At 63.2% G+C, this 56,924-nt stretch carries 48 protein-coding genes and 1 pseudogene (2 of these 49 only partly in view); 25 read left to right on the top strand and 24 right to left on the bottom strand.

Features of this window, described 5'->3' with window-relative positions; translation table 11 throughout:
• The 3 genes from AC1D05_RS12485 to AC1D05_RS12475 all read right to left on the bottom strand — a co-directional run.
• A protein-coding gene (locus AC1D05_RS12485; protein ID WP_477441014.1) for a LysR family transcriptional regulator crosses the window boundary here: on the bottom strand, positions 1–526 show its 5' portion. 380 nt of this gene lie to the left of the window's left edge; only the first 526 of its 906 coding nucleotides appear in the window; it begins with the start codon at positions 524–526; its stop codon lies off the left edge, out of view.
• Positions 527–601: 75 nt separating this feature from the next.
• Complete coding sequence (locus tag AC1D05_RS12480; protein ID WP_477441013.1) at positions 602–1,219, bottom strand: DedA family protein; 618 nt, start codon at positions 1,217–1,219, stop codon at positions 602–604.
• Positions 1,216–1,773 carry a class I SAM-dependent methyltransferase gene (locus tag AC1D05_RS12475; protein ID WP_477441012.1) on the bottom strand — a complete coding sequence of 186 codons (558 nt, stop codon included), beginning with the start codon at positions 1,771–1,773 and terminating at the stop codon, positions 1,216–1,218. Before AC1D05_RS12475 ends, AC1D05_RS12480 begins: the two co-directional genes overlap by 4 nt.
• A gap of 332 nt (positions 1,774–2,105) precedes the next feature.
• Here AC1D05_RS12475 and AC1D05_RS12470 point away from each other — a divergent pair, with 332 nt between their 5' ends.
• Entirely contained in the window at positions 2,106–2,780 is a 675-nt protein-coding gene (locus AC1D05_RS12470; RefSeq protein ID WP_477441011.1) for a response regulator transcription factor, read from the top strand.
• A 10-nt stretch (positions 2,781–2,790) separates the two neighbouring features.
• Positions 2,791–4,152, top strand: a complete 1,362-nt coding sequence (locus tag AC1D05_RS12465; RefSeq protein WP_477441010.1) for a sensor histidine kinase — start codon at positions 2,791–2,793, stop codon at positions 4,150–4,152.
• A gap of 19 nt (positions 4,153–4,171) precedes the next feature.
• Here AC1D05_RS12465 and AC1D05_RS12460 read toward each other — a convergent pair whose 3' ends face one another.
• Positions 4,172–4,948: a DeoR/GlpR family DNA-binding transcription regulator gene (locus tag AC1D05_RS12460; protein WP_477441009.1), complete on the bottom strand. Its 777-nt coding sequence runs from the start codon at positions 4,946–4,948 to the stop codon at positions 4,172–4,174.
• A 514-nt stretch (positions 4,949–5,462) separates the two neighbouring features.
• Here AC1D05_RS12460 and AC1D05_RS12455 point away from each other — a divergent pair.
• Both AC1D05_RS12455 and AC1D05_RS12450 read left to right on the top strand, forming a co-directional pair.
• The gene (locus AC1D05_RS12455; RefSeq protein WP_477441008.1) at positions 5,463–6,350 is read left to right on the top strand and encodes a phosphotransferase; all 888 of its coding nucleotides are present in this window, start codon (positions 5,463–5,465) and stop codon (positions 6,348–6,350) included.
• The gene (locus AC1D05_RS12450) at positions 6,347–8,800 is read left to right on the top strand and encodes a GcvT family protein (RefSeq protein ID WP_477441007.1); all 2,454 of its coding nucleotides are present in this window, start codon (positions 6,347–6,349) and stop codon (positions 8,798–8,800) included. Before AC1D05_RS12455 ends, AC1D05_RS12450 begins: the two co-directional genes overlap by 4 nt.
• Before the next feature lies 1 nt (position 8,801).
• Here AC1D05_RS12450 and AC1D05_RS12445 read toward each other — a convergent pair whose 3' ends face one another.
• Positions 8,802–9,434, bottom strand: a complete 633-nt coding sequence (locus AC1D05_RS12445; RefSeq protein ID WP_477441006.1) for a class I SAM-dependent DNA methyltransferase — start codon at positions 9,432–9,434, stop codon at positions 8,802–8,804.
• Between the two features lie 102 nt (positions 9,435–9,536).
• Between AC1D05_RS12445 and AC1D05_RS12440 the strand changes: the two genes are divergently transcribed.
• Positions 9,537–10,439 carry a phosphotransferase gene (locus AC1D05_RS12440; protein ID WP_477441005.1) on the top strand — a complete coding sequence of 301 codons (903 nt, stop codon included), beginning with the start codon at positions 9,537–9,539 and terminating at the stop codon, positions 10,437–10,439.
• 71 nt (positions 10,440–10,510) lie between these two features.
• On the opposite strand, the gene AC1D05_RS12435 is transcribed toward AC1D05_RS12440, so the two are convergent.
• From AC1D05_RS12435 to AC1D05_RS12425, 3 genes are all read right to left on the bottom strand, one after another.
• The gene (locus AC1D05_RS12435) at positions 10,511–10,984 is read right to left on the bottom strand and encodes a DUF805 domain-containing protein (RefSeq protein WP_477441004.1); all 474 of its coding nucleotides are present in this window, start codon (positions 10,982–10,984) and stop codon (positions 10,511–10,513) included.
• Between the two features lie 255 nt (positions 10,985–11,239).
• Positions 11,240–12,163 (bottom strand): DMT family transporter, encoded by a 924-nt coding sequence (locus AC1D05_RS12430; protein WP_477441003.1) that lies wholly within the window; start codon positions 12,161–12,163, stop codon positions 11,240–11,242.
• 108 nt (positions 12,164–12,271) lie between these two features.
• A complete protein-coding gene (locus tag AC1D05_RS12425; protein WP_477441002.1) occupies positions 12,272–13,552 on the bottom strand; it encodes an amidohydrolase family protein in 1,281 nt (426 codons plus the stop codon).
• 205 nt (positions 13,553–13,757) lie between these two features.
• Between AC1D05_RS12425 and AC1D05_RS12420 the strand changes: the two genes are divergently transcribed.
• A complete protein-coding gene (locus AC1D05_RS12420) occupies positions 13,758–15,512 on the top strand; it encodes an ABC transporter ATP-binding protein (protein ID WP_477441191.1) in 1,755 nt (584 codons plus the stop codon).
• Between the two features lie 156 nt (positions 15,513–15,668).
• On the opposite strand, the gene ilvD is transcribed toward AC1D05_RS12420, so the two are convergent.
• Positions 15,669–17,513, bottom strand: coding sequence for a dihydroxy-acid dehydratase (gene ilvD / locus AC1D05_RS12415; protein WP_477441001.1), 1,845 nt, complete (start codon positions 17,511–17,513; stop codon positions 15,669–15,671).
• A gap of 269 nt (positions 17,514–17,782) precedes the next feature.
• Between ilvD and AC1D05_RS12410 the strand changes: the two genes are divergently transcribed.
• Positions 17,783–18,253: a VOC family protein gene (locus AC1D05_RS12410; protein WP_477441000.1), complete on the top strand. Its 471-nt coding sequence runs from the start codon at positions 17,783–17,785 to the stop codon at positions 18,251–18,253.
• 292 nt (positions 18,254–18,545) lie between these two features.
• On the opposite strand, the gene AC1D05_RS12405 is transcribed toward AC1D05_RS12410, so the two are convergent.
• Positions 18,546–20,138 carry a peptide chain release factor 3 gene (locus tag AC1D05_RS12405; RefSeq protein ID WP_477440999.1) on the bottom strand — a complete coding sequence of 531 codons (1,593 nt, stop codon included), beginning with the start codon at positions 20,136–20,138 and terminating at the stop codon, positions 18,546–18,548.
• A 195-nt stretch (positions 20,139–20,333) separates the two neighbouring features.
• Between AC1D05_RS12405 and AC1D05_RS12400 the strand changes: the two genes are divergently transcribed.
• Positions 20,334–21,407: an NAD(P)/FAD-dependent oxidoreductase gene (locus AC1D05_RS12400; RefSeq protein ID WP_477440998.1), complete on the top strand. Its 1,074-nt coding sequence runs from the start codon at positions 20,334–20,336 to the stop codon at positions 21,405–21,407.
• Here AC1D05_RS12400 and AC1D05_RS12395 read toward each other — a convergent pair.
• The 3 genes from AC1D05_RS12395 to AC1D05_RS12385 form a co-directional block, all read right to left on the bottom strand.
• Positions 21,401–22,774 (bottom strand): amidase, encoded by a 1,374-nt coding sequence (locus tag AC1D05_RS12395; RefSeq protein ID WP_477440997.1) that lies wholly within the window; start codon positions 22,772–22,774, stop codon positions 21,401–21,403. The two genes, AC1D05_RS12400 and AC1D05_RS12395, sit on opposite strands and share 7 nt — an antisense overlap.
• 160 nt (positions 22,775–22,934) lie before the next feature.
• A complete protein-coding gene (locus tag AC1D05_RS12390) occupies positions 22,935–23,732 on the bottom strand; it encodes a class II glutamine amidotransferase (RefSeq protein ID WP_477440996.1) in 798 nt (265 codons plus the stop codon).
• Between the two features lie 15 nt (positions 23,733–23,747).
• Positions 23,748–23,996: a DUF6356 family protein gene (locus AC1D05_RS12385; RefSeq protein ID WP_477440995.1), complete on the bottom strand. Its 249-nt coding sequence runs from the start codon at positions 23,994–23,996 to the stop codon at positions 23,748–23,750.
• A gap of 113 nt (positions 23,997–24,109) precedes the next feature.
• Here AC1D05_RS12385 and AC1D05_RS12380 point away from each other — a divergent pair, with 113 nt between their 5' ends.
• From AC1D05_RS12380 to AC1D05_RS12360, 5 genes are all read left to right on the top strand, one after another.
• The gene (locus AC1D05_RS12380) at positions 24,110–24,583 is read left to right on the top strand and encodes an Lrp/AsnC family transcriptional regulator (RefSeq protein WP_477440994.1); all 474 of its coding nucleotides are present in this window, start codon (positions 24,110–24,112) and stop codon (positions 24,581–24,583) included.
• Positions 24,584–24,658: 75 nt separating this feature from the next.
• Entirely contained in the window at positions 24,659–25,144 is a 486-nt protein-coding gene (gene dut, locus AC1D05_RS12375; RefSeq protein ID WP_258587666.1) for a dUTP diphosphatase, read from the top strand.
• Positions 25,144–25,803: an HAD family hydrolase gene (locus AC1D05_RS12370; RefSeq protein ID WP_477440993.1), complete on the top strand. Its 660-nt coding sequence runs from the start codon at positions 25,144–25,146 to the stop codon at positions 25,801–25,803. Before dut ends, AC1D05_RS12370 begins: the two co-directional genes overlap by 1 nt.
• A 66-nt stretch (positions 25,804–25,869) precedes the next feature.
• Positions 25,870–26,724, top strand: a complete 855-nt coding sequence (locus AC1D05_RS12365; RefSeq protein ID WP_477440992.1) for a hypothetical protein — start codon at positions 25,870–25,872, stop codon at positions 26,722–26,724.
• A 78-nt stretch (positions 26,725–26,802) separates the two neighbouring features.
• A complete protein-coding gene (locus tag AC1D05_RS12360) occupies positions 26,803–27,606 on the top strand; it encodes an isocitrate lyase/PEP mutase family protein (protein WP_477440991.1) in 804 nt (267 codons plus the stop codon).
• Between the two features lie 81 nt (positions 27,607–27,687).
• Here AC1D05_RS12360 and AC1D05_RS12355 read toward each other — a convergent pair whose 3' ends face one another.
• Both AC1D05_RS12355 and AC1D05_RS12350 read right to left on the bottom strand, forming a co-directional pair.
• A complete protein-coding gene (locus AC1D05_RS12355; RefSeq protein WP_477440990.1) occupies positions 27,688–28,386 on the bottom strand; it encodes a sulfate transporter family protein in 699 nt (232 codons plus the stop codon).
• Between the two features lie 101 nt (positions 28,387–28,487).
• Positions 28,488–29,390, bottom strand: coding sequence for a DMT family transporter (locus tag AC1D05_RS12350; RefSeq protein WP_477440989.1), 903 nt, complete (start codon positions 29,388–29,390; stop codon positions 28,488–28,490).
• A gap of 265 nt (positions 29,391–29,655) precedes the next feature.
• Between AC1D05_RS12350 and AC1D05_RS12345 the strand changes: the two genes are divergently transcribed.
• Both AC1D05_RS12345 and AC1D05_RS12340 read left to right on the top strand, forming a co-directional pair.
• Positions 29,656–30,648: an adenosine kinase gene (locus AC1D05_RS12345; RefSeq protein WP_477440988.1), complete on the top strand. Its 993-nt coding sequence runs from the start codon at positions 29,656–29,658 to the stop codon at positions 30,646–30,648.
• Between the two features lie 343 nt (positions 30,649–30,991).
• Positions 30,992–31,672, top strand: a pseudogene (locus tag AC1D05_RS12340) (antitoxin Xre/MbcA/ParS-like domain-containing protein).
• Between the two features lie 51 nt (positions 31,673–31,723).
• Here the strand turns inward: AC1D05_RS12340 and AC1D05_RS12335 are convergent.
• The 3 genes from AC1D05_RS12335 to AC1D05_RS12325 all read right to left on the bottom strand — a co-directional run bounded on the left by AC1D05_RS12335 (position 31,724) and on the right by AC1D05_RS12325 (position 36,406).
• Positions 31,724–32,809, bottom strand: a complete 1,086-nt coding sequence (locus tag AC1D05_RS12335; protein WP_477440987.1) for a GGDEF domain-containing protein — start codon at positions 32,807–32,809, stop codon at positions 31,724–31,726.
• A gap of 175 nt (positions 32,810–32,984) precedes the next feature.
• Positions 32,985–35,264: an NADP-dependent malic enzyme gene (locus AC1D05_RS12330; RefSeq protein ID WP_477440986.1), complete on the bottom strand. Its 2,280-nt coding sequence runs from the start codon at positions 35,262–35,264 to the stop codon at positions 32,985–32,987.
• Positions 35,265–35,398: 134 nt separating this feature from the next.
• On the bottom strand, positions 35,399–36,406 hold the full coding sequence (locus AC1D05_RS12325) for a glycosyltransferase (protein ID WP_477440985.1): 1,008 nt from the start codon (positions 36,404–36,406) through the stop codon (positions 35,399–35,401).
• A 336-nt stretch (positions 36,407–36,742) separates the two neighbouring features.
• Between AC1D05_RS12325 and mutS the strand changes: the two genes are divergently transcribed.
• On the top strand, positions 36,743–39,469 hold the full coding sequence (mutS, locus tag AC1D05_RS12320; RefSeq protein ID WP_477440984.1) for a DNA mismatch repair protein MutS: 2,727 nt from the start codon (positions 36,743–36,745) through the stop codon (positions 39,467–39,469).
• Positions 39,470–39,592: 123 nt separating this feature from the next.
• Here the strand turns inward: mutS and AC1D05_RS12315 are convergent, their stop codons facing one another.
• Positions 39,593–40,024, bottom strand: coding sequence for a DoxX family protein (locus AC1D05_RS12315; protein ID WP_477440983.1), 432 nt, complete (start codon positions 40,022–40,024; stop codon positions 39,593–39,595).
• A 71-nt stretch (positions 40,025–40,095) separates the two neighbouring features.
• On the opposite strand from AC1D05_RS12315, the gene AC1D05_RS12310 reads away from it, so the two are divergent.
• Positions 40,096–40,434, top strand: a complete 339-nt coding sequence (locus AC1D05_RS12310) for a winged helix-turn-helix transcriptional regulator (RefSeq protein WP_477440982.1) — start codon at positions 40,096–40,098, stop codon at positions 40,432–40,434.
• Between the two features lie 18 nt (positions 40,435–40,452).
• On the opposite strand, the gene AC1D05_RS12305 is transcribed toward AC1D05_RS12310, so the two are convergent.
• The 3 genes from AC1D05_RS12305 to AC1D05_RS12295 form a co-directional block, all read right to left on the bottom strand.
• Positions 40,453–41,298, bottom strand: coding sequence for an aldo/keto reductase (locus AC1D05_RS12305; RefSeq protein WP_477440981.1), 846 nt, complete (start codon positions 41,296–41,298; stop codon positions 40,453–40,455).
• Between the two features lie 84 nt (positions 41,299–41,382).
• Positions 41,383–41,775, bottom strand: coding sequence for a CopM family metallochaperone (gene copM / locus AC1D05_RS12300; RefSeq protein WP_477440980.1), 393 nt, complete (start codon positions 41,773–41,775; stop codon positions 41,383–41,385).
• A 43-nt stretch (positions 41,776–41,818) separates the two neighbouring features.
• Positions 41,819–44,338, bottom strand: a complete 2,520-nt coding sequence (locus AC1D05_RS12295) for a heavy metal translocating P-type ATPase (protein ID WP_477440979.1) — start codon at positions 44,336–44,338, stop codon at positions 41,819–41,821.
• A gap of 190 nt (positions 44,339–44,528) precedes the next feature.
• Here AC1D05_RS12295 and AC1D05_RS12290 point away from each other — a divergent pair, with 190 nt between their 5' ends.
• The 7 genes from AC1D05_RS12290 (at position 44,529) to AC1D05_RS12260 (ending at position 53,763) form a co-directional block, all read left to right on the top strand.
• Positions 44,529–45,332 carry a glycosyltransferase family 25 protein gene (locus AC1D05_RS12290; RefSeq protein ID WP_477440978.1) on the top strand — a complete coding sequence of 268 codons (804 nt, stop codon included), beginning with the start codon at positions 44,529–44,531 and terminating at the stop codon, positions 45,330–45,332.
• Positions 45,333–45,726: 394 nt separating this feature from the next.
• On the top strand, positions 45,727–46,524 hold the full coding sequence (locus AC1D05_RS12285) for a glycosyltransferase family 25 protein (protein ID WP_477440977.1): 798 nt from the start codon (positions 45,727–45,729) through the stop codon (positions 46,522–46,524).
• A 90-nt stretch (positions 46,525–46,614) separates the two neighbouring features.
• A complete protein-coding gene (locus AC1D05_RS12280) occupies positions 46,615–49,416 on the top strand; it encodes a [protein-PII] uridylyltransferase (protein WP_477440976.1) in 2,802 nt (933 codons plus the stop codon).
• Positions 49,417–49,462: 46 nt separating this feature from the next.
• Positions 49,463–51,058 carry a murein biosynthesis integral membrane protein MurJ gene (gene murJ / locus AC1D05_RS12275; RefSeq protein WP_477440975.1) on the top strand — a complete coding sequence of 532 codons (1,596 nt, stop codon included), beginning with the start codon at positions 49,463–49,465 and terminating at the stop codon, positions 51,056–51,058.
• A 171-nt stretch (positions 51,059–51,229) separates the two neighbouring features.
• Positions 51,230–52,297: a tryptophan--tRNA ligase gene (gene trpS / locus AC1D05_RS12270; protein ID WP_477440974.1), complete on the top strand. Its 1,068-nt coding sequence runs from the start codon at positions 51,230–51,232 to the stop codon at positions 52,295–52,297.
• A 104-nt stretch (positions 52,298–52,401) separates the two neighbouring features.
• Positions 52,402–52,893 carry a universal stress protein gene (locus AC1D05_RS12265; protein ID WP_010913128.1) on the top strand — a complete coding sequence of 164 codons (492 nt, stop codon included), beginning with the start codon at positions 52,402–52,404 and terminating at the stop codon, positions 52,891–52,893.
• Positions 52,894–53,193: 300 nt separating this feature from the next.
• Positions 53,194–53,763: a NifU family protein gene (locus tag AC1D05_RS12260; RefSeq protein WP_172220273.1), complete on the top strand. Its 570-nt coding sequence runs from the start codon at positions 53,194–53,196 to the stop codon at positions 53,761–53,763.
• Positions 53,764–53,908: 145 nt separating this feature from the next.
• Here the strand turns inward: AC1D05_RS12260 and AC1D05_RS12255 are convergent, their stop codons facing one another.
• Positions 53,909–54,526, bottom strand: coding sequence for a L,D-transpeptidase (locus AC1D05_RS12255; protein WP_172220276.1), 618 nt, complete (start codon positions 54,524–54,526; stop codon positions 53,909–53,911).
• A 227-nt stretch (positions 54,527–54,753) separates the two neighbouring features.
• Between AC1D05_RS12255 and cueR the strand changes: the two genes are divergently transcribed.
• Positions 54,754–55,167, top strand: a complete 414-nt coding sequence (gene cueR, locus AC1D05_RS12250; RefSeq protein ID WP_477440973.1) for a Cu(I)-responsive transcriptional regulator — start codon at positions 54,754–54,756, stop codon at positions 55,165–55,167.
• A gap of 1,554 nt (positions 55,168–56,721) precedes the next feature.
• Here cueR and AC1D05_RS12245 read toward each other — a convergent pair.
• A protein-coding gene (locus AC1D05_RS12245) for a hypothetical protein (protein WP_477440972.1) crosses the window boundary here: on the bottom strand, positions 56,722–56,924 show its 3' portion. Its footprint extends 13 nt past the window's final position; the window shows 203 of its 216 coding nt (coding positions 14–216); its start codon lies beyond the right edge, outside the window; its stop codon occupies positions 56,722–56,724.

Here is a 56,924-nt window from a genome sequence, read left to right as displayed (position 1 = left end):
CGAGCGGCAGCCACAGGCGGTAGGCCGAAACCTCGAGGATTTCCGATTGCAGCGCGGTGCGGTCGCGCAGGTTCGAGGTGACCATGACGGCAATGTCGAGCTTGCCGCCGATCAGGAGATGTTCGAGATAATCGCCATTGTCCTCAATGGCCGAGACCTCGACGCCCGGATAGGCGCGGCGGTAGCGAGCGAGCAGATCCGAAAGCACGTAGCCGGCGACCAAAGAGGTGACGCCAAGCTGCAGCCGTCCACCCGCCACCGCCTGCTCGCCGGAAAAGGAGCGGCGGGCGTCGGACACGTCGGCGAGGATCTTGGTCGCGTGCCGCAGGAATTGGTGACCCTTGTGGGTGATGTTGAGGCCACGCGGATGGCGTTCGAACAGTTCCACGCCGAGATCGCTTTCAAGTTCCTTGATCGCTTCGGTGACCGACGATTGCGAAATGGAAAGGTTCTGCGCCGCGCCCGACACCGTGCCTTGCTCGGCGACGGCGATGAAGAACTGCAACTGGCGGATGGTGAAAGCCATGGCCGGACTAAACACCGGCGGACAAGCGAAGGAAAGCCGATGGCGGAGCTTATCCCATGACTGGAGAGCTGGCGCTCAGCCGAGCATAAGCCTGATGCGTCGCCGGCATGCGGGACCATAGCGTAGCGCCAGCATGAAGGCCGTCTCCAGTGCCACCACGATGACAATGATGCGGAAGCCCACCGTGAAGGTATCCTGGCCACTGCCATGCAAGAGATAGCCGGTTGCGAGAAAGCCGAAGTTCCACAGCGTAGCGCCGAGCAGCGTCGCGGCCGCGAAGGGTAGAGCAGGCAGGCAAAGCGCGCCGGCTGCGATCGGCAGGTAATTGCGCACTGTCGGGATGAACTGCGCCAGCAAGGACACCCGGACATGATTGCGCCGGTAGGCCTGGCCAAGCTTGCGGTAGGTTGCGGGGCGCAGGAAGACATATCTGCCGGCACGCTCGATCAGCCTGTCGGCACGGTCAAATCCGATCCGGCGGCCGACCGCATACCAGACAAGGCAGCCGGAAAAGGAAGCAAGCGTCGTCACCGCCAGCAGGATCGCCAGTGTGGACACATCCGGTGCCGCCGTCATGCCTAGGAACAGCAGCAGCACATGCGAAGGCGGGATCGGCAGGATTTTCTCGGTGAAGGCGAGGCAGAAGACGCCGAACAGGCCTAAGCCGAGAATGGCCGACAATGGACCTGTCATGCGAAGCGCCAGTCATAGAGTCCCAGCGTCTTGATCCTGGCGACGCGATAGACCGTCGCCGGCGGGAAATTGCGAAAGGTATGACCGACCCGTGTGACCTCGAGATCGAGCCGGTCGAGCAGCGACTGGTCGAACGGGCAGCGTCGGCCGAGCGTGAACTGATAGAGCGCCCCGCCTGGGCGAAGGTTTGCGAAAACGCCTTCGAGAATGGCAAGCGTCTTGCGCGGCGAAATCAGGCGGAAGGGCAACCCGCTGACGGCAGCACCGACCATCGGACCCTGGAATAGCGACAGACGTCGCAGACCGACGGCATCCATTTCGACAATACGGGCGGCGGGAAAGCGCCGCATGAGCAGTGCCGCAAAATCCGGATCGGATTCGATCAACGTCAGATCCTCTTCCCTCACCCCGCGTGACAGCAGCGCCCGTGTGAACGGACCGGTTCCGGGACCGAGCTCCAGCACGGGGCCAGTCTCGGGACCGATGTCGCGCGTCATCAAGGCCGCCAGGCTGGAACTGGACGGCGTGACGGAGCCGACCCTGAACGGTGCCATGGTCCACGCCATGAGAAAAGACAGAGCATCATTTGCAGACATAACCAACCTCAATTCCGGACGACAGCACGCCAACCAGTTTGGTGTGGCGTTTGATTTCGTTTCGGCGCCGGACCCGAACCTGTTGCTGCATATCCGGGCCCGACGCCTTGACGCCGGCATGGGCGATTCCTGCCGACCGGCGCTGTTTGCCGGGACTGGATTGCATAGACATTGCGCAACATCGCTGGCGCAAAGAAAGAACTTGCCGGCCTCGGTCCATTCGGCTTTGCCATGTCTACGCAATGTTGGCGCTGTAGCGCCCGAAGCAATATCGTTGCCTGGGAGTGTGGATGCGTATCTTGCTGGTCGAGGACGAGCCCGAGATGGTCTCGGCGCTGCGTGCAGCGCTGAAACGTCACGACATGGTGGTCGACCACGCCGGCACATTGCTGGAGGCGGAGGGCTTCGTTGCCATCGACAGCTACGACGCCATCCTGCTCGACCGCCAATTGCCTGACGGCGACGGGCTGTCGCTGGTGCCGAGATTGCGCGCCGCGAAGAACACCACACCCGTGCTGGTGCTGACGGCGAAGGGCGAAACGTCTGACAAGGTCGATGGGCTGGACATGGGAGCGGACGACTATCTGGCCAAGCCGTTCGCCTTCGAGGAACTGCTGGCCCGCTTGCGCGCGCTGCTCAGGCGGCCGGCGCCGATGCAGTCGCAATTCATCCGCGCCGGCGATCTGGTGCTCGATGTCGGGCATCGTGAGGCGGCGATCCGCGGCGAGCCGCTCAGCCTGCCGCGGCGCGAACTCCTGGTGCTGGAGGCGCTGATGCGGCGCACCGGCCGCATGGTGCAGCGCGAGGCCTTGATGGAAGCGGTGTTCGGCCTCGACGACGAGATCCAGTCCAACGCGCTCGACACCCATGTTTCACGCCTGCGCCGCAAGCTCGCCGACGCCGAGGCCGGGGTGACCATCAACGGCATTCGCGGCGTCGGCTATCTCCTGCGCGAAACGACATGAACGCCGAGCGATGAGTATCAAGCGCCCGCGTTCGCTCAAATGGAGCCTGGTGCTGCGTATCGCCTTGCTGCAATGCGCCATGCTGACGCTGATCATCGTCGGCATTCTCGGCGCCATGCTGGCCAGCGGCCTCATTCCACACGACTATGAAGACGGCACGATGGACGTGCTGGCGGACGCGGTGACGCGTGACGCTGGCGGCAAGCTTGTCCTGCGCGAGACCTCGGATCTGACGAAGCTGCGATCCGAGGTCCCCGACCTCTGGTTCATCGTCCGCGACAAGCAGGGTCAGCGGCTGCAGGAGCGCACGGTGCCGGCCATCTTCCAGCCCTTTGTCGGGCTGCTGGACACCATCAGCGATGCGCGTATCGACCATACAATCGGGCAGAGCGCGCCGCCGGAGGGGAAGATCCGCTGGACCGACACCGCGGCCGGCAACGTCCAGATCTTCACCGGCACCAAGGGCGGGCTTTCGCTGCTGCGTCTGCTCGGACAGGCGCCGCAATTCTTCCTGCAGGGCATATTGCCGCTCGCCGGACTGATGGCGCTGGCCACGCTGTTTGCGACGCCCTGGGTGGTGCGCGGCGCGCTGTCGGGCCTTGGCCATGCGGCCGCCGAGGCCGAACGCATCGACATCGATCAGCGCGGCGTACAGCTGCCGCTGAAGGATGTGCCAAAGGAAGTCACGCCGCTGGTGAAGGCGGTGAACGCCGCCCTTGCGCGGCTCGACAAAGGCTATGAACGCCACAAGCGTTTCCTGACCGATGCCGCCCACGAGTTGAGGACACCGGTCGCCATCCTCAACACACGCCTGGCCTCGTTGCCGGCAACACCCGAGCGGGCACGGCTGCTGCAGGATGCAGCCAGGCTTTCGACGCTGACCGACCAGCTGCTCGACCTGCAACGCCTCGACCGGCAAGCCGCATCCTTCGAGAAGGTCGACTTGGTGGCGATCGCGCGCGGCGTCATTGTCGACCTCGCGCCGATGGCCTTCTCGGCCGGGTACGAGATGTCGTTCGAGCCGGAACGGGAAACGGTTTTCGCCAGCGGCGACCGCACCGCGATCGAACGTGCGGTGACCAACATCGTCCAGAACGCCATCGAGCATGGCGGCCGCGCGGGCAAGATCACCGTCGGCGTCACAACGCCTGCTGTCATCGAGGTGCGGGACGAAGGCGACGGCGTGCCACCAGGCGAGCGCGAACGCATCTTCGAGCCCTTCTATCGGTTGCGTCCCCAGGATCATGGCGCCGGGCTCGGCCTCAACCTGGTACAGGAAATCATGCAACTGCATGGCGGGCGCATCGAGATTTTCGACGGCAAGCCGAGCGGCGCTTGCTTCAGGATGAGTTTTCGCGCCTTGCCCGCATAGGAAACCGATGGTGTTCGGCTCAGAATCCGGCTTCGCCGCCGACGATGCTGAGCCGTGCACCGGCCTGTGCCAGGGCGGCGGCGATGTCGTGCGGCGGCGAGCGGTCGGTCGCGAGTTCGGAAAAGCCGTCGAAGCCGCAGACCTGGACCAGGCCCTGGCGGCCGAATTTGGTGTGGTCGGTGATGACGAGCGAACGCTGGCCGCGCGACAGCACCATGCGGGCGAACTCTGCCTCTTCCAGATCATAGTCCATGACACCGGTCACCGCATCGACGGCGCCGGTGGAGATGATGGCATGGCTGACCGAGAAGCGGCTGACGAACTCGATGGCCGAGGTGCCGAACGCAGCGCCTGAATCGCTGCGCAGTTCGCCGCCGGCCATATAGACCTTGTTGCCGTTGATGGTGGCCAGCGTGCGGGCGATGTCGGACGAATTGGTGACGACCGTCAGGCGCCGGTGGCCGAGCAGTTCCCGCGCCAGGAACGAGGTCGTGGTGCCGGTGTCGAGCATGACCGATTCGCCGTCGCGGATGGTGGCGGCGACCATGCGGGCAATGACGCGCTTGGCATCGGCATTCTCGCGCATACGCCGTTCAAACGGCGCTTCGCCGATCATCGACGGCAGGCCGATGGCGCCATGCATCTTCAGAACCGAGCCATCGCTGGTGAGCGGCTTGACGTCGCGACGCACGGTTTCCAGCGAGACGCCCAGCCGGTCGGCCAGACTGGCGATGGTGACGGTTCCCTCTTCCTGCAGCAGCCGCAGGATTTCGCCGTGGCGTTTGGAATGGGCCATTTGGTTTTCCCGGACTTAAGCTTTTGACCGGTTCTAAGGTAATTCGAGTGATTTTAAAGGGATCGACCTTGCTTTCGGGCAAAACACCCAAAAAAAGTCACATGTTTTTGTTGACAACCGAGCAACCCTGGCGTGAAATCGGGGTATCAACGGGGGTTCGGAGCTGCAAACGGGAGGCGATGGCAGAGCCGCAACTCACTGATCAGGCAGTCTTGAACGTGCCTGTCACAAGCAATTTTCAGATCCGCGGGGGCGGATGCCGGGATCAGAAACCTGGCCAAGGGGCTCGTCGGTGCGGTGCGGGATACCAATCCTGGCGTCCCGCACCGACGAGATTATTTGTGTTTCTCCCCGCCATCGTTGTGCTGTCCATGGCGCCTAATGCATGTCGCCCAAAAGTGACCTCGGTTTTGGGAGAACGACATGCATAAAAACAAGGACCTAAAGCGCGTCGCATGGATCCGTTTCAACGCGACGCGCTTTAGTCGAAGCCCAGCAAACCAGGGATGATTCCGTGATTGCCGAAGATCGCATCCGCGCCCTGCCCTGCTGGACCGGCGCCATCGAGATCGCCCCCCTGCCCGGCGGCCTGAGCAACGCCAATTATGTCGTCAGTGACGCCGCCGGACGGCATGTCGTGCGCTTCGGCCAGGACTATCCCTTCCACCACGTCTTCCGCGAGCGTGAGGTGATGACCGCGCGGGCGGCTCACGCCGCCGGTTTCGCCCCGGCTGTGCACTATGCCGAGCCAGGCATCATGGTGACGGCGTTCCTTGGCGCCAGGACCTATCTGGCCGAGGATGTGCGCGCCAATCTTGGCCGCGTCGCGGCACTGATGCGCGGCTTCCATCGGGAGATGCCCAACCATATCTCCGGCGCCGGCTTCATGTTCTGGGTGTTCCACGTCATTCGCGACTATGCACGCACGCTTGAAGAGGGCGGCAGCCGCAAGCGCAGCGACTTGCCGCGTCTGCTGACGCTGGCCGACGAACTGGAGCGGGCGCAGAAACTGCTGCCGATCGTCTTTGGTCACAATGATCTTTTGCCGGCCAATATTCTCGACGACGGCAGCAGGCTGTGGCTGATCGATTTCGAATATGCCGGGTTCAACACGGCAATGTTCGACCTCGCCGGCGTCGCCTCGAACGCCGGCATGAGCGACGCGGAATCCTTCGCCTTCCTGACCGCTTATTTTATGAAGGAGCCGGACGAGGCTATCCGCCGATCGCATGCCGCCATGCAATGCGCCTCGCTGTTGCGCGAGGCGATGTGGAGCATGGTGTCGGAACTCTATCTCGACGCGCCCGGCATCGACTACGTCGCCTACACCGAGGAAAATCTGGTGCGGCTCGACGCGGCACTGGAAAACTACCGGACAAAATACGGGATCCTGAAATCATGACCTTGCCCAGCCAGGCCGCGGTCGTCGTCATCGGCGGCGGCATCATCGGCTGTTCGACAGCCTATCATCTGGCGCGCGACCACAAGGCCGACGTCGTGCTGCTGGAACAAGGCAAGCTGACCTCGGGCTCGACCTGGCACGCTGCCGGCCTGGTCGGGCAATTGCGCTCGTCTGCCTCGATCACCCGCGTGCTCAAATACTCGGTCGACCTCTACAAGGGGCTGGAGGCCGAAACCGGCCTTGCCACCGGCTGGAAGATGACCGGCTGCCTGCGGCTTGCCACCAATGCCGACCGCTGGACGGAGTACAAGAGGCTGGCGACGACAGCGAAAAGCTTCGGCATGGACATGCATCTTTTGTCCCCGGCCGAGGTCAAGGCGATGTGGCCGCTGATGGAGACCGGCGACCTCGTTGGCGCTTCCTGGCTGCCGACCGACGGCCAGGCGAGCCCTTCCGACATCACGCAGTCGCTGGCCAAGGGCGCGCGCATGCACGGCGCCAGGCTGTTCGAGGATGTCCGCGTCACCGGCTTCGAGATCAGGGATGGCCGCATCACGGCGGTGAAGACCAATCAAGGCGACATCGCCTGCGACAAGGTGGTGAACTGCGCCGGACAATGGGCGCGACAGGTCGGCGCCATGGCCGGCATCAACGTGCCGCTGCAGCCGGTCAAGCACCAATACATCATCACCGAGAAGATCGATGGCCTGGCGACCGACGCGCCGACCCTACGCGACCCCGACCGGCGCACCTATTTCAAGGAGGAGGTCGGCGGGTTGGTGATGGGCGGCTACGAGCCCAATCCCCAGGCGTGGGCGACCGGTCTGCCCGGCGGCGACGTGCCCAACGACTGGGAATTCCGGCTGTTCGACGACGACTACGATCATTTCGAGCAGCACATGAGCCAGGCGATCGCGCGCGTGCCGGCGCTGGAGACCGTCGGCGTCAAGCAGATGATCAACGGGCCGGAAAGCTTTACCCCGGACGGCAATTTCATTCTCGGCACGGCACCTGAATGCGCCAACATGTTCGTCGGCGCCGGCTTCAATGCCTTCGGCATCGCCTCGGGCGGCGGCGCCGGCTGGGTGCTGGCGCAGTGGGTGGTCGATGGCGAGGCGCCGCTCGACCTGTGGGTGGTCGACATCAGGCGCTTTTCCAACCTGCACCGCGACCGGCAATGGGTGCGTGAACGCACGCTGGAAGCCTATGGCAAGCATTACACGATCGGCTTCCCGCACGAGGAGTATGCCTCAGGCAGGCCGCGCATCGTCTCACCGCTTTACGACAGGCTGAAACAGCAGCGCGCCGTGTTCGGGTCCAAACTCGGCTGGGAGCGGCCGAACTGGTTCGCGCCAGAGGGTATCGAGCCGCAGGACATCTATTCGATGGGACGGCAGAACTGGTTCGCGGCGGTCAGCGACGAACACCGGCATGTGCGCGAGCATGTCGGCATCTTCGACCAGTCGTCCTTCGCCAAATATGAATTGAGCGGGCCTGATGCGGCCAAGGCGCTGGACTGGATCTGCGCCAACGATGTCAGCAAGCCGGTCGGCCGGCTGACCTACACCCAGCTTCTCAACACGCGCGGCGGCATCGAGGCCGACCTGACCGTGGCGCGGCTGGCCGAGGATAAATTCTACATCGTCACCGGCACCGGTTTCCGCACGCATGATGCCTCGTGGATCAGCGACCATATCGGCGAAGGTCTCGATGCCGGTCTGACCGACGTCACCGAGGATTACGGCACGCTGTCGCTGATGGGTCCGCGCGCTCGCGACGTGCTTTCTGATGTGACCGAGGCCGATGTGTCGAATGCCGGCTTCCCGTTCGGCCACGTCCGCGAGATCACCATCGCCGGCCATACAATTCGGGCGCTGCGCGTCACCTATGTCGGCGAACTCGGCTGGGAGTTGCATGTGCCGATCGCGGCGACAGGCGAAGTCTTCGACGCGCTGATGGCGGCCGGCAAGACGCACGGCATCCGCCCTGTCGGCTACCGGGCGCTGGAATCGCTGCGACTGGAAAAGGGCTATCGCGCCTGGGGTTCCGACATCACACCCAACGACACGCCGCAGGAGGCCGGGCTCGGCTGGGCGGTCAAGCTGCGCAAGAACACCGATTTCCTCGGGCGGCGCGCGCTCGAGAAGGTTGGCGGCGCGCCGTTGAAGAAGCGCCTTACCGGCTTCACGGTCGACAATCCCGAAATCGTGCTGCTTGGCCGGGAGACCATCCTGCGCAATGGCGAGCCGGTCGGTTACCTCACCAGCGGTGGCTATGGCTACACGCTGGGCAGGAACATCGGCTACGGCTATGTGCGTAATGCCGATGGGGTGAGCGACGATTTCCTTGCCTCGGGCGACTATGAGCTGGTGGTCGCGATGGAGCGGACGCCGGCCAAAATCCATCTCGAGCCGATGTACGATCCGGCAGGCACCAGGGTCAAAGCGTAGATCAGTTTACCCGTAGCGCGAGACCACGGCTGGGAACGGTGTCCGCTTCGCCCGGCATCGAGACGTAGGGACGCGTTTCCTCGGCGCGGGTAACGAGGCGTTGCGCCTCAAGCTCGGCGATACGCGCGGCAAAGCCGGCTTCCCAGAGCGTATTCTTGACCGTCAGCACGATCACCCCGCCCGGCCGGCAGATGCGGATCAGTTCGTCCAGCCCTTCGACGCCGACATGGCCTGAGGTGAAGACGCCGGCCGAGATGATCCCGGCATAGGCATCACTTGCAAAGGGCAACGGCCCGCCCATCGCCAGGCAATGCAGCGCGGAATAGACGCCCTTGCGGGCGGCCTGATCCAGCATGCCTTGCGAGATGTCCAGCGCCTCGACTTGCGGATAGCCGGTAATATCAAGCCATTCGCCGATGAGCCCGGTGCCTGCGCCGGCATCGAGCAACGGTGCCGCGCCCCGCGGCAAATGGCGGGCGAGCAAAGCAAGGCAGATCGTCGGATGACGATAGCCGGCGGCCGACATGTCTGCGTCGTAGGTCTGCGACCAACGATCATAGAGGGCGGCCACTTCCTCTGGCCGCTTCGCCGCGTAGGCTGCGCTGAGCGCGCCCAGGTGTTTACCGTCCGTCATCGCTGCTTTTTCACCTGATCGGTTGCCTTCGATCGGATGATAGCCAAACGGCGAAAATTGTGGAACCGTTGCGGCGACAAATAACGGCGTGGGGGCGCGGGCATGGTGACAGACGAGGCGCGGGCAAAACTTGCCGCCATTCCGATGCTCGCCGGCTACACCGGACCACTCGACCGGCTCGGCGGCCTCACCAACCTCGTCTTCAAGGCCGGCGATCTCTGCCTGCGCATTCCAGGCAAAGGCACGGAAGAGTACATCAACCGCGCCAATGAAACGGTGGCCGCGCGCGAGGCGGCCAAGGCCGGCGTCAGCCCGGAAGTGCTGCATGCCGATGCCGCCACCGGTGTGATGGTAACGCGCTTCATCGCCGGCGCCGTGACGATGTCGCCGGAGAAATTCAAGGAGAGGCCGGGCAGTCCGGCCCGCGCCGGCGAGGCCTTCCGCAAGCTGCACGCGTCCGGCGCGCTGTTCCCCTTCCGCTTCGAATTGTTCGCGATGATCGACGACTATCTCAAGGTGCTGTCGACCAAGGACGTCACCCTGCCGGCCGGCTATCACGACGTGGTGCGCGAGGCCGACAGCGTGCGCTCCGCGCTGGCCGCCCATCCGCTGCCGCTCGTCGCCTGCCATTGCGACCCCCTTTGCGAAAACTTTCTCGATACGGGCGAGCGGATGTGGATCGTCGACTGGGAATATTCGGGGATGAACGACCCGCTCTGGGATCTCGGCGACCTCAGCGTCGAAGGCAAATTCGACACCGACCAGGACGAAGAGCTGATGCGTGCCTATTTCGGTGGCGAGGCAAAGCCGGCCGAGCGCGGCCGCGTCGTCATCTACAAGGCGATGTGCGACCTGTTGTGGACGCTATGGGGATTGATCCAGCTAGCCAACAACAACCCGGTCGACGATTTCCGCGCCTATGCCGACGGCCGCTTCGCCCGCTGCAAGGCATTGATGGAGACGCCGGAATTTTCCCGGCATCTGGCGGCTGTGCGTTTGGGGTAGAGCAATTCCATGTGACAGCGGCTTTGGCGTTCCCGCGATTCTATCAAGCGCCAAAATGCCTGTTGTCGCGTCTACCTGAAAACCCGCTCTATTTCACTCAACGTCACTGTATCGTCAGACTTTTTGCAATACCAAATGATCAGCGCGATGGTACCGATGGGAAACAATCCCACCAGGAGCTGATGCCAACCGCTTCGGTTGATGTCATGCAGCCGGCGGGTGGTCATGGCCAGTGTCGGCAGAAGGGCGGCCAGATTCCATATCGATGAGATAATTTCATTCTTCACAACGGCATCGACTATGACGAGAATGACGCCGACAATGAAAAGGAAGAGGTAGGAATACCAGAACTCCGAGCGGCTGGCCCTGCCGGAAAAATTCACATAATTTCGAAAGAAACTCGAAATAGCTTCACTAAAATTCATCGGAGGCGGCGTTTCTCCGAAGCGATTGGCGCCAGCTGGTGGTGCTCTTAGAACAAACACCAGCGGCAAGCCGATCAGGACTAGAACGATCAGCCAATGCCATATAGAGAAACTGCCCATTATCCCCCCTCTATCGTAGTCTTTCCGGAGATATTGTTCTTGCCTCTCCCGGCCGAGAATCAATCCCGTATTGCGCCCGAAAAGCAACGTACACCGCAAAATATCGATGTAAATACCGGACTGCTTGACCGGAAACCCAGGCAATTCCGGGTGATAGCCTTCAGCGACTAAACGCGTCGCTTCGTGTGACGCGCTGTATGCTTTGTCTGGATGCAGTCGCGGACGGAAGCGATTTCACACTTTCCTGGAATTGCCTTAATTGACGCCCTTCGGGACGTTTTCGGGCGGCACCGTGGTGTCGACCACCTTCTGGCGGTGGAAGATGAACAGGCCGGCCAGGACGATGATGCCCGAGCCGATCAAGATGCGTGGACCGGGAACGTCGCCGAAGAACACCAGCCCGAACACCACGGCCCACAGGAGCAGCGTGTAGTGCAGCGGCGCCAGCGTCGAGGCCGGCGCCAGCTTGAGCGCCCGCGTGATCATCAGATGGGCGCTGCAGGAGACGATGCCGAGCAGCAGCATGGCACTGAAATCGAGTGCCGAAGGCGTCTGCCAGGCGCCGATGGTCAAGACACCGCCGACCAACAGCGTGCCGATCGTCTGCCATGTCACCAGATTGGTGTCGCTGGTTCCGCGCAGCCGCCGGTTGAGGATGATGGCGAAGGCGAAGGCGAGGCTGCCAACGAGCGCGAAGCTCGACGACAGCGAGAACGCGGCCGATGAGGGCTTCAGCATGATCACCACGCCGCAGAAGCCGAGCAGGATCGCCACCCAGCGGCGCCAGCCAACCTTTTCGCCAAGCAGGAAATGCGACAGCGCCGCCACATAGATCGGCCCGGCCATGTAGAAGCTCATCACGTCGGCAAGCGGCAGATAGACGACGGCTGCGTAGAACAAAGCGGTGTCCATCGTCGTCGCCACCACGCGCAGAATCTGCAGCCCGGGCCGCTCCATCTGGAGCAGCCTGCCGGCGCCCTGGTTAGCGATCATGGGGCCGAGCACGATAAAGGCGCCAATCGAGCGGATCAGCACCACCTGGCCGACGGAGAAGCTGGCGACCAGCCACTTGCCCATCGCATCGTTCAGCGCAAACAGGAAGTCGCCGGCCAGCATCAGCAGGATGCCGGCCAGAAGCACGTTCCTGATTGTGGAATTCTGCGCCACGGGTTGCATCATGCCGATCCCGATTCCTCCCTCGCGTAAGCCGCGTCGTAGACGGAAGCGGCCGCTTTTACGAGGAGAAATCAGGCAAAGGGTAAGACCAGCGTCGGGAATCGACTGTATCTAGCTGGATATATGCCTGCGGTTGACCAGCGCCGGGCGGCCCGGGATTGAAAGCCTGGTATCTTGCCTCGTCCGTTCCGCGACCAACTTGCCCCTGGCGATAACGCAAATGCGCTCGGCGCGCAGGCGCAGGGCTTCGATCGGATTGCCGGCGTCAAGAACGACAAGGCTGGCACGCTTGCCGACTGCCAGGCCCAGATGATCGAGACCCATGATGGCGGCATTGACGTTGGTGACCATGTCGAAGCAGCGCGCCATGTCGGCCGGGCTCGACATCTGGGCAACGTGCAGGCCCATGAAGGCAACGTCGAGCATGTCGGCGGTGCCCAGCGAATACCAGGGATCGAGCACGCAATCCTGACCCCAGCCGACACGGATGCCGAGCGCCTGCATCTCCTTGACACGGGTCATGCCACGCCGCTTCGGAAAAGTGTCGTGGCGGCCTTGCAGCATGATGTTTATCAGCGGGTTGGGGATGGCGGAGACGCCGACCTCGGCGATCAGCGGCAGCAGCTTCGATACATAGTAATTGTCCATGGAATGCATCGAGGTGAGATGCGAGCCGGCCGCCCTGCCTTGCAGCCCCAGGCGCTGTGTCTCAAAGGCTAGTTGCTCGATGTGGCGCGACAGCGGGTCGTCGGTCTCGTCGCAATGCAGGTCGACCATCAGGCCGCGTTTTGCCGCGATCTCGCAAAGTTCGGTCACCGAGCGCGTGCCATCGGCCATGGTGCGCTCGAAATGCGGGATGCCGCCGACGACATCGACGCCCATGTCCAGCGCTCGAATGGTGTTTTCACGCGCTTTCGGCGAGCGATAGAAGCCGTCCTGTGGGAAAGCAACGAGTTGCAGGTCGATATAGGGGGCGATCGTTTTCTTGACGTCGAGCAGGGCCTCGACCGCCAGCAAACGGTCATCGCAGACATCGACATGGGTGCGGATGGCGAGCAGGCCCATCGACACCGCCCAGTCGCAATAGGCGAGCGCGCGATCGCGCACCGCCTCATGCGTCAAAAGCGGTTTCAGTTCCCCCCACAGCGCAATGCCTTCGAGAAGCGTGCCCGAGGCGTTGATGCGCGGAATGCCATAGGACAGCGTCGCATCCATGTGGAAATGCGGGTCGACAAAGGGTGGCGAGACCAAATTGCCGCGGGCATCGACCTCGGTTCGCGCGACACCTTGCAGTTTGGGCTCGATCGCCGTGATCGTCTCGCCGCTGATGCCGATGTCGGCAATCCCGCCATCAGGCAGCGTGCCGCCACGAACGATAAGGTCGAAATCCATCTGTCGTCATCCCATTTCCAGAATCACCCAGCCATGGTGGCGCAAAAGACAGCTTGCCGCAGCCGTTTCTTTAGGCGGCCGCGAAGGTTCCCTCCGGCGGGAACTCGCTCTATAAGCCGCCTTTCGTCCACGCAGCGATCGGCTTCGGACTCAAGGCCACATTCGCAAACCATGGAAGCCCCGTGTGAACTTGAACTTGACGTTCCTGAAACGCGACGAACGCTCGATGGAAAACCAGCGCCTTATCGTGCGGCTGGTCAAAGAGTCCTTCGGGCAGCATAAGTTCGGATATGGCGCTGCCATCCTGTCAATGCTGGTGGTGGCCGGCACGACGGCTGCCAGCGCCTGGATCCTGCGCGAAATCACCAATGAATTCGTGATCGACAAACGGATCGACCGCGTCAACATGATTGCCGCGGCGGTCGCCGGGATATTCATCCTCAAGGGCCTCGCCAATTTCATCCAAGCCTACTTCATGAGCAGGGTCGGCAACGCCATCATCGCCGACCGTCAGCGCAAGATCTACGACCGCATCCTGGCGCAAGGCATCGAATTTTACCATTTGACCTCGTCATCCGACCTGATCACCCGCATGACCAACAATGCGCAGGCCGCACGCAACGTGCTCGACCTGATCGTCACCTCCTATGTTCGCGACCTGGTGACCCTGCTTGCCCTGATTGGTGTCATGGTCTGGCAACAGCCGGCGCTGTCGCTGATCTGCTTCGTCGTCGGGCCGCTGGCCATCTATGGCGTCAACCGGATCCTGAAGCGTGTGCGCAAGTTTGCCGCGATGGAATTCCGCTCGGTCGGCCAGATCATTCAGGTGATGCAGGAAACGGCGATCGGCGTGCGCGTGGTCAAATCCTTCAACCTCGAAGGCCTGATGCGCAAGCGCATGTACAAAGCGGTGGCTGATGTCGAGGACCGGGCCAACAACATCGCTGCGCTGGAAGCGGTGACAAGCCCGGTGATGGAGACGCTCGCTGGCCTGGCGATCGCCGGCGCCGTCATGGTCAGCGGTTTCCTGGTCCTGCAGGGCGGCCAGATGCCGGGCAACATCATGGCCTTCATCGCAGCGCTGCTGCTCGCCTATGAACCGGCAAAGCGCCTGGCGCGCGTCCGGATCTCATTGGAAAGCGGCATTGTCGGCGTGCGCATGATGTTCCAGCTCGCCGACACGCCGCTGACGCTGGCGGAGACGCCCGATGCGAGACCGCTTCGGGCCGGGCCGGGCGAGATCCGGTTCGATGCCGTCAGCTTCGCCTACCAGGATGGCCCGCCGGTGCTCGAAGGGTTCGACCTGACCCTTGCGCCCGGCAAGATGACAGCACTGGTCGGGCCTTCCGGCGGCGGCAAGTCGACGATCCTGAACCTGATCATGCGCATGTATGATCCGAAGAGCGGCAAGGTGCTGCTCGACGGTCAGGACATTTCCCATGCGACACTCGCCTCGCTCAGGGAAAAGATCGCCTATGTCAGCCAGGATACGTTCCTGTTTGCCGGCACCATCATGCACAACATCCGGCTTGGGCGAGAGGGCGCGACCGACGAAGAGGTGATTGCCGCCGCCAAGGCCGCCAACGCGCATGACTTCATCATCGCGCAAGCGAAAGGCTATGACACCGATGTCGGCGAGAATGGCGGCCTGCTGTCGGGCGGCCAGCGCCAGCGCATCTCGATCGCGCGCGCCATGCTGCGCGACGCCGAAATCCTGCTGCTCGACGAGGCGACCAGCGCGCTCGACGCCGAATCCGAAGCGCTGTTCCGCGAGGCGCTACAGCAGTTGACGGAAGGCCGCACGACGATCGTCATCGCCCACCGCCTGTCGACGGTGCACCAGGCCGACACGATCGTGGTGCTGGAGGGGGGCAAGGTGGTGGAGAGCGGAGCCCATCGTGCGCTGCTCAGGCAGGGCGGGCTTTACCAGAAGCTTTATGAGTACCAGCTGATGCCGTGAGGGTATGCCGGATGTAGGAGCCAAGCCCCCTCATCCGGCCCTTCGGGCCACCTTCTCCCCGAGGGGAGAAGAGGTCGTCAACGCCAGCGCCAGTCTCTTCTCCCCGACGGGGAGAAGGTGACCGCGAAGCGGCCGGATGAGGGGTCGGCGCGAACCTTACTCCGGCACGTGCCGCACCGCGCCCTTGTCGGCGCTGGTGGCGAAGGCGGCGTAGGCGCGCAGTGCCGTTGTCACCTTGCGCTTGCGCTTTTCCTCGGGCTTCCAGGCCAAGGCGCCCTTGGCGTCCATCGCTGCCCGGCGGCTGGCGAGCTCCTCGTCGCTGACGGCGAGGCGGATGGTGCGGTTGGGGATGTCGATCTCGATCGTATCGCCCTCCTGCACCAGCCCGATCGTGCCGCCTTCGGCGGCTTCCGGCGAAGCATGACCGATCGACAGGCCCGACGTGCCGCCGGAAAAGCGACCGTCGGTGACCAGCGCGCAGGCCTTGCCCAGGCCTTTCGACTTCAAATAGCTGGTCGGATAGAGCATTTCCTGCATGCCGGGGCCGCCGCGCGGACCCTCATAGCGAATGACGACGACGTCGCCGGCCTTGATCTCGTTGGAGAGGATCGCCTTGACCGAGGCGTCCTGGCTTTCGAACACCCGCGCCGGGCCGGTGAATTTCAGGATCGACTCGTCGACGCCGGCCGTCTTCACGATGCAGCCGTCGACCGCCAGATTGCCCTTGAGCACGGCAAGGCCGCCGTCTTTCGAGAACGGCGTCCCAGCCGAGCGAATGACGCCTTTCTCGCGGTCAAGGTCGAGATCGTCCCAGCGACGGTCCTGGCTGAAGGCGACCTGCGTCGGCACGCCGCCAGGTGCTGCGAGGAAGAAATCGCGGACATTCTGGCTGGTCGTGCGGGAAATGTCCCAGTGATCAAGCGCCTCGCCGAGGCTCGCCGTATGCACTGTCGGCAGGTCGCGGTTGAGCAGCCCGGCATTGTCGAGTTGGCCGAGGATGGCCATGATACCGCCGGCGCGGTGGACGTCTTCCATGTGGACGTCGGACTTGGCCGGCGCGACTTTGCAGAGCACCGGAACACGCCGCGACAGCCGGTCGATGTCTTCCATGGTGAAGTCGACCTCGCCCTCATGGGCGGCGGCCAGGATGTGCAGCACCGTGTTGGTCGAGCCGCCCATGGCGATGTCGAGCGTCATGGCATTCTCGAAAGCGCCCTTCGAGGCGATGCTGCGCGGCAGCGCCGTCTCGTCATCCTGCTCATAGTAGCGCTGGGCGAGATCGACGATGAGATGGCCGGCCTCGACGAACAACCGCTTGCGGTCGGCATGCGTCGCCAGCGTCGAGCCGTTGCCGGGCAACGACAGGCCCAGCGCCTCGGTCAGGCAATTCATCGAATTGGCAGTGAACATGCCCGAGCAGGAGCCGCAGGTCGGGCAGGCCGAACGCTCGATGACCTTGACGTCCTCGTCGGAAATCTTGTCGTCGGCGGCCGCGACCATGGCGTCGACCAGGTCGAGCGCCTGCGTCTTGCCGGCCAGCACCACCTTGCCGGCCTCCATCGGCCCGCCGGAAACGAACACGGTCGGGATGTTGAGGCGCAACGAGGCCATCAGCATGCCGGGCGTGATCTTGTCGCAATTGGAGATGCAGACCATGGCGTCGGCGCAGTGGGCATTGACCATGTATTCGACGGAATCGGCGATCAGCTCGCGCGACGGCAGCGAATAGAGCATGCCGTCATGGCCCATGGCGATGCCGTCATCGACGGCGATGGTGTTGAATTCCTTGGCGACGCCGCCGGCTTTTTCGATCTCGCGCGCAACCAGTTGGCCGAGGTCCTTCAGATGGACATGGCCCGGCACGAACTGGGTGAAGGAATTGACCACGGCGATGATCGGCTTGCCGAAATCACTATCCTTCATGCCGGTGGCGCGCCAGAGGCCGCGTGCGCCGGCCATGTTGCGGCCATGGGTGGTGGTGCGGGAGCGATAGGCAGGCATGTTTTTTCCTTGGTGGCTGGCCGCAGCCGAGGAATGGCGCGGCAGAGCTGAATTCGGACCGCAGGCGTTATAGACGCCATCGCTTGGTCTGGCCACAATTTTGCAATGCGCCAGATTTTCCCGAAAAAACGAGAGCTTCCGAAAAAATCGCAGGCCGCTGTCGGATCGCGTGCCGCACGGCCGTCCTTGGGCAGACGGCACGGAAATGGCACCATTCTCGGAGTCAGCCGTTTCACCGCAACAGCAAAGAGCAAACGGAGGAGCACGACATGCAAAAGATCACCACCTGCCTGTGGTTCGACGACCAGGCCGAAGAGGCGATGAATTTCTACGTGTCCATCTTCAAGAATTCGAAGGTGCTGAGCGTGATGCGTTGGCCTGAAGGCCACGCCGATGAAGGCAAGGCGCTGGTGACCACGTTCGAACTCGACGGCGTGCAGTTCCAGGCGCTCAACGGCGGACCGCAATTCAAGTTCAACGAAGCGATGTCACAGTCGATCGACTGCAAGACGCAGGAAGAGGTGGATTATTTCTGGGACAGGCTCATCGAAGGTGGCGGCGAACCGTCGCAATGCAGCTGGCTGAAGGACAAGTTTGGCGTCTCCTGGCAGGTCGTGCCGGAGCAATTGCCGCACCTGCTCAGGGATGCGGACCGGGCCAAGGCCGGCCGGGTGATGTCAGCGATGATGCAGATGAGCAAGATCGACATCGCCAAGATCGAAGAGGCGGCCAGAGGGTGAGAAGCGGTCCGCGTAGCGGACGAAAAGCCAATTGCTTGGCTTTTCGAGCTTCGAACGGTGAAGACCAGGTCCGCCTTCGGGCGGATCAAAAGGTCCAGTGGACCTTTTGAAGGGGCTGAACGCCCGAAGGGCTGGGGAGCCTGCGAAGGGCCGGGACACATGATCCCTGAGGTAGGCGCCGCCCTCATCCGCCCTTCGGGCGTTCATCGTTCGAAAAGCCAAGCAATTGGCTTTTCGTCCGCTGCGCGGACCACTCCTCACCTCCCCGTGAACGGGGAGAAGGAAGAGGCGCTCAGGCCGCCTTATCGCGGACCTGATAGTCCTTGATGGTGGCGAAGCGGATGGCTTTCCAGCGTTCGGCCTCGTAATTCAGAGAGAAAGCGTGCTGGGCCAAGAACACTGGATCGTTGTCGAGATCCCTGGCGATGTCGCCGCGATGCGCCTCGATGAAGCGAAGCGTCTCGGCCTTGTCGTCGGCCGAAATCCAGCGGCAGACGGAAAAGCGCGACATCTCGAACTCGACCGGCAGCGTGTATTCGAAGTTCAGCCGTTCTTTCAAAACGTCGAGCTGCAGCGCGCCGACGACGCCGACAATGGCTGGTGAGCCGTCCTCCGGCGAGAACAACTGCACGACGCCTTCCTCGGCCATCTGGTGCAGCGCTTCCTTGAGCTTTTTCGCCTTCATCGCATCGCCGAGGCGGACGCGACGCAGGATTTCCGGAGCGAAATTCGGCACGCCCCTGAAAAGGATTTCCTCGCCCTCGGTCAGCGTATCGCCGATGCGCAGCGTGCCGTGGTTGGGGATGCCGACGACGTCGCCGGCAAACGCCTCATCCGCCGTGACGCGGGTGCGGGCGAAGAAGAATTGCGGCGCCGACAGGCTCATCGGCTTGCCCGTGCGCACCAGCTTGGCCTTCATGCCGCGCTCGAGCTTGCCCGAGCAGACGCGCACGAAAGCGATGCGATCGCGATGATTGGGGTCCATATTGGCCTGGATCTTGAAGACGAAGGAGGTCATCTTGTCCTCCGTCGCCTCGACCTTGCGGGTGTCGGCTTCCTGCGCGCGCGGCGGCGGACCGAAGGCGCCGAGCGCCTCGATCAGGTCGCGCACGCCATAATTGCGCAGCGCCGAGCCGAAATAGACCGGCGTCAGATGGCCCTCGCGAAAGGCTTCTATATCAAGGGGTCTGCACGCTTCGCGCGCGAGCTCCAGTTCCTCGATGAAGGCCTCGCGCTCGTTTTCCGGCAGCAGGCCGGCGACGCGGTTGGAATCGGGACCGTTGACCGGTGTGCGCTCCTTCTCGTCATCGCCCTTGCGCACGGCGTTCAACGCGAGGTGATAGGTGCCGGAGAACGTCTTGCCGCGGCCGATCGGCCAGGTGATGGGTGCGGTGTCCAGCGCCAGCTTCTGCTCGATCTCGTCCAGGATCTCGAACGGGTCGCGGCTTTCGCGGTCCATCTTGTTGACGAAGGTGATGATCGGGATGTCGCGCAGCCGGCAGACCTCGAACAGCTTCAACGTGCGTGGCTCGATGCCCTTGGCGGCGTCGATGACCATGACGGCCGAGTCGACCGCCGACAATGTGCGATAAGTGTCGTCGGCGAAATCCTCGTGGCCGGGCGTGTCGAGCAGGTTGAAGACATTGTCTTCATATTCGAAGGTCATCACCGAGGTGACGACAGAAATGCCGCGCTCACGCTCGATCTTCATCCAGTCGGACCGGGTCTGGATCTTGTCCTTCTTGGCCTTGACCTCGCCGGCAAGCTGGATGGCGCCGCCGAACAGCAGCAGCTTTTCGGTGAGCGTCGTCTTGCCGGCGTCCGGGTGCGCGATGATCGCGAAAGTGCGGCGGCGCGCCACTTCCTCTGGTATTGTTTCGGGCATTCTCTGGGATTTCCGTGTGACAGGCCGGGCTTCTAGCAGCGTAGTGCCGGGCTGTCGACCGCCCCGGCGGCGCGGACGCCGCCGGATGCCGTCTCTCTCCATCCCTCAAGCCTGCGCGCATTTCGGCATTGGCAAGCGGCCATAGGAATGCCAATTGGATGACCATCCCTTGGATCACGAGACAGAGGAGCAAGCATGGCGGCGGCGAAACAGGTCATTGTCATCGGCGCCGGCATCATCGGCGCCTCCATTGCCTGGCATCTGACCAAGGCTGGCGCGCAGGTGACGGTCATAGCCGATAGCGCGCCTGGTGGCGTCGCCACGCCCAACTCCTTTGCCTGGATCAACGCCAGCTGGGGCAATCCCGAGATCTATTTCCGGCTGCGCAGCCGTGCGATGGCCGAGTGGAGACGGCTGGCAGATGAACTGCCAGGACTGCCGCTCGCCTGGTGCGGCGGACTATGCTGGGACCTGCCGCCCGACCGGCTCGAAGCCTACGCGGCCGAACACTCTTCATGGGGCTACGGCATCGAACGCGTTGGCCGCGACCGGGCGGCGCAAATCGAGCCCAACCTCGTCGTGCCTCCCGAATTCGCTGTTTATGTCGCGGAGGAAGGCGTGGCCGAGCCGGTTGCGACGGCCAAGACCCTGCTCGCGGATGCCGAACGGCGTGGCGCGCGGGTCATTGCCAGCACGGTCTCGGCACTGGCAATCACAAACGGCAGCATTGCCGGCGTGGACACGTCGCATGGGCTGATTGCCGCCGACGAGGTGGTGATCGCAGCTGGCGTCGGCGCACCGGCGATTGCCGCGACGGCGGGGATCAGCCTGCCGATCGAGACGCCGCCGGGTCTGATCGTCCATTCGCGGCCATACAAAAAGCTGCTCAATGGGCTGGTGCACGCCGAGAGGCTGCACATGCGCCAGACGGCTGAAGGCCGCATCATCGCCGGCTCGGATTTCGCCGGCGGCGATCCAGGCGATGATCCTGAAACCACGGCCCGCAACTTGTTCGCAGTGGCGAAGGCAGCGTTGCGCGGCGCCGACGGGCTGGAACTCGATTTCCACACCATCGGCTACCGCCCCAATCCGATCGACGGCTTTCCGATCATCGGCCGAGCCGAGGGCATGGACGGCCTCTATATCACCGTCATGCACTCCGGCATCACGCTGGCGCCGGCCGTCGGCCTGTTCGCCACACGGGAAATTCTTGACGGCGAGCGCGATCCGCTGCTTGCGCCCTATGGGTTGTCGCGCTTCGCTCAGTAGCCGGGCGGGCGGCGGAAGCCACCGGTGAACGGCTCAATCGCCGCCGCAATGCCAAGCAGCCGGGATTCCGACCAGCGTTTGCCGACCAGTTGCAGGCCGATCGGCAGGCCGTCGCGATTTTCTCCGCACGGCATCGCATGTGCGGGATGGCCACTGTAGTTGAAGACGGCACCATAGGCCGGCAGCATCCAGTAGCTTTGATCCTTGCCGTCGACCTTGATCGGCGTGCCCGGCTCGCAATGCGGGAAGGCCGTGGTCATGGCGACCGGGCAGAGCAGCGCATCCCAGTTTTCGAAGAACTGTTCCCAGGCGAGAATTGAGCGGTCGCGGCGGGCGAGCGCTTCGAACCAGCGCGAGACGGACGTCGGCTGCTCCGGCGGTTCGGGCTGCGCGGCTTCCATCATCATGCCGATCAGCGCGCCGCCCTGGGAGAGATCGTCGTGCAGATCGAGCTTGGGCAGTTTCGCTTCCTCGACGATCGCGCCGGCCGATTGCAGCTGCGCGGCGAGATTTTCGACAGCAGAGCTGATCTCGTCCGCCACCGGGAAACCAGGGAAGGACGGCGCGAAGGCGATGCGCAGCGTCTTGAGATCGAGTTTCGGCATGTCGTTGACCGGCACCGGCGTGAGATCGGTGTCGCGCCCGTCCGGCCCGGCGATGATCCGATAGATCAACGCCAAATCGTTCACGCGGCGCGCCAGTGGCCCAAGGCAGGACATCAGCCGCACGCTGCGTGCGGCGCCGCCCGGATCGGGAAAAGCACCGGCCAGCGAGACGCGATGCTCCGTTGGTTTCAATCCATAGACGCCGCAGAAGGCGGCGGGCAGGCGGATTGAATCCTGCATGTCGGTGCCGACATCGAACGGCGTCATCCCGGCCGCGACCGCCGCTGCGGCACCACCGCTGGACCCGCCGGCGGTGCGCTCAAGGTTCCATGGATTACCGGTGCGGCCGAACAACGGATTGGTCGATTGCCAGTCCGATAGCATGGTGGCGACATTGGTCTTGGCCATCAGGACGCCGCCAGCCGCCTTCAGCCTGGCGACGACCGGGCTGTCGTGTCTGGCGACATAATCGGCGAACGGCGGGAAGCCGACCGTGGTTTTCATGCCTGTCGTTTCGTGCGTGTCCTTCAGCGTGAAGGGAACGCCGTGCAGCGATCCGGGCGTGGCGCCGCGCGCGAGTGCGGCGTCTGCCTTTTTGGCGCGTTCGTACGCGCCTTCCCGGTCGAGCGAGATGACGGCGTTGATTGCCGCGTTGTGGCTGTCGATCTGCGCCAGATGGGCGTCGAGTGCCTCGACGGCAGAGATTTCGCGCCGGGCGATGGCGGCGGCGAGATCGGTTGTCGAGGAAAAGACGGGATGCATGATCAAGGCTCCGGCTTGGCGGCGCTCACCTGGAAAATGGCGGACAGCGGCGCTGCTTCAAGAGGAGTTGAGCATTCGGAGCTTGGCAGTACTTGATCGAAATTGCGCAGACAATCGGTGAGGTCGGCGCGCTGTCCTGCAGCGTCGCCGCTATTTGCAATTAGACTGCCAGGGCCAGTCTGGCCGATGCCGGCACGAAAGGCCGAATGGCAATGCCATCCCCAGTCATGGTGACGAAGCTCGATGGCGGGATCGCCTGCCAGTCGCCACCCTCGCGATCAAACGGCTCCGAAACGATGCAGCGGCCGCCCCTGCGCAAAACGGAAGTGTAGAGCGTCGGCGCGTGGGCGTCGGTGGCGTAGCGCACCGCGTGCAGCGCCTGCCCATCCGAGAAGGCGGCGGTGAGTTTCAGCGCCGGTTCGAGGCCGGCGCGGCGCGAGGCTTCCAGCACGCGGCTGGTGGCGCGCGACACCGCACCTTGCGGGTCGCCAGCCAATCCCTCGTCGATCATGAGGAGAAAAAACAGCTCGGAATCGGTGGTGCCTTCGCGCTGGTCGAAAACGGCGTCGGACAGCGAATTCTCCAGCGCGCGGCGGATCTTTTCGAAGCCGCCGATCTGGCCATTATGCATGAACGACCAGCGCCCCGAGATAAAGGGATGGCAGTTCATGCGGCTGGTGGCGCCGCCGGTGGAGGCCCGCACATGAGCGAGGAACAGCCCGGATTTGATCTGCCGGCACAGGCTCTTCAGATTGGGATCCGACCAGGCCGGCAGGATGTCGCGATAGAGGCCAGGCTCGGGCCGGTCGCCATACCAGGCAAGGCCAAAACCGTCGCCATTGGTCGGCGACTTCGCTTCCTGGGCGCAATGGCTCTGGGCGATCAGCGAGTGACAGGGCGCGGTCAGAATGCCTTCGAGAAAGACCGCTTCACCGAGATAGGCCGCCCACCGGCACATCGCTTCTGTCGCCCTCTAAGCGCGATCCAGAAGAGCCGCCGGCTCCTTGGTCGCGTGTGTGCCTCTGTTGTGCGTCCGCTCGTAAAGCTCGCGAACGATTCGGCTTGCCGTAGTCTCGAAGAGAAATGGCAAGAAAGCATGAACGAGCGCGGCACCCGCCGCCATCAGCAAACGCGAGGAAAACCAGGCGGCAAAGCCCATATGGCCGAAATAGGTTTCGCCAACCTTGGCCGGATGAGAGGTGAAAATCCTTGCGAGCGACATTGAGGTCCCCTTCAGCGCTGGCGTTCCGATATGTGTATCCTGACACGCTTCGCCGGTTCATCGGTCTCAAAATATCCTTGTCTTTTGTCATTCCATGGGACAAACATCCCAATATGGCGCTTGATATCGACGAAATAGACCGAAAACTGCTTGCCGAATTGCAACGCGACGGCACCTTGTCGGTCGACCAGCTGTCTGAACGCGTGGCCTTGTCGCGCAATGCCTGTTGGCGGCGCGTCAAGCGGCTGGAGGAGGATGGCGTCATCACCGGCCGCGTGGCGCTGGTCGACGCCGAAAAGCTCGGGCTTGGCCTGTCGGTGTTCATCCTGATCCGCACGTCCAACCATGATCCGGACTGGCTGCAGAAATTCCGGGCGGCGGTGACCGGTTTTCCCGAGATCACCGGCGTTTACCGCATGTCCGGCGACCTAGACTATGTCTTGCGCGCCCGCGTTGCCGACGTGAAGGCCTATGACCGGCTCTACCAGCGGCTGATCGCCAAGGTGGCGTTGTCGGACGTTTCCGCCTCCTTCGTCATGGAGGAGATCAAGGAGACGACGGTGGTTCCGATGGCTTGGTCATACTGATGCCGGAAAGAAAGCCGTTGATAGCGGTGCGGGCGAATTGACCGAATCGGCAATCGCGCCGATAGGATCGATTTTATGCGTGCAGCCCTTCAAAACTCCTCCGTCATCGGTCCGACCGTCGGCTTCGTCAGATTGCCGCATGCCGAAGGACTACCCCTCCCCGCCTATGAAAGCGCCGGCGCCGCCGGCATGGATTTGCGCGCCGCTGTGCCCGACGACCGGCCGCTGCTGATCCTGCCTGGCAAACGCGCGCTGGTGCCGACCGGGCTGATCCTGGAAATCCCCGAAGGCATGGAAGGCCAGGTGCGGCCGCGCTCGGGCCTGGCTTTCAAGCATGGCCTCACCGTCCTCAATTCGCCGGGAACGGTCGACAGTGACTATCGCGGCGAGGTGAAGGTGCTGCTGATCAATCACGGCGACGAGGATTTCGCGGTGACGCGCGGCATGCGCATCGCCCAGATCGTTTTTGCTGTCGTGACGCAGGCGGCTGTCGAAGAGCGTTCGCTCGCCGGCGGCACGGCGCGTGGCTCGGGCGGGTTCGGATCGACCGGCACCGCCTGATGCGAATTCCGAAACTCGTTATCTTCGACTGCGACGGGATCCTGGTCGACACTGAGAACCTAGCCAATCGACGCCTTGCGGAATGGCTGAGCGCGGCCGGCTACCCGACGAACTTCGAATACTGCCGCAAGAATTTCTCCGGCCGCAGCATGCTCTCGGTGCAGAAGGAAATCGAAGAGCAGACCGAGGTCCGGCTCGGCGCCGATTTCGTCGATCGCTGGAATGCCGGCCTGCCGGACCTGTTTTCCCATGGCGTCGAGGCGATCCCCTATGTGCGGGAGTTCATCGAGGCGGTCCGAGCGGCCGGCATCCCCTATTGCGTCGCCACCTCGGCCAGGATTTCAAAAATGCACATCACGCTTGGCCAGACCGGGCTGTTGCCGCTGTTCGAACGTGCGATGTTTTCCTCGACCATGGTCGGGCGCGGCAAGCCGTTCCCGGACCTGTTCCTGCATGCGGCCAAGACCATGGGCTTCGCGCCCGCCGACTGCATCGTCGTCGAAGACAGCGTCGCCGGCACACAGGCCGGCATAGCCGCCGGCATGCGGGTGTTTTCCTATCACGGCGACCCCTATTCCGACCGCGATGGCCTGATCCAGGCCGGCGGCATCCTGTTCAACGACATGCGCGAACTGGCCGGGCTGGTGCCGATCCACTGAATCTCGGCACGGCTGCACGGAACCGGAACCCGTGCTAGCGTGAGTGGCCTGATCCTGGGGGGCCTCATGCCAACGAGCCTTTTCCGCGTCATCCTCGCCGTGACGATGCTGCCGTTCTTGTGGACTGCGGCCGGCGCGCAGACCGTGAGCTTTCCCGAACTCAACAGCGCCCTACCTGGCCGCAGCGATGCTACCTATCTCGACCTGGCCAGGATGGTCATCCCGGACCTCGCCACGGACAGGGGCGGTTTCTACAAGGGCGCGCTGCCGATCGAGATGCGCCACATAGAGGGCCCGGATAGCGGCGGGTCCCCGCCCGAAGCATCGAGCCTTTCGAACGCCGAGGCGCTCTCCATCAAGTCTGGCGGCAAGGACCGACTGGCGGTGCTTTTCGACCTCGGCGATTCTCCCGACAGCGCCGAGGGCTATGCGGTGCTGGCGCTCTACGACGTCACGGCCAAGCCGATGCTGCTCGATGCGGCCAATGTCGCGGTCGACCGCAGCACCTATTTCCAGAAACCGGGCAAACTCGCCATCGGCGCCAACGATGACATCCTCACGATCGAGAGCTCGCATTCCAATTCAAACCAGAACTATGTGATCGCGTCGCTGATCATGGTCGCCAACGACAAGCTCAAGCTGATCGACATGATCTACATGCTCGACGAGCACGTATGTGCCTTCAGCCGGACGCAGGACATTGCCTTCAGGGCCATCGCAGAGGGCCGGCGCCATGCCGCGATCAAAGTGACGGTGACAGACACCACGGGACCGACCGGTGATAGCTGCGATGACGCACCGCCGAAGATGGCGTCCCACCGGATCTCCGTAACCTATCACTGGAACAAGAAGCGTTCGCGCTACGTCAAGGATTCCAAGGCATTCGAGCGTTTGTCAGCAGAGAACGCCAAACGCTTCTAAACCAATCGCATTCGTTTGCCCGGCCAGGAAGGGCAGGATAAATTCCGCAGAGCCACGCCACATGATGGGGGAACTACTATGGACAAGGGCAAGATCTTTCGCGACCTGCATGCCTCGACCTTCGTCATGCCCAATCCCTGGGATCCGGGCACGACCAAGCTGCTCGGTTCCTTCGGTTTCAAGGCGCTGGCGACGACCAGTGCCGGCTTTGCCTTTTCGCGCGGCCTGCCGGATGGCGCGGTGACCTTCGAGCAGATGATCCACCATTGCCGCGAGGTGACGGCGGCGACCGACCTGCCGGTGTCGGCCGATCTCGAGAAAGGCAAGGGCGACAGCGCCGAGCAGGCCGCCGAAACCATCTTCGCGGCGGAAGCGGCCGGCCTTGCCGGCTGCTCGATCGAGGACCACACCGGCGACCCCGACAAGCCGATCTATGATTTTGCACACGCCGTCGAACGCGTTGCTGCGGCGGTGGAGGCAGCACGCGCCCTGAAGCGTGATTTCGTGTTCACGGCGCGCGCCGAGAATTTTCTCTGGGGCAAGTCCGATCTCGACGACACCATCAAGCGGCTGCAGGCCTTCGAGAAGGCCGGCGCCGACGTGCTCTATGCGCCGGGCATCGGCGACGTCGAGATGGTGCGCACGATCTGCTCTTCGGTCGGCAAACCGGTCAACGTCATGGCGAAGCCTGGCTTCACCATCGCGGATCTTTCAATGGCTGGTGTGAAACGCATTTCGCTCGGGCCGTGGCTGACCAACTTCGCTTACGGCATGCTGGAGACGGCGGCGCGCGAAATCCAGCAGGACGGCACATTCGGTTTCACCCGCGCCGCCATGCCATTCGGCAAATTGCAGGCGCTGTTCGGCAAATCCCCGGGTTAAAGCAATTCCAGGAAAAGTGTGACGCGGTTTTCCCGGGGAAGCGCGCCGCGCGTTCCGTCCGGAATTGCGCAACACAAAGAATCACCGGCGGCTTTCGCGCGCCGAAACCGCCTTGTGCAGATGCACCATCATGGCGGCGGCGAAGAGCGGCGTCAGCAGATTGAGCAGCGGCACGGCAAGGAAGGCCGCGATGACCAGCCCGGCGAGAAAGACCGTGCCGGCATATTGCCGGCGCAAGGCCCTGGCCTCGTCCTCCCCGTGAACGCGCATGGCGGCGAATTCGAAGAATTCGCGGCCGAGCAGGTAACCGTTGACGATGAAGAAGGCGGCGATGTTGATGCCCGGCACCAGCAGAAGCATGAGCGCCACGATGTTGCCTGCTATAACGACGCCGACGAATTTTATCGCCAGCACCAGCGAGCGCAGGGCCGGCATGGCACGGCCGGGCGGGTCGCGTGGATAGTCGGTGCGCTCGACCACTTCGGCGATATCGTCGAGGAACAGGCCGGCGATCACCGCCGTGACCGGCGCGACGAGCAGGGCCATGCCGAAGGCAAGCGCGATTGCCGCGACGATGCCGCCCAGCCAGCCGGCCCAGGACGGTATGCCCGGCAACAAGGTCTGGAGCCACGGCAGAGCCAGCCACTCGACAAGGCTGGTCAGGCCGAACCACAAGGCGACCAGCGCCAGCACGGTCAGGCCCAGCGTCTTGATGAACACGGCACGAAACGGCGGCGAGAGCAGCTCGAGGGCCGCAGTGCGGGCAGCGTCGAAAATCACCGTGCTTCAACCCCAGGTCAGCGACACCGCCGGAAGGCGGGACGTTCACGAGATAGGCAGCGCGGGTCGCGAGCACAAGCGTACGGTTTCTTTGCTTTGCTCTACCGCGCGAAAGCCGGCTTCCTGACCGGTATGGTCATGGCCGCGACGCCGACCACGACAAAACCCATGCCCAGCCATGCCGTCGGACCCAGGCTTTCGCCGAGGAAGACAGCACCGATGCCGACGCCGATCGGCACGCGCAGATAGGCCTGCGACGTCGTGCCGACAGAACCCAGCGTGTGGATGAGGCGGAAATAGATGACGAAGGCGAGCGCCGTCGAGAACACCGACAGCCCAAGAAGGGCCAGGATCGATGCGGTCGAGGGCGTCAACGTCCAGGGCTGATCGACCACCAGGCTGAGCGGCACCAGCATGACCGCGCCGCACAGCATCGAGCCTGCCGCCGGCAGCATCGGATCGAGGCCCTTGAAGCCACGGCCGAAGATGGCGGCAGCGGCGTAGCAGATCGTTGCGACGACGATGGCCACCTGCGCCCACAGTTCGTGGCCGAGACCACCCAGCGCCTCGGTGCCGACGATGAGGCAGATGCCGGCAATGCCGGCTCCGACACCGATCAGTTTGCGCACCGTGACCGGCTCATGGCGAGTGATGAGCGCGGTGAAAACGAAAGTAAAGATCGGCGAAGTGGAGTTGAGGATGGTGGCGAGGCCGGCATCCACCGAGCGCTCGGCCGCGGCGATCAGCGTGAACGGTATGACGCTGTTGAGGCAGGCTTGGAAGGCGAAGCGGCGCCAGGTGGCCGCATCGCGCGGCATGGCAAGCCCGCGCCAGCGGATGATGGCGAACAGGATGCCACCGGCGATCATGGTGCGGGCCGCGATGAAGGTGACCGGCGGGATCGTTTCGACGCCGATCTTGATGAAGGTGTAGGAAGCGCCCCACAGCACCGCCAGCAGGCCGAGCAATGCCAGGTCGGTGGTTGTATCGCTCTTTGCAGACATTGGGGGGCTCGCCGCCTTCGGGTGTGATCGAGCGTGTTCTAGGCGACGCCGCGAAGAAATGCTTCGTCCACGGTCGAATTGTCGTAGCGCCTGGCTGCTACCGCTACGCCGGCAAGGACAGAAAATCGGTTGCAAAATTTCAGGGTCATGCTGTAGACCCGCCCGGGCGTGGCAAGAAGCCGGCTCTCTCTTTGTACGCAATTCCTGTGGGAAAACCGCTAAGCACTTTTCCTGGAATTGCTCTAGGTTTTTGGTGGAGACATTGATGCCGGATTATGACGTGCTTTGCATCGGCAATGCCATTGTCGACATCATCGCCCAGTGCGAGGAAGACTTCCTCGAAACCAACGGCATTATCAAGGGCGCGATGAACCTCATCGACACGCAGCGCGCCGAACTGCTCTACAGCCGCATGGGCCCGGCGATCGAGGCCTCCGGCGGCAGCGCCGGCAACACGGCGGCCGGCGTCGCCTCCTTTGGTGGACGCGCCGCCTTCTTCGGCAAGGTCTCCAATGATGCGCTGGGCGAAATCTATGCGCACGACATCCATGCCCAAGGTGTCGCCTTCGACACCAAACCGCTCACGGGCGAGCCGCCGACGGCGCGCTCGATGATCTTCGTCACGCCCGACGGCGAGCGCTCGATGAACACCTATCTCGGCGCCTGTGTCGAGCTCGGACCGGAAGATGTCGAGGCCGACAAGGCATCGGGCGCCAAGGTCACCTATTTCGAGGGCTATCTGTGGGACCCGCCACGCGCCAAGGAAGCGATCCGGCAGACGGCCAGGCTGGCCCACGCGGCCGGCCGCGAGGTTTCGATGACGCTGTCGGATTCGTTCTGCGTCGACCGCTACCGCGACGAGTTTCTCGACCTGATGCGCTCCGGCACGGTCGATATCGTCTTCGCCAACAGCCACGAGATCAAGTCGCTCTACCAGACATCGTCCTTCGACGAGGCGCTGGCGAAGATCCGCAAGGACTGCAGAATAGCCGCCGTCACCCGCTCGGAAAAAGGCTCGGTCATCGTGCGCGGCGACGAGACCGTGGTCATCCAGGCGACCACGATCCGGGAGCTGGTCGACACGACGGGCGCCGGCGACCTCTACGCCGCAGGTTTCCTGCACGGCTACACGCAAGGCCGCGACCTCAAGACCTGCGGCGACCTCGGCTCACTGGCCGCCGGCCTCGTGATCCAGCAGCTCGGCCCAAGGCCGAGGCAGAATCTGCGCCGCGAGGCGGAACTGGCCGGGTTGCTGTAGCTGAAAAGCCCGGCGCTTCTGTTTTAAACAGCCGGCCGCGGCACAGCCCTTCGCAGGCTCAGGGCGTTCGAAGCTCGAAAAGCCAAGCATTTGGCTTTTCGTCCGCTGCGCGGACCGCTTCTCACCGTCGCGTGATTGTCACATATCGCTCCTACACGAAATCGAGAGCGTCCTGTGACTGACATTTCGGGGCGCCTGCGTTCAGATGGGGTGTTGAAAGATGCAAGACAGCAAGCTGTCGGGCGGCGCGTTCCGTTGCCGCCATGATTTCCGTTTTCCGCACTAGAAATCCAGCAATCGGCCGCGGCTGAGGGAGGAGCGCGCGCGGCCGGAAGACAGATGCATGAGCAGATTTCAGACTACCGGTCTTGGACAGGACGACTTCGCGGAGATGGTCGCGGAGGGCGTCGAACGCGCGCTTGCCCATTATGACGAGGCGATCAACCAATCCACCGTTGTCTCGGTCGGCAAGATCGCCGGCAGCATAGCGTCGGCCGTCACCTTGCTGTCGCCGAAGCACCAGCGCGCCATCCATGCCGACCTTCCGGGCCTTGCCTCGAAATTCGTGCGCGCTGGCGGCGGAAGCCGCGCGCCGCAGCGAGGCCGGGGCCACGAACCTGCCAACCGCCTTGTTGGCCGATGAGACGGTTCCCCCACCACCCCAGTCCGACGACCTCGAATCGATGCTGATCGAGGACTGGGCCGGACACGTCGCCGGCTCGACCTATCTGGAAGAGAATTTGCGCATCGCCCGCTCGACCCTGCACCGCTGGCAAAGGCGCGGCGACGTCATCGCCTTGCGCAAGGGCGGCCGCAAACACGTTTTCCCCTGGCGCAGTTCGTCGACGGCAGGCCGGTGGCAGGCATCAGCGACGTGCTGTCGCTGATCGGCAATCCGAGACTGACCTGGCTGTGGCTGACACGGCCGGCAGCGCAACTCGACGGCCGCATTCCGATCGACCTGCTGCGGCAGGACCAGATCGAGGAGGTCGTCGAGGCGGCGCGGGTATTCGCGCCGGGCTGAAGCCGGCACGGTCGGGATGTCGGTGTCGACGTTAAATTCGCGCCGATAGCTCTACGCGGTCTTGCGAAGGTGAGGCCCGGACGATGGCTGTTGCGGCGTCATTTCGCTGGCGGTGACCAGCCGGTTACGGCCGCTCTTTTTGCCGATGTACATCAGCCGGTCGGCGAGCGCGATCAACGCTTCGCAATCGCCTGCTTCCGCCGGATACATGGCGACGCCGACGGTGCAGCCGACCTGAATGGCGCCATTGGGCGTCGGAACCTTGATCCGCAACCGTTCCAGGATGCGTTCGGCGACGCGTACGGCCTTCAGCTGCGCCAGATCGGTGTCGGCCGAGAACAGGAAGGCGAACTCGTCGCCGCCAAGCCGGGCGACGAAATCGGCGCTGCGCAGGATCGAGCGAAGCTGGCTCGACACGCGCTGCAGCAGCGCATCGCCGGCCTCATGGCCGAGCGTGTCGTTGACTTCCTTGAACCGGTCGAGGTCGATGAACAGAAGCCCGGCCGCCTCGCCGGTGGCGCCGCAGCGGGCGACCACCGATTTGAGCTCGTTGTGGAAGGCACGCCGGTTGGGCAGGTCGGTCAAGGCATCATGGTTGGCCGAATGGTCGCTCTGCTGCTTCGCCACCTCGATCTCGCGCTTTTGCGCGGACAGCTCCTCGTTGGCGGTCTTCAGGTCCAGAAGCAGCTGGGCGTTGAGGTCCTCGACGACCTTGCGGTCGCTGATGTCGACGACGAAGCCTTCCAGGAATTCGAGTTCGCCGGCTTCGTCCCAGACACCGCCGCCGATCTCGCGGACCCAGAGCGGTTCGCCGACGCTGGGCACGATGCGGTAGTCGACGTTCCAGTTGCAGCGCGCCTCGAGCGCGGTGTCGACGGCGGCATAGACCGACGGCAGGTCATCCGGGTGGATGGCCGAGACATAGTCGCGCACCGCGTTGTGAATGAAATCGCTCGGCCGATAGCCGCTGACGGTGAAGATGCCGTCACTGATATAGAGCATGGTGTAGGACGCGTCGTTGCGGCAACGGTAGAGATAACCGTCCATGCGGCCGGTGATGCTGAGCAAAGCATCCAATCGCTCGTCGTGGTAGGCTCGCTCGCCGACCACGGATACAGAAACTCCGTCATGCTTCATGGCCGCACCCCCATTTGGCGGTCTGAGCGCGCCGTGGATGCCGTTACGGCATGCGGCAAGAGCTTCCCTATATCAGCTGAATCTTATCAATGTCTTATGGGGGATGCGACGGCATTTGGCGCGCCGCCGCGTTCGAAGAGCTAGATCGTTGGCTTCCGCCCTCCAGGACCGCTCGTCAAGTCCCCGCCGTATAAGCCGCGATCGCCGCCATGTTGACGATGTCTGAGTCCTTGGCATTCAGCGACACGATCTGCACCGGCTTGTTCAGGCCGACCAGCAGCGGGCCGATCACCGTCGAGCCGCCGAGTTCCTGCAGCATCTTGGTCGAGATCGAGGCGGAGTGGAACGCCGGCATGATCAGCACATTTGCCGGGCCGGTCAGCCTGATGAACGGGTATTGCGCCATGGCGCGGGCGTTGAGCGCGACGTCGGCGGCCATCTCGCCATCATATTCGAAATCGACGCGGCGTTTGTCGAGGATGCGCACGGCTTCCTGGACACGCTCGGAGCGTTCGCCCTGCGGGTGGCCGAAGGTGGAGTAGGCAAGCATGGCGAGCCTCGGCTCATAGCCCATGCGGCGGGCAAAGCCTGCCGCCTCCTCGGCGATGTCGGCGATCTGCTCGGCGTTCGGCATGTCGTGCACGGCGGTGTCGGCGACGAGGACAGTTTTACCGCGCGCGAGCACGATCGAGACGCCGATGACGCGGTGGCCGGGCTTGGCGTCGATGACGCGGCGGATGTCGTCGAGCGCGGTCGAATAGTTGCGGGTGACGCCGGTGACGATGCCGTCGGCGTCGCCCAGCGCCACCATGCAGGCGGCGAAATGGTTGCGGTCGTTGTTGATCAGGCGCTGGCAGTCGCGGAACAGGAAACCTTTGCGCTGCATGCGCTCATAGAGGTAGTCGGTGTAGATGCCGTTGCGGCGCGACAGCCTTGCATTGATGATCTCAATGCCCTGTTTGTTGAGATCGATGCCGGCGTGCTTGGCGTTTTCCTTGATGACGTCGTCGCGGCCGAGCAGGATGGCGGTGCCGAGCTTCTGGTTCACATAGGAGACGGCGGCGCGCATCACCTGCTCCTCCTCGCCTTCGGCGAAGACGATGCGCTTGGGCTGGCGGCGCACGCGGTCGTAGATACGCTGCAGGGTCGAGGCGATCGGGTCGCGGCGGGCGGACAGTTCCTGCGCGTAGCGGTCGAGGTCGAGGATCGGCTTGCGGGCGACGCCCGACTCCATCGCCGCTTTGGCCACGGCAAGAGGAATTGCCGAAATCAGGCGCGGATCGAACGGCACCGGGATGATGTAGTTGGGGCCGAATTTCGGCCGGTTGCCCTGATAGGCGGCAGCGACATCGTCGGGCACATCCTGGCGCGCCAGTGCTGCCAGTGCACGTGCCGCGGCGATCTTCATGTCGTCATTGATGGTGGTTGCCCTGACATCCAGCGCGCCGCGGAAGATGTAGGGGAAGCCGAGCACGTTGTTGACCTGGTTCGGATAGTCGGAACGGCCGGTCGCCATGATGGCATCGGTGCGGATCTCGGCCACTTCCTCCGGCGTGATCTCCGGGTCGGGATTGGCCATGGCGAAGATGATCGGGTTCTTGGCCATCGACTGCACCATGGCGGTGGTCAGCGCGCCCTTGGCCGAGAGGCCGAGGAAGACATCGGCGCCGTCGAGCGCCTCGGCGAGGCTGCGCGCCTCGGTCTTGACCGCATGCGCCGACTTCCACTGGTTCATGCCTTCGGTGCGGCCCTGGTAGACCACGCCCTTGGTATCGCACAGGGTGATGTTTTCAGGCGCGAAGCCCATCGCCTTCATCAGTTCGATGCAGGCGATGCCGGCGGCACCGGCGCCATTGCAGACCATTTTCGTGGTCTTCATGTCGCGGCCGGTGATCTCCAGCGCGTTGATGAGGCCGGCGGCCGAGATGATGGCGGTGCCATGCTGGTCGTCGTGGAAGACCGGGATGTCCATCAATTCGCGCAGCCGCTGCTCGATGATGAAGCACTCCGGCGCCTTGATGTCTTCCAGGTTGATGCCGCCGAAGGACGGCCCGAGGAAGCGCACGCAGTTGATGAACTCGTCGGCGTCCTCGGTGTCGACCTCGAGGTCGATGGAATCGACATCGGCGAAGCGCTTGAACAGCACCGCCTTGCCTTCCATCACCGGCTTGGAGGCCAGCGCGCCGAGATTGCCTAGGCCGAGGATGGCAGTGCCATTGGAGATGACGGCGACCATGTTGCCGCGCGTCGTGTAGTCGAAGGCGCGGCTGGGATCCTCGGCGATGGCCAGGACGGGCACCGCGACGCCGGGTGAATAGGCAAGGCTCAAATCGCGCTGGGTGGCCATCGGCTTGGTGGCGACGACCTCCAGCTTGCCGGGGCGCCCCATGGCGTGGAATTCGAGCGCTTCCTGCGCGCTGACGGACGGACCGCTGTTCTCGGTTTTCCTGGCCATGATGCTTTTGATTTCCTCGCCGGTGCAGCACCTCCTTGGAAAGCGGGTGCTTGTGTGCTTCCGAATTAAGACCACACACCGGCTCGTGTAAACCGCCAAGCGCAGCAAAGCTGCTTCAAAGCGGACAAGGCCGGTCAGAGCCTCTGCTGCGCCGGCTTGAATGCCGCGATCTCGCGGGCGTGCTGGCGCAGCGTCGCCCAGCGCATCAGGGTCCCGGCACCCTGAAACGGCCATTGGGAGAACGGCGGGTCGCCGCTGCCCAGGCGCTGCTTCAGTGCCGACAGATAGGCGGTCAGTTCCAGCCGCCCGGCCCGTACTTTTTCCAGCGTGCGGCGGCGTATTTCCTCGCGCGGGATGGCGCGGTCGCGGAGCCGCTCGACCGCGCGCCTGATGGCGGCCGGTTCCGGCTCGACGATCATGCAATAGTCCGGGTCGAAAAACACGTCCCGGCCGCCAAGGCTTGGCGTGCTGACGATCGGCAGGCCGGCGAGCAGATACTCCATGGAGGAATACATCGCACCCTCCTCGGCCGACAGGCAAAGGCCGACGGCGGCCTGGTTGTAGACGCGATTGACTTCTGGCGTGGTCAGCTTGGCGGTCATGCCGTCGACGATCGGGTTGGCGATGTGGTGCAGCGGCGATTGTGCCTGCAGGCGGCGGATAAAGGCGCGGGCACCGGCTGGCGGTATTTCACTGATCGAAAAGGTGATGTGGACCAGCCTTTCAATGTCGAGCGCGAGATAGTGCCGCTTGGTGTGCGAGATGCGGCCATTGTAGACGGCATCGAATACGACCGGCACATCCGGCAGTGGGTGGAACATCTCTTCCGAGACCATGAGATTGTGGTTGGAGACGATCGCGGTGCCGCCAGCCGTGGCGACAAGGCGGCGCTCTTCCTCGGTGTTGCAAAGGAAAATCAGCTCGTGAAGCGGAAATCGCTGGGCATACCAGGCGAGATCGCTGCCCATCCTGGCGACGACGGCCGGACGCTCCAATGTCCAGTTCGGCGACAACAACAAGGTCGCACGCCGCGCTGCCAGCCGCCGGCCAATGGCGGCAATGGTGGAGAGCGGGCGGGCGCCGCCGATCGGCGTGTAGAGTATCAGCGGATCGTGACTGACCGCATAAACCGAAACGACCATGCCACCGTCGAGATCCCGCAAAGGGCCATGGACCGGAAGCAGGAAGGGTATCCGCTTGGCGGTTGAAAGCCGGGCCTTGTCAAGAAGATTGCCTGCGCGTGAAGCGATGCCCCGTCGCCTGGAAGGCGAACGGGCTGCGCCAATCATCTCCTCGAATTCCCTTTGGCCAAACCTGTCCATCGAGCCCTGCCCTGTCCGCAGGGATGATTAGGTCCGCCATCCCCTGGTTGCAATGCCTGCCGGGCCGTCAGACCAAGACAGCAGCAATGCGGTCGTCCCCTGCTTTTCGCAGGCCCGGCATTAAACCGCGCGATCACATCTGCTAGCGTGCCGGCCATGAACATGCACAGCCCGAACGAGCCGGACGCCCCCGAGGTGATGACGCCGCCACAGCCTGGCGCAGCCGCCGTCACGCCTATGATGGAGCAGTTCATCGAGATCAAGGCGGCGAACCCGGATTCGCTGCTGTTCTACCGCATGGGCGATTTCTACGAGCTGTTCTTCGACGATGCCGAAAAGGCAAGCCGGGCGCTGGGCATCGTCCTGACCAAGCGCGGCAAGCACCAGGGCCACGACATTCCGATGTGCGGCGTGCCGGTGCATGCGGCCGACGACTATCTGCAGAAGCTGATCGGCCAGGGATTCCGCGTTGCCGTCTGCGAGCAGATCGAAGATCCGGCCGAAGCCAAGAAGCGCGGCGGAAAATCGGTGGTTCGTCGCGACGTGGTTCGGCTGGTGACGCCGGGCACCATCACCGAGGATAAATTGCTGGCGCCGTCGGAATCGAGTTTCCTGATGGCGCTGGGGCGGGTGAAGGGCGGCAGCGACCATTCCTTTGCAATTGCCTGGATCGACATCTCGACCGGCGCCTTCCGGGTTGCCGAGACCACGGCCGACCGGTTGCTCGCCGACATCTTCCGTGTAGATCCGCGCGAGCTGATCGTGGCCGAGCCGGTGTTCCACGATCCCGAACTGAAGCCGGTGTTCGACGTGCTCGGCCGGGTCGCCAACCCGCAGCCCCCGAGCCTGTTCGATTCGGCCTCGGCCACGGGGCGGATCGCGCGCTTCTTCGATGTGGCGACACCGGACAGTTTCGGTACGTTTTCCCGGGCCGAACTGTCGGCGATCTCGGGCGCCATTGCCTATGTCGAGAAGACGCAGAAGGCCGAGCGCCCGCCGCTGTCGCGGCCCGAGCGCGAGGAGCAGGGCTCGACCCTGTTCATTGATCCGGCGACACGCGGCAATCTTGAGCTCTTACGCACATTATCGGGCAGCCGCGAGGGCTCGCTGTTCAAGGCGATCGACCGCACGGTGACCGGCGGCGGCGCCAGGCTGCTCGCCGACCGGCTGATGGCGCCGCTGACCGACCCGGCGGCGATCGGCGCGCGCCTCGACTCGGTATCGTTCTTCCGCTCCGAAACCCGGCTTTGCCAGGCAGTGCGGACGAGCCTGAAGAGCGTCGCCGACATGCCGCGCGCGCTGTCCCGGCTGGCGCTCAACCGTGGCGGCCCGCGCGACCTCGGCGCGCTGCGTGCCGGCTTCGAGGCGGCGGGCGCGATCGCCGAAATCTTTGCCACGACCGCCGTGCCCGGGGAATTGGCCGGCGCAATGGCCGCTATCCAGGCGCTGCCCAAGGCACTTACCCAGCACCTGATGCAGGCGCTCGGCGAGGAACTGCCGCTGTTGAAGCGCGACGGCGGCTTCGTCCGTGGCGGCTACCATGCCGAGCTCGACGAAATGCGGGCATTGCGCGACGAGTCGCGAAAAGTGATCGCCGGGCTGGAACGCTCGCTGATCGAGGAGACCGGCATCCGCTCGCTGAAGATCCGGCACAACAATGTGCTGGGTTACTATATCGAGGTGACCGCCAACCACCACGCGATCATGACCGGCAGCGATGGCGCCAAGGCGCGCTTCATCCATCGCCAGACCATGGCCAACGCCATGCGCTTCACCACGACCGAACTTGCCGAACTCGAGACCAAGATCGCCAATGCCGCCGACCGGGCGCTAAGCATCGAACTGGCGGCTTTCGATGCGCTGACGGCGGAAGCCGTCGGCGAGGCGGAAAAAATCCGTGCCGGCGCCGACGCGCTCGCCGTGATCGACGTGTCGGCGGCGCTAGCCCTGCTTTCGGAAAGCGAGGCCTGGTGCCGGCCGGTGGTGGATTCCAGCCTTGCCTTCGAAATTTCCGGCGGCCGCCATCCGGTGGTCGAACAGGCGCTGCGCCGCTCCGGCGAAGGTCCGTTCGTCGCCAATGATTGCGACTTGTCACCGGAGGGCAGCACCAAGAACGGCGCGATCTGGCTTCTGACCGGCCCCAACATGGGCGGTAAATCGACGTTCCTCAGGCAAAATGCTTTGATCGCCATCCTGGCCCAGACCGGCTCTTTCGTGCCGGCGGCATCGGCCCATATCGGCGTCGTCGACCGGCTGTTCTCGCGCGTCGGCGCCTCGGACGATCTGGCGCGCGGCCGCTCGACCTTCATGGTCGAGATGGTCGAGACGGCGGCGATCCTCAACCAGGCCGGAGAACGGGCGCTGGTGATCCTCGACGAGATCGGCCGCGGCACCGCCACCTTCGACGGCCTGTCGATCGCCTGGGCGGCGGTGGAATACCTGCATGAGAAGAACCGCTGCCGGGCAATCTTTGCCACCCATTTCCACGAAATGACCTCGCTCGCCGGCAAGCTGGCGCGGCTTCACAACGTCACCATGCGGGTCAAGGAATGGGAAAACGACGTCGTCTTCCTGCATGAGGTCGGCAAGGGCGCCGCCGACCGCTCCTATGGCGTGCAGGTGGCACGGCTGGCTGGCCTGCCGGAAGCGGTGGTCGACCGGGCCAAGCAGGTGCTGCACCAATTGGAAGAAGGCGAGGTTTCCGGCAAGACCAACCGGCTGGTCGACGACCTGCCGCTGTTTTCCGTGGCGGTGAAGCGGGAAGCGCCCAAGCCGGTAAAAAGCGACGTGCTCGGTGCAGCGCTCGGCGACATCAATCCTGACGAGATGACGCCGAGGGAAGCGCTGGAAGCGCTTTACCGGCTGAAGGGGCTCGTGAAGTAGTCAAGACAGTCGTTTCATTCGAATGGTAGCGGCCAACTCGTGCTGGAGGCGATTAATTGTCGAAGTCAGCGCGGCACCAGCGTCGTTGCACCATCTATCCGATATGCCGGGGCGCCATGCCGGTCACGGAAGCCGAAATTGCTTGCGTTGCGACCAGGCGATGGCAGCGAGAACCGCTGCCATGACGACAGCGTGAATCCAGTCTTGATGCAGGACGAGGATCTGGGCGAAGAACGCGCCGACACAGACCACCGCCAACAGGGCCGCGCCAAAGAAGGTTGTCCTCGGTACGAGCAGAAGGACAGCGCCGCCGATCTCCAGCATGGCCGTGAAGTAGCGGAACCACTGGCCAAGGCCGACCGCATCGAATTCTGCGACCATTGGCGGCGGGCCGTAAAGCTTCGCGCCGCCGGCTCCTATGAAAGCGAGGGCAAAGACAATCTTGAGCACCCAGAAGGCGATCGGTTTCCATCGAGTTGCGGGGGCGGATGCGGACAGCGACATGACGATTCCCGTGTTAATTTGAATGTGCTGGTGATAATGTGGATGCAGCATCGAAAGCGCAAGTAGGATGGATTTTCTGGTATAGTATGGAAAATATGACCGACACTCCGGAATGTCAGAGCATGGCCGCACTGCGGGAGCCGCCGCCGGAGATCGACGCCACATTGGCTGTCCTCGGCGGCAAGTGGAAAATCCTCATTCTTTGGCAATTGATCGGACGACCTTGCCGATTCAACGAACTACGCCGAGCCATAACGGGTGTCAGCCAGCACATGCTGACGACCCATCTGCGCGAGCTTGAAGGCCAGGGGATCGTCAGCCGAAAAATCTTCGCCGAAGTGCCGCCGCGGGTGGAATATTCACTGACCGATCACGGCAAGACGTTAGGCACCGTGCTGCGTGCCCTGGCGGAATGGGGCAAGACGCATCTCGAGCGTAGCCCTGCGGGCCAGAAACCGTAACGCACGAAGCCTCGCCGCTCAGATCATCTCCAGTCCGCGCTTGCGTGTCGGTGGCGGAAAACCACGGTCGAGATCGGCGATGTCCTGCGGCGTAAGCTTGATGTCGAGCGCGGCAAAATTCTGGCGCACGTGCTCCTGGCTGCTGGCCTTGGGAATGGCGATAACGCCCTCCTGGTGCATCACCCAGGCCAAGGCGATTTGTGCCGCGGTGGCATCGTGGCGGGCGGCGACGGCTTCAAGTCTGCTGTTGCGCGCCAATGCGCCCTGCTCGACCGGCGAATAGGCCATCAGCGGGATGCCGCGCTGCCGGCTCCAGGGCGCGAGATCGAACTCGAGGCCGCGCCGGACCAGATTGTAAAGCACCTGATTGGTCTGGACGTTGCCGCCATTGGCAACGCTGACCAGGTCTTCCATTTCCTCGGTGTCGAAATTGCTGACGCCCCAGTGACGGATCTTGCCGGCCTTCTTGAGCGCCTCGAAGGCCTCGACGGTCTCTGCCAACGGCACGCTGCCCGGCCAATGCAAGAGATAGAGATCGATGCGGTCGGTGCGCAGGCGCTTCAGGCTGTTCTCGCAGGCGCGTTGCACGCCCGCGCGCGAAGCGTTCGACGGTAGAACTTTCGACACCACGAAGACTTCGGCGCGGCGCCCGGCAATGGCTTCGGCCACCACCTCCTCGGCGCCGCCGCTGGCATACATTTCGGCGGTGTCGATCAGCGTGATGCCAAGGTCGATACCGAGCTTGAGCGCATCGACCTCGCTGGCACGGCGACGGGAATCCTCGCCCATCTTCCACGTGCCCTGGCCGAGAACAGCAATGGCCTCGCCGGAGGGCAGCGTGGTGGTTCTGATCGTCGATGACATGGCAGGCTCCGATGGACGGATCGCATCACGGGACGGGCGAGAAATCCAGAGATGTTCTCGCCCAATTCATCGTCGCGAACAGGCTCACTTCACCGGGTGGGCGGCGAGCCAGGCCTGCATCTGCTTGATCTCGGCTTCCTGCGCGGCGATGACGCCTTCGGCCAGCTTGCGGATTTCCGGGTCCTTGCCATTGGCAAGTTCGACCTTGGCCATGTCGATGGCGCCCTGATGGTGTGGGATCATGCCGCGGACGAAATCGACATCGGCATTGCCGGTGTATTGCGACGCCATCATGTCGGCATGCATCTTGTCCATCGCCGCCTTATAGCCTTCGGTCGAAGGGCTGGTCGCGTCCATGGACATGCCAGCCATGTCGTGTTTCATCTCTTCGCTCTGCGCCGGAACGCTTTCGAGGAAGACGGCGAGCAGCATTCCGGCTGCCATCAGCAAAAGCACGAGTTTCTTGGCCAAGGTCATTCATGGTCTCCTGTTAAATGGTTTTCGTATTTGGGGGCTTGGATCAGAGTTTCAACGTCCGCAGACGCAATGCGTTGGCGATGACGGAAACGGAGGACAGGCTCATCGCCGCCGCCGCCAGCATCGGCGACAACAGCATGCCGGTGAGCGGATAGAGCACGCCGGCGGCGACCGGCACGCCGAGCACGTTGTAGAGGAAGGCGAAGAACAGGTTCTGGCGGATGTTGCCGATCGTCGCCTGGGCGAGCTTACGGGCCCGGACGATGCCGTTGAGGTCACCCTTGACCAGAGTGATGCCGGCGCTTTCGACCGCGACATCGGCGCCAGTGCCCATGGCGATGCCGACATCGGCGGCGGCCAGGGCCGGTGCGTCGTTGACGCCGTCGCCAGCCATGGCAACACCGGCGCCCTTGCCACGCAATTCCTCGACAAGGGCTGCCTTCTGTTCCGGCAGCAGGCCGGCACGAACCTCATCGATGCCGAGGCTCTTGGCGATCGCCTTCGCCGTGCGCTCATTGTCGCCGGTCGCCATGACAATCCTCAAGCCACTGTCATGCAGCGCCTTGATCGCCTCGGCAGTGGTCGCCTTGATGGGATCGGCGACGGCGACGATGCCAGCCAGCTTTTTGCCGACGGCGATGAACATCGCCGTCTTGCCATCGCTCTGCAGCGCTTCGGCACTGACTGAGGCGGCGGAAACGTCGACGCCGAGGTCGTGCATCATCGCGGCATTGCCGAGCGCGACAGTCTTGCCCGACACCGTGCCGGAAACGCCCTTGCCGGTGACCGCTTCGAAGCCTACGGCATCGGCGACAGTTACGCCACGCGCGGCGGCGCCTTCGACGATGGCTTCGGCCAACGGATGCTCCGAGCCCTTCTCCAGGCTTGCGGCGAACCCCAGCAATTCGTCTTCGGAAAAGCCGTTTGCTGCGACAACGTCCGTCAGTTTCGGCCGGCCCTCGGTCAGCGTGCCGGTCTTGTCGACGATCAGCGTGTCGACGGAGGCAAAGCGTTCGAGTGCCGCCGCTTCCTTGATCAGCACGCCGGCATGCGCCCCGCGCCCGGTGGCGGTCATGATCGACATCGGCGTGGCGAGGCCGAGCGCGCAGGGACAGGCGATGATCAGCACCGAGACAGCCGAGACGACGGCGAAGATCAGGCTGGGCTCGGGGCCAAAGACGGCCCAGGCGATGAACGCCACGATCGCGACAAGGACGACGGCCGGAACAAAGTAGAAGGAAACGCGGTCGGCCAATCCCTGGATCGGCGCGCGCGAGCGCTGCGCCTTGGCAACGAGTTCTACGATGCGCGCAAGCGTGGTCTCGGTGCCGATCCTCTCAGCGCGCATGATCAGCGAGCCGTTCTTATTGAGCGTGCCGCCGGTGAGGGCGTCGCCCTCGACCTTTTCGACCGGCAACGGCTCGCCCGTGATCATCGATTCGTCGATGGAAGAGCGACCTTCGAGCACGGTGCCGTCGACCGGGATGGCGTCGCCTGGCCGGATGCGCAAGCGATCACCGGCCTTGACGCTGTCCAGCGGCACGTCAGTCTCGGAGCCGTCTTCGTCGATACGCCGCGCGGTCTTGGGCGCCAGATCGAGCAGAGCGCGGATCGCCGATCCGGTCTTTTCGCGGGCGCGCAATTCCAGCACCTGGCCGAGGAAGACCAGTGCGACAATCACGGCCGCAGCCTCGAAATAGACGGGCACCGCACCGCCATGGCTGCGGAACTGATGTGGAAAGATGTCAGGGAAGAGCGTGGCGACGACGCTGTAGAGGTAGGCCGCACCGACGCCGAGCGAAATCAGCGTCCACATGTTGGGGCTGCGGTTGATGACCGACTCCCAGCCACGGTGGAAGAAAGGAAAGGCAGCCCAGAGCACCACCGGACTTGCCAGCGCCAGCTCGATCCAGACCTTCGTGCGATCATCGACCAGGCCTTCGAATGTCAGGCCGATCATCGGCGCCATGGCGATGATCAGAAGCGGGATCGACAGGACCGCGCTGACCCAGAGCCGCCTGGTGAAATCGACCAGCTCGGGATTTGGCCCTTCATCGCCTGATGGTACCCCCATCGGCTCCAGCGCCATGCCACAGATCGGGCAGGAGCCGGGCTTGTCGCGGACGATTTCTGGATGCATCGGGCATGTGTATTGCGTGCCCTTGGGCGCCGGCATCGGCGCCGGCCGGTCGCCAAGATAGGTTTGCGGTGCCGCCTCGAATTTCGCCTTGCAGCCGCCGGAACAGAAATAGAAGCCCTGGCCCTCATGGCGGACAAAGTGCCTGGCGGTGGCGCGGTCGACGCCCATGCCGCAGACAGGGTCGGTGGCCGTCAGATAGTGTTCCGGCGCAGCCTGGAATTTCGTGCGGCAACCTTCACTGCAGAAATGATAGAGGCGGCCGCCATGCTCCGATGTCGGCTTGCCGGCGGCTGGATCCACGGTCATGCCGCAGACCGGATCGCGCAGAACCGTCTCCACGGCCGTGCCTTTCGCCGCACAGCAGCCGCCATGGGCGCCGTGTGTGTGGTGTTCGTCGTGGTGATCATGATCTGAATGCGTCATTCCAAAATGCCTTTGTGCCTCTGCCTGACGCGGAGGTAGTGCTTCCAGTAACTGGAAGGTCAAGGCCTGTTGCGATTTTTCGCGTTTCGAGTCCGGCCTGGGCGGTTCGCCGCGAAAAAGCCCACATTGCATAGCGCAGCGTATGCTAATGTAATCGACCCCTCCAACGTGATGCCGATCCCATCAGGGCATGAAGTGTCTGGTCATCAATCTTGATCGGTCTCCCGACCGGCTCGCCCATGTCGCGGCGGAGTTTGCCCGCATCGGTATCGCTTTCGAACGAATCACTGCAATCGACGCCCGCGAGGATCCGGACCTGATGCTCCAGCCTCAGCATGCGAAGTACGCCATACGGCGTCTGTCCCCCAGCGAGATTGCCTGCATGCACAGCCATCGCGCCTGCTGGGCCGTCATTGCTCATGACGAAGCGCCCTACGGCGCCGTCTTCGAGGATGACATTGTGTTCTCCGCGAATGCCGGCGCCCTGCTTGCCGACGGCGGCTGGATTCCAGCCGATGCCGATACCGTCAAGCTCGAGACATTCTTCAGTAAAACCATGATCCAGAGGAAGAGGACCGCTGTCGGCCACGGCTTTTCCGTGTTCAGGCTCCGCAGGAGCCATATGGGGACCGGCGGCTACATCCTCTCCAGGCAGATGGCACGCGATCTGCTGGATGCCACCGCGCGGGCCAACGCGGCCGCCGATGACATTCTCTTCAACCCGGTGTTCCCGACGTCGGGTGAAAAGACGATCTATCAGCTTGTTCCGGCGCTCTGCGCGCAGGACCAGTTCATGGGCAGCAGACTGCCAAGCCTGCTTCACGAGGAACGCGAAGCCGAATGGGTCGCGAGCGGGCTGACCACGAAACGCCGAAAGCCCCTCCGCGAAAAGATGAGGGTGGAAACCAGGCGCATCGCCGAGTGGATTGTCGACCACTGCAGACTACGGCGGTACACAGTTGTCCCCTTCGATCCACCCGAAGCAGAACGATAGATTTGTTTCCGTCCGCCGGGGCCTGATATCCGGCCCGGCCACAACGCGCAGAGACATCGGTGAAAAACCAGCTTATCCGGCACCCACGGTCGGAAACTGCTTGCCCTCATCAAGGAAAATCTTGGGCGCCGGGCGAATTCCGCCTTGCCGCCAGTGACCTTGAATAGAAAATTCCTCCGGCCAGCCGCGACATGTCATCTCCCGGTAATCCTGGGAAGATAGTCGCTTTAAAAGCTTGGCTTTCTGATTGTGGCATAATATCCACTCCAGAAAAGATCAACAAACCATAACGTCACCTGTGCTAGAAGGCTCCTGCGCTGCTTGGCGACTCCCGCCGGTTGCGGTGGAAGCAAGGATTTTGTACAAAGAATTTTGAACAGAATAGCTCGTAAAAATGAAGCGTCTGGTTATCAACCTCGATCGATCTCCCGACCGGCTTGCCCACATGGCGTCGGAGTTCGCCCGTATCGGCATCGGGTTCGAGCGGGTCGCGGGGATCGATGCCAAGGAACATCCCGACCTGGTGCTGCAGCCACAGCACGCGATACACGCCATCCGGCCGCTCTCCGGCAGCGAAGTCGCCTGCCTGCATAGTCATCGAGCCTGTTGGACGATCATTGCCCAGGACGAGGCCCCATACGGCGCCGTGTTCGAGGACGACATGGTCTTCTCAAGCAAGGCTGGGGCGTTGCTGGGCGATACGAGTTGGGTGCCGGCGGACGCCGATGTCGTGAAGCTCGAGACGTTCTTCTCCAGAACCGTGATCCAGAGGAGAAGGACCTCCGCCGGACATGGTTTTTCCATGGTCCGGCTCCGCAAGGGCCATCCGGGGGCCGGGGGTTACCTGCTGTCGCGGCAAACGGCACGCGCCTTTCTGGAGGCAACGGCGCAGATCAACATAGCTGTCGATGATCTCATCTTCGACCCTGTCATGTCGGCCGGCAGGACTGTCTACCAACTTGTTCCGGCGCTCTGCGCACAGGACCAGTTCGTCGGTGAAAGGCTGCCAAGCCTGCTCGACCAGGAACGCGACGCCGCGCGGACCGCGAGCGGGCTTATGACAAGGCAGAGGAAGCCGGCAGCCGTGAGAATCAGCAGAGAGGCCGGGCGAACCATGAGGTGGATCGCCGATTTCTGCAGATTCCGGCAACGGATTGTCGTTCCCCTCGACCCGATCGAGGCAACGGAGTAGGCCGCTTGCCGGGCCACCGGCAGGCCCCATACCCAGCGCCGCGAAAACGCGCTATAGACGCCGCCCAAAAGGCAAGGCCAACCGGTACCTATGGCGAAAATCTCCCTGAAGCTCGATGAACTGATCGACGGCGAAGCCTTGCGCCGCGAGATGACCGCGCTGACGACGGCCACGGGCGGCGACGGTTCCGGAGCGGCCGCGCGGGCCGGCGTTCTCCAGCTTCTCAAGGCCCGGCTTGGCGAAGGCCGCAAGATCGCCGAGGCCATGCTGAAGGAAGATGGCGGCGGCAACGCCTGTGCCGAGCGGCTGTCGCATCTGATGGATGAACTGATCCAGGCGCTCTACGATTTCGCGGCGACGCATGTCTACCGGGTGAAGAACCGTTCGTCGGCCGAACGCATGGCCGTCGTCGCGGTCGGCGGCTATGGCCGCGGCACGCTGGCGCCGGGATCCGACATCGATCTGCTGTTCCTCTTGCCCTACAAGCAGACGCCGTGGGGCGAACAGACTGTCGAATACATGCTCTACATGCTGTGGGATCTGGGCCTAAAGGTCGGCCACGCCACCCGCAACATCGATGAGTGCCTGCGGCTGTCACGCACCGACATCACCATCCGCACATCGATCCTGGAAGCGCGCTTCCTGTGGGGCGAACGCAAGCTCTACGAGGAGCTGATGCTGCGCTTCGACCACGAGGTGGTGCGCACCACCGGTCCGGAATATGTCCAGGCCAAGCTCGCCGAGCGCGACGAGCGCCACGCCAAGGCCGGCGAGAGCCGTTATCTGGTCGAGCCCAATGTCAAGGACGGCAAGGGCGGCCTGCGCGACCTGCAGACGCTGTTCTGGATCGGCAAATATTTCTACCGGGTGCGCACCGGCGAGGAATTGGTCGAAAAGGGCGTCTTCACCGAAGCCGAGTACCGCGAGTTCCAGAAGGCCGAGGACTTCCTGTGGGCGGTGCGTTGCCACATGCATTTCCTCACCGGCAAGGCCGAGGAGCGGCTGCATTTCGACATCCAGCGCGAGATCGCCGAGCGGCTGGGTTACACCACCCATCCCGGCCTGTCGGCGGTCGAACGCTTCATGAAGCACTACTTCCTCGTCGCCAAGGATGTCGGCGACCTGACCCGCATCTTCTGCGCCGCGCTCGAGGAGGAGCAGGCCAAGCACGTGCCGGGCTTCAACCGCATCTTCCTCACCTTCCAGCGCCGCAAGCGCAAGCTCGCCGGCACTTCCGATTTCATCGTCGACAACCACCGCATCAACATCGCCGACGATCAGGTGTTCGAACGCGATCCGGTCAATCTGCTCAGGCTGTTCTGGTTCGCCGACAAGCACGGGCTGGAGTTCCACCCCGATGCGCTGAAGCTGCTGACGCGCTCGCTCGGCCTGATCAACAAGTCGCTGCGGCGCGATGAGGAGGCCAACCGGCTGTTCCTCGACATATTGACCTCGGACCGCAACGCCGAACTCAATCTGCGGCGCATGAACGAGGCCGGGTTGCTGGGCAGGCTGATCCCCGATTTCGGCAAGATCGTCGCCATGATGCAGTTCTCGATGTATCACCACTATACGGTCGACGAGCACCTGATCCGCTGCATCGGCGTGCTGGCAGAAATCGAACGCGGCGATGGCGAGAAGGTGCATCCGCTGGCGCATTCGCTGATGCCCGGCCTGAAGAAGAGCCGCGAGGCGCTTTATGTCGCCGTGTTGCTGCACGACATCGCCAAGGGCAGGCCGGAGGATCACTCCGAGGCCGGCGCCCGCATCGCACGGCGCATTGGCCCACATATGGGGCTGTCGCCGGCAGACACTGAAACGGTCGCCTGGCTGGTCGAAAACCACCTCGTGATGTCGATGACGGCGCAGACGCGCGATCTCAACGACCGCAAGACGATCGAGGATTTCGCGTCGGTCGTGCAATCGGTCGAGCGGCTGAAGATGCTCCTGATCCTCACCGTCTGCGACATCAGGGGCGTTGGACCGGGTGTGTGGAACGGCTGGAAGGGCCAGTTGCTGCGCACGCTTTATTACGAGACCGAACTGCTCCTGACTGGCGGCTTTTCGGAAGTGTCGCGCGCGCAGCGCACGGCGGCGGCGCGCGAGCGCCTGGCCGAGGCACTCGCTGACTGGCCCGACAAGGCCCGCAAGCGCTATGTCGGGCTGCACTATGAGAACTACCTGCTGGCCGTGGACCTGCCGGACCAGATTCGCCACGCCGAATTCATCCGCGAGGCGGACGCGTCGGGCAACAAGCTCGCCACCATGGTCAAGACCCACCAGTTCGAGGCGGTGACCGAAATCACCGTTTTGGCGCAGGACCATCCCCGTCTTCTCTCGGTCATTGCCGGGGCATGCGCCGGGGCCGGCGGCAACATCGTCGACGCGCAGATCTTCACCACCTCTGATGGCCGCGCGCTGGACACGATCCTGATCTCACGCGAATTCGACCGCGACGAGGACGAGCGCCGGCGCGCCGAGCGCGTCGGCCGGCTGATCGAGGACGTGCTGTCGGGCAAGAGCTGGCTGCCGGAGATGATCGAGAAGCGCACCAAGCCAAGGCGCGGATCCAAGGTGTTCAAGATCCCGCCACGCGCCGAGATCCGCAACGCACTGTCGAACCGCTTTTCGGTCATCGAGGTCGAGGGCCTCGATCGCCCGGGCCTGCTGTCGGAGATCACCGGCACGCTGTCCGACCTGTCGCTCGACATCGCCTCGGCACACATCACCACTTTCGGCGAAAAGGTCATCGACACCTTCTATGTCACCGACCTCACCGGGCAGAAGATCGACAGCCCGGCCCGCACCGCCACCATCCGCAACCGGCTGATGGCGACGCTCGAAGGCATCGCGCCCGAACGCGGCGGCAAGGCCAAGGCGGCCGCCGAGTGACTGCCATCCTCACTTTGTCCCAATCGCACAGGCAGTCTTCGAACGCATGAGCCTCGTCAAGAAATTCGCTACGGTCGCTTCCGGCACGCTGATGAGCCGCGCGCTTGGCTTTGGCCGCGAGATGCTGATGGCGGCAGCACTCGGCACCGGACCGGTGGCCGACGCCTTCAACGCCGCCTTCCAGTTTCCCAACACCTTTCGCCGGCTGTTCGCCGAAGGCGCCTTCAACGCCGCTTTCGTGCCGCTGTTTGCCAAGGAGATCGAAACGCACGGCACCGACGGCGCCAAGCGCTTCTCGGAGGAAGTGTTCGGCGTGCTGTTCTCGGCGCTTCTGGCGCTGACCATCGTCATGGAACTGGCGATGCCGCTGATCGTGCGTTACCTGGTGGCGCCGGGCTTTGCCGACACGCCGGGCAAGTTCGAGACGACTGTCGCACTGGCGACGATCATGTTCCCGTATCTGATCTGCATGTCGCTCGCCGCCATGATGGCCGGCATGCTGAACTCGCTGCGCCGTTATTTCGCGGCTGCGATCGCGCCGGCGTTCCTCAACATCATCCTGATCAGCGTGCTGGGCTATGCCTGGTATCATGGGCTGGATGCCCGTGCTGTCGGCTTCAGCCTGTCCTGGGGCGTGCTGGCGGCGGGCCTCGTGCAACTTGCCATCGTCTGGGTGGCGGTGCGCAATGCCGGCATCTCGATCGGCTTCCGCCGGCCGAAGATGACGCCGAACGTCAAGCGCCTGCTGATCCTGGCGCTGCCGGCGGCGATCACCGGCGGCATCACCCAGATCAACCAGCTGATCGGCACGGCGATCGCGTCGGCGCAAGACAGCGCCGTGTCCTCGCTCGCCTATGCCGACCGCGTCTATCAGTTGCCGCTTGGTGTCGTCGGCGTGGCGGTGGCGATCGTGCTGTTGCCGGAGCTGTCGCGGGCGCTGAAATCGGGCAATCTCATCGAGGCGGCCAATCTGCAGAACCGCTCGGTCGAGTTCACCTTGTTCATGACCTTGCCGGCGGCGGCAGCGCTCTGGGTGATGGCGGAGCCGATCGTGCGGCTGGTCTATGAGCGCGGCGCGTTTGCAGCCAACCATTCGACCCCGACGGTGGCGGCGATCCTGGCGATCTTCGGCCTTGGCCTGCCCGCCTTCGTGCTGATCAAGGCCTTCACCCCCGGCTATTTCGCCCGCGAGGACACCCGCACGCCGATGATCTTCGCCGCCATCTCGGTGGCGGTGAACGTCGCCACCGCGCTGACGCTGTTTCCCAGGATGGGCGCACCCGGCATTGCAGTCGCCTCAGCCGTGGCCGGCTGGGTCAACGCGCTGATGCTGCTTGCCGTCTTGATCCGGCGCGGCCATTGGGGCCGCGACGTGCCGCTCCTGAAACGCATTCCCCGGCTGGTGCTGTCGGCCGCGGTGATGGCGGTGGCGCTGTATTTCGCCGAGCATTGGCTTGCCGTCAGGCTCGGCCCCGGCTCGCCGCTGGTCGTCAAGGCGACGACGCTGCTGGCGCTGGTGGCCGGCGGGGCGCTGCTCTACTTCGTCACCGCGTTTGCCACCGGCGGCGCCGATTTCGGCATGATCCGGCGCAATGTCGGGCGCAAGGGAGTGCCGGCCGCAAAGACCGGCATCGACGACTAGAGCCTCAGTCGACATATAGCTCCATCTTGATCGTGGCGGCGTCTTCGTCCATAAGCGCGCCGTCGCAAGACTTTCGCCGCGCGCGGTTTCCAGCCGCATGATTGGCTCCAAAAAGTCTGCAACTTTTTGGAATCATGCTTATACGGCCCTCCACAAGCCATGAGGAAACCCATGCCCGCCTTCAAGCCCCTCGTCTTCTCCGGCGTCCAGCCGACCGGCAATCTGCATCTCGGCAACTATCTCGGCGCCATCAAGAAGTTCGTCGCCCTGCAGGACACGTCCGACTGCATCTATTGCGTCGTCGACCTGCATTCGCTCACCGCGCAACTGGTCCATGACGACCTTGCCGACCAGACGCGCTCGATCACCGCGGCGTTCCTCGCTTCCGGCATCGACCCGAAGAAGCACATCGTCTTCAACCAGTCACGGGTGATGCAGCATGCCGAGCTAGCCTGGATCTTCAATTGCGTCGCGCGCATCGGCTGGATGAACAAGATGACGCAGTTCAAGGACAAGGCCGGCAAGGACCGCGAAAATGCCTCGCTGGGCCTGCTCGCCTATCCCTCGCTGATGGCTGCCGACATCCTGCTCTACCGCGCCACGCATGTGCCGGTGGGCGAGGACCAGAAGCAGCATCTGGAACTGACCCGCGACATCGCGCAGAAATTCAACAATGATTTCTCGGGCCGCATCGCCCGCCTTGGCGTCGGCGTCGAGATGCAGGTCGGCGAGGAGACGGTGAACGGCTTCTTCCCGATCACCGAACCGGTCATCGGCGGCCCGGCGGCGCGCATCATGAGCCTGCGCGACGGGTCGAAGAAGATGTCGAAGTCGGACCCGTCGGACCTGTCGCGCATCAATCTGACCGACGATGCCGACACCATCTCGAAGAAGATCCGCAAGGCCAAGACCGACCCGGAGGCCTTGCCGAGCGAAGTCGACGGGCTGGAAAGCCGGCCGGAAGCGGAAAACCTGGTCGGCATCTATGCCGGGCTGGCCGAGATGTCGAAGGCCGACGTGCTGAAGGAATTCGGCGGTCAGCAGTTTTCGGTGTTCAAGCCGGCGCTGGCCGACCTTGCGGTGGAGAAGCTGGCGCCGATCGCCGGCGAGATGCGCCGCATCGAAGGCGACCGAACCTATGTCGACGCGGTGCTCAAGGATGGCGGCGAACGAGCCGGCGTGCTGGCCGAAACGACGATGAAGACAGTGCGCGACATCATCGGCCTGCTTCAAGGCTGATCCCGACCGTCAGTGCACCGCACCATACTGGCATAAGGCCGGCGGCTTGCCGCCGGTCCGCCGCGGTGGCAGATTGCGGCCGAAATGACACCAGGTAGATAGACATGGTCTCCAAACGCCTCAGCCGCGAAGCCGGTCATCGCAGGAAATTCCTGACGATCATCGACGACACGCCCGAGTGCGAGCGCGCCGTCGCCTACGCCTCGAAGCGGGCGCAGAGCACCAGCGGCACGCTGGTGCTGCTCTATGTCATCGTGCCGGACGATTTCCAGCACTGGCTAGGCGTCGAGAAGATCATGCGCGAAGAGGCGAACGCCACGGCGCGCGCGGCCCTGGACGGCTACGCCAACAAGGTGCGCCAGAAGCTCGGCATCGAGCCGGAGATGGTGGTGCGCGAAGGCAAGCCGACGGAAGAGATCCACAAGCTGATCGAAGAAGACCAGGACATTGCCATTCTGGTGCTGGCGGCCGGCGCCGGCAAGGAAGGCCCTGGACCGCTGGTCGGCGCCGTGGCCGGCAAGGGCGCCGCCTTTCCCATTCCGGTGACCGTGGTGCCGCAGAATCTGTCGGACGAGGAGATCGACAGCCTCGCCTGAGGTATGCAGATATTCAGGTCAAGCCGGCCTGCAAATGGCGGTTCCCTGCGCTTCCCCGTTCTACTGCGTCGCAGTAGAACTGTGCTCACCTACTTCCGGTACGCTCCGCTCCGGTTCTCGTAAGTCACCATTTTCGGCGTGGCCTGACCTGAATCTCAACACACTGCAAGGTGTCTTGAGAGCGCAAAAACATTCCGCCAGCCAACCGTTCGGGCGATGCGTTTCGCTTGAATGTCCAGCCGATAGAGCCTATTTAGAATTATTCCAAACTGGTTGCCCGAAACGGGCACGGAGACGGCCATGTTCATCCAGACCGAATCGACACCCAATCCGGCGACGCTGAAATTCCTGCCCGGCAAGGAAGTGCTGCTCGAAGGCACAGCCGATTTCCGCGATGCCGACAGTGCGGCAACGGCCTCGCCGCTGGCCGGCCGGCTGTTCGAGATTCCCGGCGTCACCGGCGTTTTCTTCGGCTACGATTTCATCACCGTGACCAAGGACGGCCCCGACTGGCAACACCTGAAGCCGGCGATCCTTGGCGCCATCATGGAGCATTTCATGTCCGGCGCGCCTGTCATGGCCAAGGCCGGCCCGGCCGCCGAGACCAGCCAGACCGGTGAATTCTACGACAAGGCTGACGAGGAACTCGTCATCACCATCAAGGAGTTGCTCGACACGCGGGTGCGCCCGGCGGTGGCCCAGGATGGCGGCGACATCACCTTCCGCGGCTTCGAGAACGGCACCGTATTCCTGCACATGAAGGGCGCCTGCGCCGGTTGCCCGTCATCGACGGCAACGCTGAAGCACGGCATCCAGAATCTGCTCCGGCATTTCGTGCCCGAAGTGCAGCAGGTCGAACAGGTCTCCTGACCGCTCCATACGGACATCATCCAAACTCCAAACAACAAAAAACCGGGCCGAATTGCCCGGTTTTCTGTTTGGGACGTCCGTTGTTGCCTAGACGGTCCGCGTACGAAACGTGTCTGACCATGATCCCGCGAGGGATCGTGGTCCCTTACATCACGATGACCTTGGCGCCGACCGAGGCGCGGTCATAGAGATCGATGATGTCCTGGTTCATCAGGCGGATACAGCCAGACGACATCGCCTTGCCGATCGAATTCCATTCCGGGCTGCCGTGCAGCCGGTAACCCATGTCGCCGCCCTTGTTGAACAGATACATGGCGCGCGCGCCGAGCGGGTTCTTCAGACCGGGCTCCATGCCGTCGGCGAACTTCTCCAGTTCCGGCTGGCGCCTGATCATTTCACGGGGCGGCGTCCAGGTCGGCCATTCGCGCTTCAGCGCGATATGGGCGGTACCATGCCACTCGAAGCCCTCGCGGCCGACGCCGATGCCGTAGCGGATCGCCAGGCCGTCGCCCTCGACGAAATAGAGGAACTTGTTCTGCGTATCGACGATGATGGTGCCCGGCTTTTCCTTGGTGTCGTAGTTCACTTCCTGCCGGTGGAACTGCCTTGGCACTTTTTCGATCGGGATGCGTGGCAGTTGGTAGCCAGCATCGGTCACCGCGCCGTAGTCGTTGGAGAAGATCTGCCCGCCAATGGTGCTGCAACCGGCGATGGCCGTGGACAGCGCCAATGCGGCAATTATTGCAAGCGACTTCATGCGCATGAGATGATCCGGAGCCCCGCCCAAAGGTCAGCGGCACGAGTCGACCGCTTTCTTGCCATCATTCATGCTGGCATTTGCTTTGCTTGCCAAGCGCACGATGCCTATATGCGTGGCCTTACCCGCTGGTAAGCGTATTACTATGGCATTTCGGCAACAGCCCTCACCGGATTGTGAAGTAAATTCAATGCGGGCGACATCAAACGGTTACCTGGAATCGAGGATCAGTCATGAATGTCGGCGACGCTGCCCACCGTTCAGGCCTGCCGGCCAAGACCATCCGCTACTATGAGGAGATCGGCCTGATCGCGCCGGCGCGCGCCGCCAACGGCTACCGCGATTATTCCGGCGACGATATCCACCGGCTGGCCTTCCTGCGCCGCGCGCGCAACCTCGGCTTTTCCATCGATGATTGCCGCCAGTTGATGGCGCTCTACCAGGATCGCGGCCGCGCCAGCGCCGACGTACGCGAGATCGCCGCCGCCCATGTCACGGCGATCGAGGAAAAGGTGCGCGAGCTGCAGTCGATGCGCACGACCCTGCAGAAACTGATCCACGCCTGCCATGGCGACAACAGGCCGGACTGCCCGATCCTGGATGACATGGCAGGGGCTGCGGCGCCTGGCGAAAGGGCCGTTTCATAGCAAGGGCTGGCGGAAGTCAAACCTATGAGGAAGTCCGGCCGGGTCCCGTGGAACAAGGGACTTCAGTCTTATTTGCGCGATTGCTAATATACGTATAGGTTAATCGACGCGGGGACAATCACACCCAAAAGCCCACACCCGCAATGGCCGGTGCAGCCCCCCTATAAACCCAAGCCAAGCTGCGCCGGCCATTTCGCCAGCCATGTTCCCTTACGTCAGCCTTCATATGCCGACTAACTAAAGTAACGGAACATCCAATGGACATTAACGGAACCTAAACGGTCCCCTCAGACCTTTGCGCTATACACGCAAGACCTTAGTCCTGCCATTCTCTAACAAAGAACGGAAGTTGATAGGCACGACATAGGGCCGTTCCGCAAAGGATCAATACCAGACTGCACTCAGCCGAATATTGCGCGATCACGGAAGGCAGCTTCAGGCCGGGCCGGTTTGTACATTTGACAAACCCCGGGTTGTATATTTGACAGACATCGTCGCGTGAGCGATCGCGCCTTGGACGCGCCGCTTGCCAGTCCCCTCGTAGGAACGACCCGGCACGCTCAGTCGGGGGGACATGGGGTCGTGCCGGGTCGTTGCGGGTCAGGCTTTTGGGATCGTCTCCCGCACGACCAAACCTATATACATATTAGGAATAGCTCAATTAAGACTGAAGTCCCGTCCACGGACTGCCTAGTTGTAAAGGCAGCACCTGCGCTGGCGCTGATTCACGGGATGAAGTCGACTTCATTCCTACTGGCAGCAGTTCCTGCGGTCTCCAATCGGTCACCTATCGAAGGCGATTGTATATTTGACAGGCCCGATACACCCGAAAGAAGTCAGGACCGGTTCTTGAAGACTTGATTTGAAGGGCATATCGTCGCCTCAAGGGGCTTGGTGACGCAATGTTGAACGACGATAAGGGCGAGCGGCTTTGGGCATTGGACCTTGACGCTCTGCGCAAGGCTTTCGAAACATACGTTCGAGAGCACAAAACAACGGCCGCGGAGTGGGGGGAACACGCCAAGCGGTTCCTCGAAAAACAACGAGTTCGCCAGGGCGAATCGCGCTGATCCCAGCCGTAGGGATCGCACCGGCCTTGTGGTGTTCCACTGGATTAAAGCTCGACTTCGCTCCTGCCGATTCCCCACGGACCGCCATTCGGTCGTAGGGTTGTCAAATATACAATCCCTATCGCCAGGCGATCGTACATTTGACAGACCCAATCGGCCTCAGATGTTTCTACTTTCCTTGCGCCAGTGAGAGCCGGTGGGGATCACCGAAAAGGATGTGTCGTTCATCCGCTGGTTTGGGGCTGGATCGAAGTAGCGGGCGACGGATTGCTCTTCCCGCCGACAGCCTCCGCTAACCGAATATCCAAGTAACCCATCATAGCCATGACTAGAGCGAATATGCGCATGAGCGTAACCGGTCTGATCCGGAATCTCTGTCGCAGGAAAAAGCAAACGACAAATCCCATGCCCGCGGGTACTACGGCAATTAATAGTATCGCGTCGACGCTCGCATTTAGCCCCCCTTCCCCAAGTAGGAGCTAAGTCATAGCGCGAACTGCCCGCCTTGTTGAAGGGGGCGGGCCGCATTCATCCGCTGGGGTTCGCCCTCGAAGCCCTTGTCTTTCAGCCAGTTCCAGCCACGGCCTTTGCGGGTTTCGAGGTCGGTCCAATAATAGGCAGCTGCCAGGATGGCTGGAATACCGATGCCGAGGACGAGCACAAACCCTATGGGGCCAAACCAATAGA

Source organism: Mesorhizobium sp. P2_E9, from assembly GCF_056403815.1.
Note: the sequence above shows the minus strand (reverse complement) of the source record. Positions and strands in the feature narration are given on the sequence as shown.

Excerpts from the sequence above, each read along its gene's own strand:
- AC1D05_RS12480 (WP_477441013.1), bottom strand. The coding sequence starts at position 1,219 with ATGACAGGTCCATTGTCGGCCATTCTCGGCTTAGGCCTGTTCGGCGTC.
- AC1D05_RS12475 (WP_477441012.1), bottom strand. The coding sequence starts at position 1,773 with ATGGCACCGTTCAGGGTCGGCTCCGTCACGCCGTCCAGTTCCAGCCTG.
- AC1D05_RS12470 (WP_477441011.1), top strand. The coding sequence starts at position 2,106 with ATGCGTATCTTGCTGGTCGAGGACGAGCCCGAGATGGTCTCGGCGCTG.
- AC1D05_RS12465 (WP_477441010.1), top strand. The coding sequence starts at position 2,791 with ATGAGTATCAAGCGCCCGCGTTCGCTCAAATGGAGCCTGGTGCTGCGT.
- AC1D05_RS12460 (WP_477441009.1), bottom strand. The coding sequence starts at position 4,948 with ATGGCCCATTCCAAACGCCACGGCGAAATCCTGCGGCTGCTGCAGGAA.
- AC1D05_RS12450 (WP_477441007.1), top strand. The coding sequence starts at position 6,347 with ATGACCTTGCCCAGCCAGGCCGCGGTCGTCGTCATCGGCGGCGGCATC.
- AC1D05_RS12445 (WP_477441006.1), bottom strand. The coding sequence starts at position 9,434 with ATGACGGACGGTAAACACCTGGGCGCGCTCAGCGCAGCCTACGCGGCG.
- AC1D05_RS12440 (WP_477441005.1), top strand. The coding sequence starts at position 9,537 with ATGGTGACAGACGAGGCGCGGGCAAAACTTGCCGCCATTCCGATGCTC.
- AC1D05_RS12435 (WP_477441004.1), bottom strand. The coding sequence starts at position 10,984 with ATGGGCAGTTTCTCTATATGGCATTGGCTGATCGTTCTAGTCCTGATC.
- AC1D05_RS12430 (WP_477441003.1), bottom strand. The coding sequence starts at position 12,163 with ATGATGCAACCCGTGGCGCAGAATTCCACAATCAGGAACGTGCTTCTG.
- AC1D05_RS12425 (WP_477441002.1), bottom strand. The coding sequence starts at position 13,552 with ATGGATTTCGACCTTATCGTTCGTGGCGGCACGCTGCCTGATGGCGGG.
- ilvD (WP_477441001.1), bottom strand. The coding sequence starts at position 17,513 with ATGCCTGCCTATCGCTCCCGCACCACCACCCATGGCCGCAACATGGCC.
- AC1D05_RS12410 (WP_477441000.1), top strand. The coding sequence starts at position 17,783 with ATGCAAAAGATCACCACCTGCCTGTGGTTCGACGACCAGGCCGAAGAG.
- AC1D05_RS12405 (WP_477440999.1), bottom strand. The coding sequence starts at position 20,138 with ATGCCCGAAACAATACCAGAGGAAGTGGCGCGCCGCCGCACTTTCGCG.
- AC1D05_RS12400 (WP_477440998.1), top strand. The coding sequence starts at position 20,334 with ATGGCGGCGGCGAAACAGGTCATTGTCATCGGCGCCGGCATCATCGGC.
- AC1D05_RS12395 (WP_477440997.1), bottom strand. The coding sequence starts at position 22,774 with ATGCATCCCGTCTTTTCCTCGACAACCGATCTCGCCGCCGCCATCGCC.
- AC1D05_RS12390 (WP_477440996.1), bottom strand. The coding sequence starts at position 23,732 with ATGTGCCGGTGGGCGGCCTATCTCGGTGAAGCGGTCTTTCTCGAAGGC.
- AC1D05_RS12385 (WP_477440995.1), bottom strand. The coding sequence starts at position 23,996 with ATGTCGCTCGCAAGGATTTTCACCTCTCATCCGGCCAAGGTTGGCGAA.
- AC1D05_RS12380 (WP_477440994.1), top strand. The coding sequence starts at position 24,110 with ATGGCGCTTGATATCGACGAAATAGACCGAAAACTGCTTGCCGAATTG.
- dut (WP_258587666.1), top strand. The coding sequence starts at position 24,659 with ATGCGTGCAGCCCTTCAAAACTCCTCCGTCATCGGTCCGACCGTCGGC.
- AC1D05_RS12370 (WP_477440993.1), top strand. The coding sequence starts at position 25,144 with ATGCGAATTCCGAAACTCGTTATCTTCGACTGCGACGGGATCCTGGTC.
- AC1D05_RS12365 (WP_477440992.1), top strand. The coding sequence starts at position 25,870 with ATGCCAACGAGCCTTTTCCGCGTCATCCTCGCCGTGACGATGCTGCCG.
- AC1D05_RS12360 (WP_477440991.1), top strand. The coding sequence starts at position 26,803 with ATGGACAAGGGCAAGATCTTTCGCGACCTGCATGCCTCGACCTTCGTC.
- AC1D05_RS12350 (WP_477440989.1), bottom strand. The coding sequence starts at position 29,390 with ATGTCTGCAAAGAGCGATACAACCACCGACCTGGCATTGCTCGGCCTG.
- AC1D05_RS12345 (WP_477440988.1), top strand. The coding sequence starts at position 29,656 with ATGCCGGATTATGACGTGCTTTGCATCGGCAATGCCATTGTCGACATC.
- AC1D05_RS12335 (WP_477440987.1), bottom strand. The coding sequence starts at position 32,809 with ATGAAGCATGACGGAGTTTCTGTATCCGTGGTCGGCGAGCGAGCCTAC.
- AC1D05_RS12330 (WP_477440986.1), bottom strand. The coding sequence starts at position 35,264 with ATGGCCAGGAAAACCGAGAACAGCGGTCCGTCCGTCAGCGCGCAGGAA.
- AC1D05_RS12325 (WP_477440985.1), bottom strand. The coding sequence starts at position 36,406 with ATGGTCGTTTCGGTTTATGCGGTCAGTCACGATCCGCTGATACTCTAC.
- mutS (WP_477440984.1), top strand. The coding sequence starts at position 36,743 with ATGAACATGCACAGCCCGAACGAGCCGGACGCCCCCGAGGTGATGACG.
- AC1D05_RS12315 (WP_477440983.1), bottom strand. The coding sequence starts at position 40,024 with ATGCTGCATCCACATTATCACCAGCACATTCAAATTAACACGGGAATC.
- AC1D05_RS12310 (WP_477440982.1), top strand. The coding sequence starts at position 40,096 with ATGGCCGCACTGCGGGAGCCGCCGCCGGAGATCGACGCCACATTGGCT.
- AC1D05_RS12305 (WP_477440981.1), bottom strand. The coding sequence starts at position 41,298 with ATGTCATCGACGATCAGAACCACCACGCTGCCCTCCGGCGAGGCCATT.
- copM (WP_477440980.1), bottom strand. The coding sequence starts at position 41,775 with ATGACCTTGGCCAAGAAACTCGTGCTTTTGCTGATGGCAGCCGGAATG.
- AC1D05_RS12295 (WP_477440979.1), bottom strand. The coding sequence starts at position 44,338 with ATGACGCATTCAGATCATGATCACCACGACGAACACCACACACACGGC.
- AC1D05_RS12290 (WP_477440978.1), top strand. The coding sequence starts at position 44,529 with ATGAAGTGTCTGGTCATCAATCTTGATCGGTCTCCCGACCGGCTCGCC.
- AC1D05_RS12285 (WP_477440977.1), top strand. The coding sequence starts at position 45,727 with ATGAAGCGTCTGGTTATCAACCTCGATCGATCTCCCGACCGGCTTGCC.
- AC1D05_RS12280 (WP_477440976.1), top strand. The coding sequence starts at position 46,615 with ATGGCGAAAATCTCCCTGAAGCTCGATGAACTGATCGACGGCGAAGCC.
- murJ (WP_477440975.1), top strand. The coding sequence starts at position 49,463 with ATGAGCCTCGTCAAGAAATTCGCTACGGTCGCTTCCGGCACGCTGATG.
- trpS (WP_477440974.1), top strand. The coding sequence starts at position 51,230 with ATGCCCGCCTTCAAGCCCCTCGTCTTCTCCGGCGTCCAGCCGACCGGC.
- AC1D05_RS12265 (WP_010913128.1), top strand. The coding sequence starts at position 52,402 with ATGGTCTCCAAACGCCTCAGCCGCGAAGCCGGTCATCGCAGGAAATTC.
- AC1D05_RS12260 (WP_172220273.1), top strand. The coding sequence starts at position 53,194 with ATGTTCATCCAGACCGAATCGACACCCAATCCGGCGACGCTGAAATTC.
- AC1D05_RS12255 (WP_172220276.1), bottom strand. The coding sequence starts at position 54,526 with ATGCGCATGAAGTCGCTTGCAATAATTGCCGCATTGGCGCTGTCCACG.
- cueR (WP_477440973.1), top strand. The coding sequence starts at position 54,754 with ATGAATGTCGGCGACGCTGCCCACCGTTCAGGCCTGCCGGCCAAGACC.